At 43.2% G+C, this 50,397-nt stretch carries 44 protein-coding genes and 5 pseudogenes; 44 read left to right on the forward strand and 5 right to left on the reverse strand.

Annotated elements, in window-relative coordinates; genetic code table 11:
* The 6 genes and pseudogenes from AB5170_RS15770 to AB5170_RS15795 all read left to right on the forward strand — a co-directional run.
* Window positions 1–588, forward strand: a pseudogene (locus AB5170_RS15770) (hypothetical protein); the annotation flags it as partial.
* Window positions 585–1,256, forward strand: coding sequence for an ABC transporter ATP-binding protein (locus tag AB5170_RS15775; RefSeq protein WP_148461915.1), 672 nt, complete (start codon window positions 585–587; stop codon window positions 1,254–1,256). The pseudogene AB5170_RS15770 and the gene AB5170_RS15775, both read left to right, overlap by 4 nt.
* 4 nt (window positions 1,257–1,260) lie before the next feature.
* Window positions 1,261–3,357 (forward strand): hypothetical protein, encoded by a 2,097-nt coding sequence (locus AB5170_RS15780; protein ID WP_368361803.1) that lies wholly within the window; start codon window positions 1,261–1,263, stop codon window positions 3,355–3,357.
* Window positions 3,358–3,368: 11 nt separating this feature from the next.
* A complete protein-coding gene (locus tag AB5170_RS15785; RefSeq protein ID WP_148461913.1) occupies window positions 3,369–4,640 on the forward strand; it encodes an ABC transporter permease in 1,272 nt (423 codons plus the stop codon).
* Window positions 4,641–4,952: 312 nt separating this feature from the next.
* Window positions 4,953–7,295, forward strand: a complete 2,343-nt coding sequence (locus AB5170_RS15790) for an extracellular solute-binding protein (protein WP_368361804.1) — start codon at window positions 4,953–4,955, stop codon at window positions 7,293–7,295.
* A gap of 12 nt (window positions 7,296–7,307) precedes the next feature.
* Complete coding sequence (locus tag AB5170_RS15795) at window positions 7,308–8,609, forward strand: cell wall metabolism sensor histidine kinase WalK (protein WP_173735045.1); 1,302 nt, start codon at window positions 7,308–7,310, stop codon at window positions 8,607–8,609.
* 174 nt (window positions 8,610–8,783) lie between these two features.
* On the opposite strand, the gene AB5170_RS15800 is transcribed toward AB5170_RS15795, so the two are convergent.
* Both AB5170_RS15800 and AB5170_RS15805 read right to left on the reverse strand, forming a co-directional pair.
* Window positions 8,784–9,461 carry a response regulator transcription factor gene (locus AB5170_RS15800; protein WP_368361805.1) on the reverse strand — a complete coding sequence of 226 codons (678 nt, stop codon included), beginning with the start codon at window positions 9,459–9,461 and terminating at the stop codon, window positions 8,784–8,786.
* 59 nt (window positions 9,462–9,520) lie between these two features.
* Window positions 9,521–9,652, reverse strand: a pseudogene (locus tag AB5170_RS15805) (DUF6783 domain-containing protein).
* On the opposite strand from AB5170_RS15805, the pseudogene AB5170_RS15810 reads away from it, so the two are divergent.
* The 37 genes and pseudogenes from AB5170_RS15810 to AB5170_RS15990 form a co-directional block, all read left to right on the forward strand.
* Window positions 9,602–9,730, forward strand: a pseudogene (locus AB5170_RS15810) (DUF6783 domain-containing protein); the annotation flags it as partial. The pseudogenes AB5170_RS15805 and AB5170_RS15810 overlap by 51 nt on opposite strands.
* Before the next feature lie 32 nt (window positions 9,731–9,762).
* Complete coding sequence (locus AB5170_RS15815) at window positions 9,763–10,608, forward strand: carbohydrate ABC transporter permease (protein ID WP_368361806.1); 846 nt, start codon at window positions 9,763–9,765, stop codon at window positions 10,606–10,608.
* Window positions 10,609–10,611: 3 nt separating this feature from the next.
* Entirely contained in the window at window positions 10,612–11,451 is an 840-nt protein-coding gene (locus tag AB5170_RS15820) for a carbohydrate ABC transporter permease (protein WP_226815193.1), read from the forward strand.
* 133 nt (window positions 11,452–11,584) lie between these two features.
* Window positions 11,585–12,991 (forward strand): HlyD family secretion protein, encoded by a 1,407-nt coding sequence (locus AB5170_RS15825; protein WP_226815192.1) that lies wholly within the window; start codon window positions 11,585–11,587, stop codon window positions 12,989–12,991.
* Window position 12,992: 1 nt separating this feature from the next.
* The gene (locus AB5170_RS15830; RefSeq protein WP_226815191.1) at window positions 12,993–14,024 is read left to right on the forward strand and encodes an ABC transporter permease; all 1,032 of its coding nucleotides are present in this window, start codon (window positions 12,993–12,995) and stop codon (window positions 14,022–14,024) included.
* A 304-nt stretch (window positions 14,025–14,328) separates the two neighbouring features.
* Window positions 14,329–15,198: a DegV family protein gene (locus AB5170_RS15835; protein WP_294422397.1), complete on the forward strand. Its 870-nt coding sequence runs from the start codon at window positions 14,329–14,331 to the stop codon at window positions 15,196–15,198.
* Between the two features lie 67 nt (window positions 15,199–15,265).
* Complete coding sequence (argS, locus tag AB5170_RS15840) at window positions 15,266–17,032, forward strand: arginine--tRNA ligase (protein ID WP_118579438.1); 1,767 nt, start codon at window positions 15,266–15,268, stop codon at window positions 17,030–17,032.
* Between the two features lie 162 nt (window positions 17,033–17,194).
* Window positions 17,195–19,075 carry an ABC transporter ATP-binding protein gene (locus AB5170_RS15845; protein ID WP_368361807.1) on the forward strand — a complete coding sequence of 627 codons (1,881 nt, stop codon included), beginning with the start codon at window positions 17,195–17,197 and terminating at the stop codon, window positions 19,073–19,075.
* Complete coding sequence (locus AB5170_RS15850; RefSeq protein WP_368361808.1) at window positions 19,056–20,921, forward strand: ABC transporter ATP-binding protein; 1,866 nt, start codon at window positions 19,056–19,058, stop codon at window positions 20,919–20,921. Before AB5170_RS15845 ends, AB5170_RS15850 begins: the two co-directional genes overlap by 20 nt.
* 271 nt (window positions 20,922–21,192) lie before the next feature.
* Window positions 21,193–22,503: a protein kinase gene (locus AB5170_RS15855; protein ID WP_368365101.1), complete on the forward strand. Its 1,311-nt coding sequence runs from the start codon at window positions 21,193–21,195 to the stop codon at window positions 22,501–22,503.
* Window positions 22,500–23,768, forward strand: a complete 1,269-nt coding sequence (locus tag AB5170_RS15860; protein WP_368361842.1) for a hypothetical protein — start codon at window positions 22,500–22,502, stop codon at window positions 23,766–23,768. Before AB5170_RS15855 ends, AB5170_RS15860 begins: the two co-directional genes overlap by 4 nt.
* 318 nt (window positions 23,769–24,086) lie before the next feature.
* Window positions 24,087–24,734 (forward strand): HAD-IA family hydrolase, encoded by a 648-nt coding sequence (locus AB5170_RS15865; protein ID WP_368361841.1) that lies wholly within the window; start codon window positions 24,087–24,089, stop codon window positions 24,732–24,734.
* 20 nt (window positions 24,735–24,754) lie between these two features.
* Complete coding sequence (locus AB5170_RS15870; RefSeq protein WP_118579453.1) at window positions 24,755–25,570, forward strand: CPBP family intramembrane glutamic endopeptidase; 816 nt, start codon at window positions 24,755–24,757, stop codon at window positions 25,568–25,570.
* 203 nt (window positions 25,571–25,773) lie between these two features.
* Entirely contained in the window at window positions 25,774–26,145 is a 372-nt protein-coding gene (locus AB5170_RS15875) for a GntR family transcriptional regulator (protein WP_118579456.1), read from the forward strand.
* A complete protein-coding gene (locus tag AB5170_RS15880) occupies window positions 26,142–27,041 on the forward strand; it encodes an ABC transporter ATP-binding protein (protein WP_173715908.1) in 900 nt (299 codons plus the stop codon). Before AB5170_RS15875 ends, AB5170_RS15880 begins: the two co-directional genes overlap by 4 nt.
* Complete coding sequence (locus tag AB5170_RS15885) at window positions 27,019–29,193, forward strand: DUF6449 domain-containing protein (protein ID WP_347087523.1); 2,175 nt, start codon at window positions 27,019–27,021, stop codon at window positions 29,191–29,193. The genes AB5170_RS15880 and AB5170_RS15885 overlap by 23 nt, the downstream gene beginning before the upstream one ends.
* A gap of 22 nt (window positions 29,194–29,215) precedes the next feature.
* A complete protein-coding gene (locus AB5170_RS15890; RefSeq protein WP_195477823.1) occupies window positions 29,216–30,043 on the forward strand; it encodes a pseudouridine synthase in 828 nt (275 codons plus the stop codon).
* A 375-nt stretch (window positions 30,044–30,418) separates the two neighbouring features.
* The gene (gene rpsB / locus AB5170_RS15895) at window positions 30,419–31,159 is read left to right on the forward strand and encodes a 30S ribosomal protein S2 (protein ID WP_118579468.1); all 741 of its coding nucleotides are present in this window, start codon (window positions 30,419–30,421) and stop codon (window positions 31,157–31,159) included.
* 107 nt (window positions 31,160–31,266) lie between these two features.
* The gene (gene tsf / locus AB5170_RS15900) at window positions 31,267–32,205 is read left to right on the forward strand and encodes a translation elongation factor Ts (protein ID WP_195409702.1); all 939 of its coding nucleotides are present in this window, start codon (window positions 31,267–31,269) and stop codon (window positions 32,203–32,205) included.
* 338 nt (window positions 32,206–32,543) lie between these two features.
* Window positions 32,544–32,894 (forward strand): DUF6075 family protein, encoded by a 351-nt coding sequence (locus AB5170_RS15905; protein ID WP_294422432.1) that lies wholly within the window; start codon window positions 32,544–32,546, stop codon window positions 32,892–32,894.
* 117 nt (window positions 32,895–33,011) lie between these two features.
* Window positions 33,012–33,695, forward strand: coding sequence for a response regulator transcription factor (locus AB5170_RS15910; RefSeq protein WP_173718324.1), 684 nt, complete (start codon window positions 33,012–33,014; stop codon window positions 33,693–33,695).
* A complete protein-coding gene (locus AB5170_RS15915; protein ID WP_195409700.1) occupies window positions 33,679–35,238 on the forward strand; it encodes a HAMP domain-containing sensor histidine kinase in 1,560 nt (519 codons plus the stop codon). The genes AB5170_RS15910 and AB5170_RS15915 overlap by 17 nt, the downstream gene beginning before the upstream one ends.
* 94 nt (window positions 35,239–35,332) lie before the next feature.
* Entirely contained in the window at window positions 35,333–36,262 is a 930-nt protein-coding gene (locus AB5170_RS15920) for a hypothetical protein (protein ID WP_118579480.1), read from the forward strand.
* Window positions 36,263–36,625: 363 nt separating this feature from the next.
* Window positions 36,626–36,889, forward strand: a complete 264-nt coding sequence (locus tag AB5170_RS15925; protein WP_118579486.1) for a type II toxin-antitoxin system prevent-host-death family antitoxin — start codon at window positions 36,626–36,628, stop codon at window positions 36,887–36,889.
* Window positions 36,882–37,184: a type II toxin-antitoxin system RelE/ParE family toxin gene (locus tag AB5170_RS15930; RefSeq protein WP_173715914.1), complete on the forward strand. Its 303-nt coding sequence runs from the start codon at window positions 36,882–36,884 to the stop codon at window positions 37,182–37,184. Before AB5170_RS15925 ends, AB5170_RS15930 begins: the two co-directional genes overlap by 8 nt.
* A 177-nt stretch (window positions 37,185–37,361) precedes the next feature.
* A complete protein-coding gene (locus AB5170_RS15935; protein WP_148461893.1) occupies window positions 37,362–37,853 on the forward strand; it encodes an RNA polymerase sigma factor in 492 nt (163 codons plus the stop codon).
* Window positions 37,854–37,858: 5 nt separating this feature from the next.
* The gene (locus AB5170_RS15940; RefSeq protein WP_243271387.1) at window positions 37,859–38,911 is read left to right on the forward strand and encodes a hypothetical protein; all 1,053 of its coding nucleotides are present in this window, start codon (window positions 37,859–37,861) and stop codon (window positions 38,909–38,911) included.
* Window positions 38,853–39,353, forward strand: coding sequence for a hypothetical protein (locus tag AB5170_RS15945; RefSeq protein WP_294422446.1), 501 nt, complete (start codon window positions 38,853–38,855; stop codon window positions 39,351–39,353). The genes AB5170_RS15940 and AB5170_RS15945 overlap by 59 nt, the downstream gene beginning before the upstream one ends.
* Before the next feature lie 419 nt (window positions 39,354–39,772).
* Window positions 39,773–40,063: pseudogene (locus AB5170_RS15950) on the forward strand (TrmH family RNA methyltransferase); the annotation flags it as partial.
* 119 nt (window positions 40,064–40,182) lie between these two features.
* Window positions 40,183–40,644, forward strand: a complete 462-nt coding sequence (locus tag AB5170_RS15955; RefSeq protein WP_368361840.1) for a hypothetical protein — start codon at window positions 40,183–40,185, stop codon at window positions 40,642–40,644.
* 10 nt (window positions 40,645–40,654) lie between these two features.
* Window positions 40,655–42,895: an NHLP family bacteriocin export ABC transporter peptidase/permease/ATPase subunit gene (locus AB5170_RS15960; RefSeq protein ID WP_195590276.1), complete on the forward strand. Its 2,241-nt coding sequence runs from the start codon at window positions 40,655–40,657 to the stop codon at window positions 42,893–42,895.
* Between the two features lie 12 nt (window positions 42,896–42,907).
* Entirely contained in the window at window positions 42,908–45,094 is a 2,187-nt protein-coding gene (locus AB5170_RS15965; RefSeq protein ID WP_368361839.1) for an NHLP bacteriocin export ABC transporter permease/ATPase subunit, read from the forward strand.
* A gap of 24 nt (window positions 45,095–45,118) precedes the next feature.
* Window positions 45,119–45,463, forward strand: a complete 345-nt coding sequence (locus AB5170_RS15970; protein ID WP_173715919.1) for a hypothetical protein — start codon at window positions 45,119–45,121, stop codon at window positions 45,461–45,463.
* The gene (locus tag AB5170_RS15975) at window positions 45,460–46,524 is read left to right on the forward strand and encodes a radical SAM protein (protein ID WP_215661328.1); all 1,065 of its coding nucleotides are present in this window, start codon (window positions 45,460–45,462) and stop codon (window positions 46,522–46,524) included. The genes AB5170_RS15970 and AB5170_RS15975 overlap by 4 nt, the downstream gene beginning before the upstream one ends.
* 109 nt (window positions 46,525–46,633) lie before the next feature.
* Complete coding sequence (locus AB5170_RS15980; RefSeq protein WP_173718330.1) at window positions 46,634–46,957, forward strand: bacteriocin; 324 nt, start codon at window positions 46,634–46,636, stop codon at window positions 46,955–46,957.
* A 27-nt stretch (window positions 46,958–46,984) separates the two neighbouring features.
* Window positions 46,985–47,176, forward strand: a complete 192-nt coding sequence (locus AB5170_RS15985; protein WP_118579498.1) for a bacteriocin — start codon at window positions 46,985–46,987, stop codon at window positions 47,174–47,176.
* A 274-nt stretch (window positions 47,177–47,450) separates the two neighbouring features.
* Window positions 47,451–47,825 (forward strand): hypothetical protein, encoded by a 375-nt coding sequence (locus tag AB5170_RS15990; RefSeq protein ID WP_195380012.1) that lies wholly within the window; start codon window positions 47,451–47,453, stop codon window positions 47,823–47,825.
* A 57-nt stretch (window positions 47,826–47,882) separates the two neighbouring features.
* Here AB5170_RS15990 and AB5170_RS15995 read toward each other — a convergent pair whose 3' ends face one another.
* A complete protein-coding gene (locus tag AB5170_RS15995; protein ID WP_368361836.1) occupies window positions 47,883–48,035 on the reverse strand; it encodes a DUF6783 domain-containing protein in 153 nt (50 codons plus the stop codon).
* Here AB5170_RS15995 and AB5170_RS16000 point away from each other — a divergent pair.
* A pseudogene (locus AB5170_RS16000) lies at window positions 47,973–48,131 on the forward strand (DUF6783 domain-containing protein); the annotation flags it as partial. The gene AB5170_RS15995 and the pseudogene AB5170_RS16000 overlap by 63 nt on opposite strands.
* A gap of 76 nt (window positions 48,132–48,207) precedes the next feature.
* Here the strand turns inward: AB5170_RS16000 and AB5170_RS16005 are convergent.
* Both AB5170_RS16005 and AB5170_RS16010 read right to left on the reverse strand, forming a co-directional pair.
* Window positions 48,208–49,791 carry a glucose-6-phosphate isomerase gene (locus AB5170_RS16005; RefSeq protein ID WP_118579504.1) on the reverse strand — a complete coding sequence of 528 codons (1,584 nt, stop codon included), beginning with the start codon at window positions 49,789–49,791 and terminating at the stop codon, window positions 48,208–48,210.
* Window positions 49,792–50,145: 354 nt separating this feature from the next.
* A partial coding sequence (locus AB5170_RS16010; RefSeq protein WP_368365102.1) for an IS3 family transposase occupies window positions 50,146–50,397 on the reverse strand: 252 nt, incomplete at its 5' end.

A 50,397-nucleotide genomic window follows, 5' to 3' on the forward strand; every position in this document is an offset into this window, starting at 1 on the left:
GATTCATCAGAGGGACTTATGTTAGGACAGCATGTATACATAGAAATGGATGAGGGACAGGAAGAGCAGAAGAAGGGTATCTGGCTGGGAGATTATTATATTGTGGATGCGGATACAGAAAACCCATATGTGTGGGCTGTAGATTCCAAGGGAAGGCTGGAGAAGCGCTCCGTTGTTCTTGGACAGCATGATGATGATCTTTCAGAATATGAGATCGCAGATGGCCTTACAGAAGATGACAGTATTGCGTTCCCATCAGACAGCCTGGCAGAGGGAATGCGGACAAAGGACGTATCTGAGATGACAGATGAGGAGCTGGAGGCTGTTGATATGGAAAGTAATCTGGATGGCAGTGAGTACTCAGACGGGGATACCATGGAGCCTATGGATGGAGACTATTCCAGTGCGGACTTTGAGACAGGTGTTTCTGATGAAAGCATGGATGCAGCCATTGATGGTGATTATACAGACTTTTCAGAAGATTTCTCAGATGAAGATTTTACAGAGGATGATTCAGAAGATTTTACTGATGAGAGCATTGATGAGCCTGGACAGTATGGTTCTGATGATACGGAGGCCGCAGGATGATACTTGAACTGAAGGGGATTTATAAAGATTACCAGCAGGGAAAAATGATTGTCCCCGTATTGAAGGACGTAAACTTTTCCATGGAAGAGGGCGAATATGTAGCCATCATGGGCCCTTCTGGTTCTGGTAAATCTACATTGATGAATATAATCGGTTGTCTGGATCAGGCAACCAAGGGAACTTTTTTCCTGGATGGGCAGGACATCAGCAAATGTTCTGAGAATGAGATGTCAGATATCCGTCTGAACAAGATTGGATTTGTATTTCAGAGTTTTCATCTTCTTCCGAGGCAGTCTGCTATTTCCAATGTGGAAATGCCGCTGAACTATGCTCATGTGCCGAAGAAGGAGCGACGCGAGCGCGCTTTTGCAGCACTTGACCGGGTGGGGCTTGCAGACCGTGTGGATTTCAGACCCAATCAGCTCTCAGGGGGACAGATGCAGCGAGTTGCCATCGCCCGTGCCATTGTAAATAATCCAAGACTTCTTTTGGCTGATGAGCCTACTGGTGCACTGGACAGTAAGTCTGGCAGACAGGTTATGGAGCTTTTCCAGAAGCTGAATGATGAAGGTGTTTCTGTTCTTATGATCACTCATGATCCGGATATTGCAGCACATGCCAAGCGGGTAGTTATGATCCGTGACGGTGAGCTTCAGGAAAAGAGGTGATCCTATGGGAAAAGCGAAGAAAATTATAATAGGTGTGGTAGTCACAGCCCTTGTAGGAACCGGTATTGGCGGCGGACTGCTGTATGTACGGAAAGGAAGCCAGAAGGAAGTGCTGGTGGCAAGCGTCAGTGATCTGGCAGGTGAGAGATATGATTCCGATGCTACATTGAGTGGAACTGTATATGCCAATGCAACACAGAGGATTTCCGTAGAGAAAGACATGATCATCCAGGAAGTTTATGTGAGCAAAGGGGATAAGGTAAAGCCTGGAGACAAGCTGATTTCTTTTGACATGACGCTTGTGGAAATGGAACTGAACATTGCCAAGCTGAAGCTTCAGAAACAGCAGCAGGATCTTGCTGCTGCAAAGAAAAGACTTACCAGCCTGCAAAATGGCGGACCGATTCTTGATTCCGATTCTTCCTCCGCAGACAATCTGATTGATTCAGGAGAGGATTCTACAGAAGATGACAGCTCCGATCTTACGGGAGATGATGAACTGTCTTCCGCAGTAACTGCTTCTGATCATTATCTGGCAGCTGTTTTGCAGCCAATGCTTCTGGCTGCTGTGACTGATGGATTTGCAGACGCTCAGGCAGTTGGAAATGAGGAAATTACTTCTGCAGATACCCAGGAAGTGGGAAGCGAAGATATTGGTTCTGCTGATGAAATGACAAGCGGTGACACAGGAGATCTTTCTGCTGATACAGAAGCTGATTTCGGAGATGATTCTGAAGACGATTCAGAGTATAGCACCGGCGATCCGGGTACTGCTTCCGGATTTTATGACGAACCTTCCAGTGATGGTTTTAGCAGTGATATTTCAGACACGAATCAGGGAGGATTTTTCGATGGAAGCAATTCTGGTTCCTCACAGAATCATGCTACCGTTGGAAATGACGGATTTGTAGATGGCGAGGAACCTTTTTACCTGACTCTGGATTATGATACAGAACCTTATCAGGGAACAGGAACCGAAGAAGATCCTTATCTGTATCTTTGTTCCAGTGCAAAAGGCAGGGTAAATGTAACCGGTGCCTTTCTGAACAAGATGGCTGGCTATAATGCTGACGGAACCATTCTTCTTCATCCGGGTGGATACTGGTATCTGTTGGAGTTCCATCATAATGATACCATTGCTGATTACACGAATCGAAAGAAATCCTGTACAGGATATTATCTGATTGATGGAAATATGCTCAGCAATCCAGTTGACCGCTTTGCGGAAATGGATTTTACCCTTGACGGGGCTATGCAGTATGATAATGGAGATGACGAGCCGGATATTCCTGGTGATGGAGGCAGTGGTGGCGGAAGCTCTTCCCTGTCCCGTTCAGAGGCCATTAAGATCCAGAAGAACCGGATCGCCAGTCTGGAACTGGATGTGCAGGAGAGTGAGATCAGTATCAGTAAGCTTCAGAAGAAAGCTGACAGAAAGTTGATCACCAGTAAGCTGGATGGTATTGTAACCACTGTGGGAGATGCTGCTACAGGTACCAATTCAGAATCTGATTCCTTTATGATCGTTAAGAGCAAAGACGGCTATTACGTACAGGGAACTGTAGGGGAGCTTATGCTTGACCAGGTGAAGGAAGGCACAATTTTGAACTGCAATTCTTATGGTGAGAATGGATATATGAATTTTGAGGCTGAGGTGATCCAGGTTTCTGATTATGCAGTTGATGGAGACAGCTCCTATTATTACTATGGAGACAGCAATCCAAATGTTTCTTCTTATAATTTTACTGCCAAGATCACAGATGACACCGTGCAGGTAAGTGTTGGAGACTGGGTGGATATCCAGCTGGAGCAGCAGGCGCAGAGCACGGATGGCATTGTTCTTTCCAAGGCTTTTGTCCGTACGGAAGACGGCGTAAGCTATGTGTATAAGGATGACAATGGCGTGCTGAAGAAACAGATCGTTAAGGTAAAAGAGAATGTAAACGGTGGTGCTTATGTATTGGTAAGCGGCGGTTTGTCCATGGATGACAAGATTGCATTCCCTTATTCGAAATCCATCAAAGAAGGTATGAAGACAAAGGAAGGATCGCTGGATACGTTTATGGGATATGATTCCACATCATATGGCGGTCTTGGTTAAGGAGGGATTTCATGTTTGAAAATATACGTCTGGCATTCCAGGGAATCTGGTCACACAAGATGAGATCTTTCCTTACAATGCTGGGTATTATTATCGGTATTGCATCTATTATTGCCATTGTTTCCACGATTAAGGGAACGAGTGAGCAGATTAAGGATAACCTGATCGGCTCTGGAAATAACACGGTAAATGTAACTTTGTCACAGGGTGACAGTGCTTACAGTGTGGATTATTATGATGGCGGTTCTTCCGGCTCTACACCGATCCTCAGTCAGAGCCTGAAAGATGAAGTGTTAAAAACAGACCATGTGGAGAATGCAACATTTTTCTACAGCAGAACAGACTACAACAGCAGTGTTTACTATGAGAACAGCAGTTTTTCCGGCGGTAAGGTCTATGGCATTGATACCAATTATCTGAATACCTGCGGTTATCAGGTACGTTCCGGAAGGGGATTTGTACAGGCTGATTATGATAATTTCCGCAAGGTGGCACTGGTGGACAGCTATGCTGCTGATACCATGTTTCCGGGAGCTAATCCAGTGGGAAAAATCATTGAGATCGGTTCTGAACCATATACAATTGTAGGAGTTGTACGCCAGTCGGCTGACAGCTTGCCAAACATGGATACACCGAGTGATTTTGACAGCTATTATGAAAATGTGATTGGAACCGTAATGATTCCAAATAAATGCTGGCCGATTTCTTACAAATTTGATGAGCCTGAGAATGCGATCGTCAAAGTAGACAGCACGGACAACATGAGTGAGACTGGTTCTGCAGTAGCGAAGATTCTGAATAAATCCATCAGCAGCACTGGCAGTGGAAGCAGCGGCTTCAAGTATAAAGCAGATGATGTTATGCAGCGGGTAAAGGATCTTCAGGATTTAAGTGAGAGCACCAACTCCCAGCTGATCTGGATCGCAAGTATTTCTCTTCTGGTTGGAGGTATTGGTGTTATGAATATCATGCTGGTATCCGTAACCGAGCGTACCAAGGAGATTGGTCTGAAGAAGGCGATTGGTGCCAGAAAGAAGGTGATTCTGGGACAGTTCCTGACGGAGGCAGCAGTACTTACCAGTGTGGGAGGTATTATCGGAGTTGTTCTTGGAATCGGACTTTCAAAAGTTGTATCCAAGGTGGCAGGCTCACCTACAGCCATCAGTGTTCCGGCGATTATAGGCTCTGTAGTATTCTCTATGCTGATCGGTATCATCTTTGGTCTGCTTCCTTCTGTTAAGGCGGCTAACCTGAATCCGATTGATGCACTTAGAAGTGAGTAATGGTTTATATTTGCAATAAATGTTAATATTGTTATAAAAATGAACAGCTGAAAGCATGGATCAGATGATTTGTGTTTGGAGCTGTTCTTTTTTTATGAGTCAATTCATGCGTCAAAGTATGTTTTTGAGTTATTTGTGTAAAGTGGAGCGTGCAGATTGTGAGAATGCTTTTAGGACAGGCTATAGAGAATGTTATGTTCCGCCGGTTAAAATTTTGCAAAATATAAGGGGAAACATGATATACTTGTTTAGAGATTACATAGAGATTCCTTTGGTAGGATTATTGCATACCACTGGAAGGAGAATTTTAATATGCAAAAATATAAAAAATGGAAACAAATTCTGTCTGTTTCTACAGCAGTAAGTCTATGCATTGCGGGTGCGGGTAGCCTGATGGGCTGCTGCAGTACTGACAGAGGGAAGGACAAGGCAGATTCCGTGGAATCCAAAGCAATGGGACGGTATCTGGAGAATGAACTGTCTGTGCCGGAAGGATGTATGGAGATTGTGGATTTGCAGGTTATGAAAGAGGGAAGCCTGAAAATGCTTGCAAGAAACAGTGATTACGAATTGATGCTCTACCAGTCCTCTGACAAGGAAAAGACTTGGGAAGAAGGGAAGAAGGTTGCCGGTTTTTTCGGTGTGGAAGGGGGATCCATTTATAAAGCAGCGCTTGGGAGAGACGGAAGTATTCTGATTGGCGTATATATAGAATCTGAAGATGAGAACAGCATGGGAAGTATGGAATATTATTATTGCCCCGCTGACGGTGAAGGAAAGAAGGTTGAAATCGGAGAAGATTTGGATGAAACCATGGCCTGGAGTATAGATATTGGGGAAAATGGCAACCTGTTTTTACAGATTTCAGGAAATGGAATCATGGAAATCAATCCTGTTGACGGGGCTGTGGTTCATGAGTATGAGAAAGGAAAATCCACAGATTATATGTTCGTGACTTCAGAGTATCTGATCGTGATTGCAGATGGAGATGTGCATTATTATGATGTGGCTTCCGGTAAGCCGGCAAGTGGAGGCGATGCACTGACTGCGCAGCTGAAAAAGACTCCTGCAAATCTGGAATTTGGAAATTCCTCCGGTACTGCCTTACTGTTTTTGGAAGGTGATGAGAAAGATACCATATTCTATGTGGATCAGACTGGTTTATACCGCTATGCATTTGGCGGCGATGTAATTGAGCAGGTAATTGATGGAAGCCTGAATTCCATAAGCTCTTCGAATAAGGCATTTAACTGTATGGCAATGGATTCGGAAGGCGTATTTTACATTGGTGAAGTTGATTACAACTCTGGCTTAAATGGTGGAAGGCTGCTTTCTTATAAGTATTCTGCAGATACTCCAACCGTACCGGATACAGAGCTCACCATATATTCCATGGAAGAGAATTCCGGTATTCGACAGGCAGTTGTTATGTTTCAGAAGAAATATCCGGATATTTATCTCACACTGGAAACCGGAATGTCTGGAAACGATGGTGTAACACGTACAGATGCGTTAAAAACATTAAATACGGAGATTATGGCAGGAAAAGGACCGGATATTCTGATTCTGGACGGAATTTCTTCTGAAACCTATGCAGAACAGGGAATGCTGGAGGATTTAAGTGGAATTCTGAAAGATGCAGGATTGCTGGACAACATAGAAAGTGCTTATACAAAAGAGGATGGAAGTATCTATGAGATGCCGGTGAAATTTGGAATTCCTATGATAGAGGGAAACAAGGAGGATGTGCAGGCAGTGACAGATCTGGCTTCTCTTGCTGATGTGCTCACGAAGCACAAGGATGAATATGGACTGACTTCGGAAAACATCTATAAGCTGCCCTTACTTTATTCCATGTATCCACAGTTACTTCTGGAAAAACTGGCAGATAACAATTCCGCAGCATGGATGAAAGAGAATGGAACTTTGGATGAAGAAAAGATTAAAGAATTTCTGGAACAGTCCGAAAGAATTTATCAGGCTGGAAAGGATGCTATGGATGAATTAAAGGCTGCTTATCCACAGGCTTTTGATGACAGTGAACAGCCAGTATATGAAAGAGCTGGCAGTATTTCGGGAGAAACTGCCGTGCTGCTTTCCCGAAACTGTGAATTTGCTTTAGGTGATATTTTTTCGCTTTTGGATTTTGCATTTGTAAATTCTATGGCAGAGATAGATACTTCCTTGGCCTATGCACTTTGGAATGGGCAGATGGCAAATTGTTTCATTCCGGTCAACCGAATCGGAATCAGCTCCAGAGCTTCCCAGAAAGCTGCTGCTGAGAAATTTGTGGAATATTTATTTTCAGAGGAAGGACAGATGCTTTCCAGAGAAGATGGTTTCCCTGTAGTGGAAGCTGTTTACAATGGAGAGGACTACTGGAATCAGGGAGAGGCTGGAAACGTGTTAGTTACTGGCGGCAGCAGTAACAGCGAGAACGGTCAGGAATTGGTATACAGTATAAAAGTTCCGTCAGCTGATAAGGTGAATGAATTAAAACAGCTTGGAAAAATGCTTACAACTCCGGTTTTGGATAATACAATCATTACCAGTGCTGTTTGTGAAAACGGAGTGCGTTACCTGAATGGGGAAATCAGTCTTGATGAGGCTGCGAATGCAGTCATGCAGCAGGTGAATCTGTATCTGGCAGAATAGAAGGAGTAAGAGATGTTTAAAAAGCTTCACAGGCAAATGACCATATTTGCATCACTGATCACAAGCGGAATACTGATCCTGATGGCAGTTTCCTGTCTTGTGATCTCCGAGAGAGGGCTTACCCATAATACTTATGAGAGATTTTTAAATAATGGAAATTCCTGTGTGGCTTATCTGGAAAATCAGACTGTGCTTTCTCACAAGTGGATACTGGAAGCAAAGCAGGAATACAAAGTGGAATTTCGCATTCTGAATAACGGAAAAAAGCTGTATTTTGATAAGCTGGATACAGAAAGCTGGAATCAGGATAAAAAGGAAGAAAATCTGAGCTCTGTAGGAAATATGCTGACAGAGGCTGCCAGAATTTCCAGGGAAGAGCAGGGGCTTGATGTGGACTATATGGGAAGCCTCTCTCTTTCCAAAACGGTTTATTTTGAAACTTCAGATTTTTATGCATGTACAGCCTTGATTCCTAAGGGAAACGGCGTGTTAAGCCTGGTGCTGGTATATCCTCTTGATGGGTTGAAAACACAGATCTTTCATCAAAGAGTCTGGTTTGGAGTCATGGTGCTGCTTGCAGTTCTGGCTTTGGTTACATTTTCCTGGTTTTTTACAGGAAAAATGCTTCGCCCTCTGGAAGAGAATCAAAGGAAACAAACCCAGTTTATTGCTTCGGCATCCCATGAACTGAGATCTCCGCTGGCTGTGATATTGTCAAGTGTACAGGCAATGGAATCTGACTGGGAAAACGCCGGCAGATTTTTGAAAACCATAAAAAGTGAGGGAGACAGGATGTCCCGGCTTATCGGGGATATGCTTTCTCTTGCAAATGCGGACAATAAATCCTGGAGTATTATGAAGACAGATTGTGAGCTTGATACATTGCTTCTGGATACATATGAGAAATACCAGCCTATTCTGCATGGAAAAAAGATTTCCCTGAAAGTAGTTCTGCCAGAGGAGCCTCTTTCTATCTGTAAGTGTGACAGTGCCAGAATCAGTCAGGTGCTGGGAATCCTTTTGGATAACGGGGCAAGCTATGTGCCGGCCGGTGGCAGGATGGAAATGGGAGTAAAAGAAAATGAAAAATATTTTCAGCTTTATGTACAGGATAATGGTCCGGGAATTCCGGATGAGAATAAGGAGGCTGTATTCCGAAGATTTTACAGGGCTGATCCGGCCAGAAAGGAGAAACAGCATTTTGGACTTGGACTTTGCATTGCCAGGGAAATTGTGACGTTACATAAAGGGAGTATCCGTATTCTGGATACTCCGGGTGGCGGCAGTACATTTGTGATAAGATTACCGAAATAAAACTAGTACATCGAGTATTAAGTAACTGCCATATTGACTTGTCTGATTTTTCATCTGCTGCGTTGTCGTCAGTCGCCGTAGCCACCGCTACGCCTCCTTCCTCCGCCTTGCATATGAAGAAATCATCCTGCGTCAATATAGCAGAAACTTAATTTTCGATGTACTAGAGCGTGTTTACTGACAGACTTCCAACTGATAACCTATTCCGCGTATGGTTTTGAGAACCAGTGTGCTTTCCACGGATTTCAGGCGGCGACGGAGAAAATGTATGTAGTTGTCAAGATTTCCCTCTTCTACGTCGGATTCCATGCCCCATACGCGGGAGAGAAGAAGGTTTCTGGGAAGAACCTGACCGGGATTTCGGAGAAATACTTCCAGAAGGGCACTTTCGCGGCCGGAAAGAGTGCATTCTTTTGCACCCTTGGTAAGGCGCCCGCATTCAGGATCAAAAGCAATATCTCCCAGCTTCAGAAGATTTAAGTCACCCCATTTTCCGGGACGGCGCATAATGCTGTGGATTCTTGCAAGAAGTTCTTCAAAGGCGAAGGGCTTTACCATGTAATCATCTGCTCCACAGTTCAGTCCGTTGACCTTGTCCTGTAGTTCGCCAAGTGCCGTAAGGAAAATAACAGGGGTTGAGATGTTGGACTGTCTGGCTTCTTTCAAAACCTGAGTTCCATCCATAGAAGGAAGCATGCGGTCCAGAAGTACCAGATCATACATATTTTCCCGCATATAGTAAAGACCTTCCGCACCATCCAGACACATATCTACCGTGAAATTTTCTTTTTCAAGTGCAAGCTTTGTAAGCTGTGCCAGATCTTTGTCATCTTCTATTATTAATATTCTCATAGGAAACTCCTCTTCTTATAATCTGTTATCCATTATATACGCAAATCTCTAAAATTTCTCTAATTAATTATAAAGCCTGTTTGAAAAATCATTCCCGCAATCTGCACGCCCCACTTTGCGGCATATTTTGCCCGAATTCAGTTGCAGTAGCCCGCTACGGTGCCCTCATCCGGACCAAATCTCCCACAAATTGTGGTGCACATCTTGCAGAAAGCCTTTTTCAAACACGCTTTAGAGAAAGAATAGAGATTTCTCTGCTATTTTTATAATGCTGAATGAAAGATAGAAAAGAGGAAATTTTTTGAAAAGAAAACATGCCCTGAAAGGGATTTTATTTATTCTCCCTAGCTATGCAGGAGTCTGTGTATTCTGGCTGCTTCCTTATGTGGATGTGATCCGCAGATCTTTTTTTGGAGCTGTAAATGGAGTGTTTATTGGATTTATGAATTATCAGCTGATATTTTCCAATCAGGCATTTCTTCTTGCCGGGAAAAATACCTTGCGGTTTTTCGGAATCTGTATTCCATTACTGGTGGTTTTATCACTGACAACTGCTGTCCTGTTAAACGGACTTGGGGAAAATCAGAAGCAGCTGATGAAAACAGCATTTCTGCTTCCAATGGCCATTCCAGTTGCTTCTGTGGCAATTTTATGGAAAGTACTCTTTAATGGACAGGGACTTTTGAACTATTTTCTGGAAATGCTATCGTTGAAAAGCATAGACTGGTTGAATACAAAGGCTTCCTTCTGGGTGCTGGTGATCAGTTATATTTGGAGAAATCTAGGGTATGACATTGTACTGTGGCTGGCAGGCCTTTCCACAATCCCGGAATCTCTTTATGAGGCAGCAAAGGTGGATGGAGCAGGTGCCTGGAAATGCTTTACCAGAATTACCTGGCCCAATCTTTTGCCCTCTCTTTTTACCATTGTAGTTCTGTCGCTGCTGAATGGATTCAAAGTATTCCGGGAGGCTTATCTGGTCGCTGGAGATTATCCACAGGAGAACATGTATCTTCTACAGCATCTGTTCAATAACTGGTACAGAGATCTGGCCATGGATAAGATGGCGGCTGCGGCAGTGGTTACCGGAATTGCGATCATGGTTCTGGTACTTTTACTGCAAAAAGCATGGGAAAGAGAGGATTAAGAAGTGAAAAAGATAACTTGTTTTTTTCTTGTACTTTTAGCTTTGATTTTTATATTTCCCATTTTATTTCTGGCAGTTGGTTCTCTTATGGGAAAAAATGAGCTTACAGATCTGCTGTTTCCAGTGCTGCAGGAGGGGGCGAAAGGATATGCTTCCTGGAAGCTGTTTCCGGAATATCCGACTCTGAAACATTATGTGGAAGTACTGCTGGATTCACCGGAATTTTTCGTAATGTTCTGGAACTCGGTGAAGATTACCGCTGGTGCCCTCGCTGGCGGGCTTCTGGTTGGAATGCCTGGCGCATGGGGATTTGCCAAATTTGATTTTTTCGGGAAAAATATATTGTTTACTTTGTATATTGCGCTGATGATGATGCCGTTTCAGGTTATGCTTCTTGGCAATTATCTGGTGCTGGATAAAATTGGGCTTCTTGACTCGCTTTTGGGGATTATTTTCCCAGCGGTTTTTTCTACATTCCCCATATTTATTATGTACCGCTTTTTCAAAGGGATTCCACAGGCGTTTCTGGAAGCGGCAAGACTTGACGGTGCAGGTGAGCTTAGACTGTTTTTTATAGTTGCCATCCCCTTGGGCTCACCTGGCGTCATTTCTGCCATTGTACTTGGCTTTCTGGAATACTGGAATCTGATCGAACAGCCGATGGTATTTTTGAAAACAAAAGAATTGTGGCCATTGTCTTTGTACCTGCCTAATATTGAGTTGGAGCAGGCAGGGTTTGCATTTGCGGCCTCTGTGGTGGCTCTGGCCCCGGCAGTTCTGGTATTTTTGTCCGGACAGGACTATCTGGAGCAGGGAATTGTCTCTACGGCGGTAAAAGAATAAAAAGAGAAACAACTGGAAAGTGACGATAAAAAAACGACAGTTTGATAAAATATATTGTCAATGGAATTTAAAAGAAATAGTTAGAATGCAGAGTGTTTTACAAATATGTTCAGAAACAGAATGGGAGTTTGACATGAAGAAAAAATTAATTCAGGCAACTTGCCTGTTTTTTGTAATGATGCTGATTTTTACCATATTGTCAAGAGTTTCGGATTCTGTAAATGTGATACAGATCCAGACTAAGAACCCGGCAAATCAGATGATCACTCATGAGGTGAAAGGCTCTGGAAAAGTGGAGGGTAGTCAGGAAGTGGCGGTGTTTGTACTGGAAAATCTGCAGGTGGAGCAGGTGATGGTACATGCAGGGCAGACTGTGAAAAAAGGGGATATTTTATTGAAGCTATCCCAGAACAGCATTCAGGCGGCTTTGAAGAATCTGGACGATAAAGTAAAAACTCTGGAAGGGCAGGTAAAGGATCTGGAAAGCCAGAAAAAGGTGAACAGCCAGAAGCGTGCAGCGGAGCAGGCATGGGCTGGAAACTCTTACGATCTGGCTGTGCAAAGCGGAAATGTTTCCGTGGATAATGCAAGGGCGGAAGTTCAGATAGCCCAACAGAGACTTGATGAATTTTACAGGGAAAAGGAAGCAAAGACTTCTGGGGATGATTTAAGTGGCTTCACAGATGGAGAGGAAGGGTTTAATGATGGTGAGACCATTGCAACACAGGAGGACGATTCCGCCACAGAAACTGCTCTTCAGGATGATCTGCGAGCCAGACAGGAAGCATTAAATGAAGTGATCGCGGGAAGAAATCAGACTTTGGCAAGTGCCGGAAAAGCAGTGGCCGATGCCAGTACACCGGAGGCTTCAGACAGTACCTTGGAGAACGTACAAAGAGAACTGGAAAATGCCAGAGCAGATATGGAAAAGGTTACAGTGCTTCAAAGCACAGAGGGAGTGATTTCGTCTCCTTCTGACGGTGTGATCAAAAGTCTGTCCGTGCAAACCGGAGACCTTACAGGACAGACTGCAGCAGTAATTTTATATTCAGCCGATGGTGCTCTTCGAATGACTGGCACCATCTCAAAAGAAGATATAAAATATGTATCTGCCGGTGCAGACGTGAAAATTACAGATAATAACAATAATGATATTTCTGAAGCAACAGTGGAAAATATAACAGAAAATAAGGAGGATAATGATATTCGTGACCTGTCCATCATAATGCCGGCAGACAGTCTGTCCATCGGTCAGAGCGGAGATTTTTCCATATCAAAAGATGCTGGACCTTATTCCTGTTGCGTTCCGCTTTCGGCGCTGTACTCGGAGGAGGGAAGGGTCTATGTGTATGTTACAGACACAGAAAATACAGTGCTTGGAACGGTAATGGTTGCTAGAAAAGTGGAAGTTACTGTGCAGGATAAAAACCAGACAACTGCTGCATTGGGTGAGGGAAGCCTTTCTACGGATCAGGCTGTGATCGTCCAGGCAGACAGAGAACTGAAGGATGGAAGCAGGGTGAGGATTTCTGAAAATTAGCATGGAAAGTGAAAAGAAGAATTACTGTTACAAATATCTGAAGGTTATTATGGCAGTATTGCTGACCGCGGCTTTATTTTATTCCGGAATGAAAGATTATGTGAAGGTGGGAAAAACAGATACAGCGGTGGTTGAACTGTATGGAAATTATCCCACAGTAAACCAGGCGAAGCAGATCTGGGAAAATTATCAAAGTGGTGATGAGATTACAGATTTCTGTTTTGTGTGGAATGGAGGAGTTCAGGTGGTTACGAATCCAGAGGATTTTAGACAGACAAATGCCCGGGTGACAGGCGCTGTGGGAATGGCTGCTTTGTACGACCGACAGGCCGCTTTATTAGAAGAGAATGATGAAACCGGATGCGTGATTGATAAAGACACAGCCCTGGAGCTTTTCGGCAGTGAAAATTGTGCGGGAAGTCAGTTGACTGTGGGAGAGCAGATTTACGAAGTGCGAGGTGTGGTATTCTGGAATCAGCATACGATGCTTATCCGTCCGTCACAAAAAAATCAGGTTTGTACTCAGGTTCTGATCCGAGGGAAAAAAGGTCAGAATCTGGAGGGTACTGCATCTGATTTTCTCGTGGGAAACGGACTATCCGGAATATTAGTGGATGACAGCTGGCTGGAAGTGATTTTGCCCTGGTTTCCAGTGGCTTTTCTTGTAACGCTTATAATAACTGTTTCCAGATGGCTGTATGAGATGGAGCGTGGAATCTGGGAAAATGGAATTCAAAGAAATAGAGAAAAGAAAATTGATTTTAGAAAATGTAGCTGCTTTGTTATTAGAATTTTACTGTGGGGAATCGGCCTCTTTTTTTGCGTAAGGCTCTTATCCCATATTCCCCAGAGCTGGCTGCCGGACAAATGGTCAGATTTCTCTTTCTGGCCTGCGAAGCTCCGGAAAACAATGGAAGCTTTCCGCTGGTACATCATGTTCCCGAAAACTATGGCGCAGGCGGAGCGGCTGATGAGCGGAATTGGCTGTATTATAAAATGTGGGGCAGCAGCACTGCTTATAGGGGCGGTGTAGGCTGTCTTTTTTCTTTTTTGCCAAAAGAATTTTACAGATGAAGAAATATTTTGGTACATTTTTTTCGAGACTTTTCTTTAAAGTGTTTGCCAGACTGGAGCGCAGGTATTATAATAGACTTTAAGACCCTGAATAGGGAAAGAAGATTTACAGTCGCTGTTTACTGGGAAAAAAGAACCAGCTGCCAGAAGAAAAGGCAGGACGGCGGCGAGTTTGTTACTGTTCATTGGTAAGGTTCGCGAAGCGTGCTGCTGTGAACGAAGTGAACAGGAACATGAGTTTTTATGAGATAAGGAGAGATTGAATGAGTAAGATTGCCATTGTAACGGACAGTAACAGCGGCATTACACAGGAGGAAGGACGCAGACTTGGAGTGTCTGTTATTCCTATGCCTTTTTTTATTAATGAGAAAATGTACCTGGAGGGAATTACCCTGAGCCAGGATGAATTTTATCAGTGGCTGAAGTCGGATGCTTCTATTTCCACTTCCCAGCCAAGCCCGGGAGAGACTATGGGATTATGGGACAACCTTCTGAAAGAGTATGATGAGATTATACAGATCCCCATGTCAAGTGGTCTCAGCGCTACCTGTGCTACTGCAATGGGACTTGCCCAGGAATATGAGGGCAGAGTGCACGTGGTAGATAATCAGAGAATTTCCGTAACCCAGCGTCAATCTGTGGTGGACGCGATTGCCCTTCGGGATGCAGGTAAAAGCGGAGCTGAAATTAAGAAGATCCTGGAAGAAGAGAAATTTAATTCCAGTATTTATATTACCTTGGAAACCCTGAAATATCTGAAAAAGGGCGGCAGGATCACACCTGCTGCAGCTGCAATAGGTACCGTTTTGAATCTGAAGCCGGTGCTGCAGCTCCAGGGTGAGAAGCTGGATGCTTTTGCCAAGGTAAGAGGCAAGAAGCAGGCCAGACGTACTATGCTGAAGGCTATGAAGGCAGATTTTGAGGGACGCTTTGCATCGTTTGTCCAGAATGGAGAGATGTGCCTTCAGGCTGCTTACACAGGTAATCCGGAAGAGGCAGAAGAGTGGAAGCAGGAGATGCAGGAAATTTTTCCTGGTATGGAAATCCATATGGATCCGCTGTCACTTAGTGTGGCATGCCATATTGGATATGGTTCTCTTGCAATCGCATGTTCTAAGAAAGTGACTGTATAGAAGCTAAGAAATAGCTATCAGAAGAAAATAGAAGTATTCTCTCTGAGAAGAAAATTTAGGAGGATTTATGAAAAAACTTACAGACTACATGGCAGAAGAGCTTTCTGCAGCATTTGAAAAAGCAGGATACGATTCATCCTACGGTAAAGTAGGCGTTTCCAACCGTCCTGACCTTTGCGAATACCAGTGCAATGGTGCCATGGCGGGAGCTAAGGCTTATAAGAAAGCACCATTTATGATCGCAGATGACGTAGTGGGCAATCTGGCAGATTCCAAAGTATTTTCCATGAAAGAAATGGTAAAGCCCGGATTTATCAACCTGAAAGTCAGCGAAGAGTTTCTTGCAGATTATCTGAAAGAGATGGAGAAGGATGAGAAGCTTGGTGCAGACACAGCCAAAGAGCCGAAGACCATCGTAATCGATTACGGCGGACCGAATGTTGCCAAACCTCTTCATGTAGGTCATCTCCGTTCTGCAATTATTGGTGAAAGTATTAAGAGAATCGGTCGTTTCGTAGGCCATAAGGTGATCGGTGATGTTCATCTTGGTGACTGGGGACTTCAGATGGGACTGATCATTACAGAGCTGAAGCACAGACAGCCGGAGCTTGTATATTTTGATGACAGCTATACAGGTGAATATCCTGCAGAAGCACCTTTTACCATCAGTGAGCTTGAGGAGATTTATCCGTGTGCAAGCGGCAAATCCAAGGAGGATGAGGCATACCGTCAGGAAGCACTGGAGGCAACTCATCTTCTTCAGCAGGGCAAGCCGGGGTACATGGCTCTCTGGAACCACATTATGAGTGTTTCTGTTACAGACCTTAAGAGAAACTATGCGAATCTGAATGTATCCTTTGATCTGTGGAAAAAAGAGTCTGATGCGCAGCCTTACATTCCGGACATGGTAGAGATGATGAAGGAAAAAGGTTTTGCATATGAGGATCAGGGAGCGCTTGTTGTAGACGTTAAAGAAGAGACCGATACCAAGGAAATCCCGCCATGTATGCTTCTGAAATCAGACGGGGCATCTCTTTATACTACTACAGACCTTGCCACAATTGTAGAGCGTATGAAGCTGTTCCAGCCGGATGAGATCCTTTACGTTGTTGACAAACGTCAGGAGCTTCATTTTATCCAGGTCTTCCGCTGTGCAAGAAAGACAGGCCTTGTGAAAGAAGACACAAGGCTTTCCTTCCTTGGCTTCGGTACTATGAATGGAAAAGACGGCAAACCGTTCAAGACAAGAGAGGGCGGTGTTATGCGTCTTGAGAACCTGATTGCCGATATTGATGAGGAAATGTTCACAAAGATTGTAGAGAACAGAAGTGTCCGCGATAAAGATGCAAGAGATACTGCTAAGATTGTAGGTCTGGCAGCAATCAAATATGGCGATCTTTCCAATCAGGCTACCAAGGATTATATTTTTGATGTAGACCGCTTCACCTCTTTCGAGGGAAATACAGGTCCGTACATCCTTTATACAATCGTTCGTATCAAATCCATCCTGAACCGCTATGTGGAAGCAGGCGGAAACCTTGAAGCAGGTGAGATCCTTCCGGCATCTAACGGCAGCGAGAAGAACCTGATGCTTCAGCTCAGTGGATTTGGAAGCATGATCGAGAGTGCATTTGAGGAAAAAGCTCCGCATAAAATCTGTGCATATATTTATGAGGTTTCCAATGCATTCAACAGCTTTTATCATGAGACCAAGATCCTCAGCGAAGAGAATCAGGCGCAGAAGGAATCCTATATCCGTCTTCTGCAGCTGACCAAGAGAGTGCTTGAGACAAGTATTGATCTGCTTGGATTCGAGGCACCGGATAAGATGTAATAAAATAATAAGCAGATTATGAGGGGCTAGAGCCTTTTTCAAACATGCTATAGTCTGTGGTATGGAGCTGCGGCACTTTCTGGAAAAGTTGGAAGTGAGCGGCTCCTTTTTTGTATCGTTATGCTTTTTCAAACACGCTCTAAGGCAGAAAGGAAATGTCAGATGAAAGCGAAACCTCATACAAATTTTCAGCCGGACAGGGTGTTTTCCTATTTTCTGAAAGAATGGAAAGTGCTTCTGGCAGTGACTGTATCCGGTTTGATCTATAATATCGGCCTTCTGGCAGGTCCCTGGTTTGAGGGGAAAATGACCGGCTGCCTGGTGGATATCCTGAAAGGGGCTGACCAGTTTTCAGATATGCTGGTTCTGGTACTGGGCTATGTGACCGCTATTGCAATTGTCCAGACTGCCAGATATATCAAGCGGTTTTATGTGCGGCGTTTTGCCAACAATGTAAATCGAAGAATGAAAGAAATCCTGTACGCCAGTCTGGTGCGGAAAAGTCGTGCAAGCCTTCGGGAAGAAGGCGAGGGAAGCATTATGACCAAGGCAATCCTGGATGTGGATGACTGTGTGGAGGGAATGCGTAAATTCACTACGGAGATTTTTGATACAGGAGTTGCCCTGGGTGCTTATGCAGGAATGCTTTTGTGGTATGATTTCAGGCTTGCACTGCTTTGCATGATCTTTCCGCCGATTTCCTATATGACGGCGGAGAAGATGAAAAAGATGATCCAGAGAACTGGTGCTGCATACAAAGAGCAGTCAGGATATTTAAGTACAGCTATTCTTGACCGGGCAGAAAATGCTATTACATACCGTGTTTTTGGATGTGAAGAGGAGCGCCGAAAGGCATATGAAGAGAATCTTACTTCCTACGAAAAGTCAGCCATAAAGGCGAATATCTGGAATTCCATCATGCCTCCGCTGTACCGGATCATCTCCATGGCTGGTGTGCTGTTTATCCTGTATTTTGGGCAGAAAAATGTTCTGGGAACTGGCTGGAGCACATGGAACATTGCATCTTTTACCACTTTCCTGGCATGCTTTGTGAAGCTGTCAGTGAAATCTTCCAGTGCAGCGAAGCTGTTTAATGCAGTGCACAAGGCGCAGGTTTCCTGGAAGCGTATTAAGCCGCTTTTGACAAAGCAGGAAGAAATTCCAAAGAGTGAGAAAAATGTGTCTGGAATTCTGGAAAATGGGAAAGTGGAAAAGATCGAAAATGTGTCTGCTAAACATGCAGAAGAAACATTGTCGCAGAAGGAACTATCTCAGCTAGAGATAGCCCAGTCAGAAATTCGTTACAGGAACGTAAAACAATTGCAGGTCCGTCATCTGAATTTTGCTTATCCGGATGGGAAACAGATTCTGAAGGATATTTCCTTCAAAGCTGAAAAAGGGCAGATAATCGGAATTACTGGACCAGTGGCCTGCGGAAAGTCTACTTTGGGAAAAGTATTTTTGTGCGAGTATCCATATGAAGGTCAGATTCTTGTGGATGGCAAAGAGCTTCAGAATATGCCCCCATCCTGGCAGACGAATATCATAGGCTATCTTGGTCATGATCCGGAACTGTTTAACGACAGCGTGGAAAACAATGTGCTTATGGGTGAACAGAAAAAGACAGAGGATTTCCTGAAAATGGTTTGCATGGCAGAAGAAGTAAATGAGATGGATGATGGTTTACAGACTCTGGTAGGAAATGGTGGCGTACGTCTTTCGGGCGGACAGGGAAAACGTCTGGCTCTTGCAAGAACTCTTTGCCACAAAAAAACGGTTCTGATTCTGGATGATCCTTTTTCGGCTTTGGATAAGAGCACAGAGAGACAGATTTTTGCCAATTTAAAAGCACAGTCGAAAGAGAATATTGTGCTGCTGATTTCCCACCGTCTGTATCTGTTTCCTCAGATGGATCAGATCATCTGGATGGAAGATGGAAAAATAGTAGTGGGTACGCATGAAGAATTGCTTGAGAAGGTACCGGAGTATAAGAAATTATTTACTGAGGAAGGAGGTGCAGAGAGTGAAGACAGACAGAAATAAGAACAACTTGAAATCAGAAGAAAATATGATTTTGAAAAAGAGCAGAAGGTCAGATACAAATGTTTTTCCGGCAGAAAACAGGGGCAAAGGGAAATTTGCAAAAGCGAAAAAAAGACAGGTAAAAGGTGTGATCTGGAAAACAGTTCTGCAGCAGAAATGGCTGTCTATGGGTATTGTCTTTGCTGTAGCAGGCGCAGTGGTAACGGCTCTTATCCCGCCGCTGATCCTGGCAAAAATCGTAGATACAGTCACAGCGGGAAAAGCCGTGACATTCTGGGTGATTTTCCTTTATTTTGCAATGCTTGCACTTACCGGATTCATGGAATCTGCCAGGGAAGGTCTGCTTACCGTATTTGGGCAGAAAATCACACATGCACTTAGAAGCAGCCTTATGGAAAAATTCATATGCCTTACTTCTGACAAACTGACAGGGCTGGAACCTGGAACTCTGGCTTCACGCTTTGTTGGTGATGTAGATACTGTGGAAAATCTTTTTACCTCAGGGATCATCAGCATGTTTGCTGACGCCTGCAAGATTATCAGTATTCTGGTGGTGATCTGGTTTGAAAATAAGGGACTCACTGTGGTGCTTCTTGTAATGCTGCCATTTCTTTTCTGGTTTACCAGACATGTGCAAAAAAACATGCTGGCAGCCCAGATTGAAAATCGTAAGGCTGTGGGAAGAGCCTCTGGCCATGTGCCGGAAACCCTTCATAATATCCGTACCATCCATTGCCTTGCCAGGGAAAAATATATGGAAGAGCGTTACGATACTTATATCGGGGAAAGTTACCAGGCAATGGAGAAAACCAATTTTTATGATGCAGTATATTCACCGGTGATCTTGATTTTAAATGCAGTCGTGGTTGCAGCTGTGATGCTGCTTTCAGCATCTGGAAATAAGATGGTGCTCACGTTTTTTGGAATGTCTGCGGGAACTGCAGTGGCTGTGATCAACTATATTTCACAGATTTTTTCGCCGTTGGAAAGTCTTGGAATGGAGATTCAGACCATCCAGTCCGCGGTAGCTGGAATCCATAGGATTAATGAATTCTTTGGGCTGGAGGAGAAAGAAAATGGCGCACAGGAGAATGGAGATACCGAGAAAACCTGGAATAATCCGGCAACAAAAATAGAAGAAAACAGAAATGAAAAGATTAGCCGAAAGGAAGCGATGACTGATATGGAAGAAAGGCACAGACTGGGAGCTTCTGGCAGTAATAGTTTTCCGTTTGTAGAATTCCGGAATGTAACCTTCGGCTATGATGAGCATGTGGTGCTGGAGCATCTGAATTTCAAGGTGATGGATACCGATCAGGTGACTCTACTCGGACGAACTGGTGCAGGAAAGAGTACGATATTGAAGCTGCTTCTTGGACTTTATGAGCCGGATCAGGGACAGGTACTGCTCCACGGCATTCCGGCAACGGCTGTGAGGGCTGGAGAACGACGGAAACTCTTTGGATACGTAGAGCAGACTTTTCACATGGTGCCGGGAACCGTACGCGACCAGATTACATTATATGATGACCGGATCTCTGAGCGTCAGGTAAAGGCTGTTGCAGAGCTTACAGGTTTAAAAGAGGCAATTGAGAGTCTGGAAAATGGTTACGATACTTATTGCACCCCGGAGATTTTTTCCCAGGGACAGTGGCAGCTGCTATCCATTGCCAGGGCAGCAGTGGCAGAGCCCAAACTGCTTCTTCTGGATGAGATCACTGCAAACCTGGATGCGGAGACAGAGAAGGCTGTTCTGGCCGCATTGAAACGTGTGGCAAAGGATCGTACCGTTATTTCCATTTCACACAGAACGTCCGCAGAACTGGGAAGGACGATTCAGATTTAATCTGAGATTGTGAAAAGCACTTATAAAATTTTTATAAAGTGCTTTTCACAGTGGATTTTAAATGTTATAATTCTAATTACATTCTTACATGTCTGATCTGGAGTTTTTTATCATGCTTCAGAATAGCGGGCATTTCATAATCACTAATTTTTATTCTGTTTATATTTATCATTTGCCGGAAGTCATCGGCAGCATTCACTTAATTTACGCGGACAAGGAGTTGAAGCCTTTTTTGTCTCGTTTTTGTTGTTGGTAAAGGGTTGCGTTTTATGTGAAAATCGAGGTGATTATCATCAATCTTACAGGTATGATCTTGAAAATGCGTTACTGTATCCTGGAGCAGGTAGGTGCAGGTGGGGAGGGGCATTTGTACCTTGCCAGGGATATGGAGCTTGGAAATTACTGGGCAGTAAAAGAACTTCCCCTTGAGAAAAAGCGTGAAGCCAGACTGCTGCGGCTTCTGGAACATCCATCCATTCCACGGATGGTAGATTATGTGGAAAATGGGGATCATTGTTATCTGATCATGGAATATATTCGTGGAAAGTCCCTTGGACAGATGTTAAAGGAGGGACATGTTTTTGCAGTGGATGAGCTTCTTTCCCACGGAGACACTGTGCTTGCAGTTCTGGAATATCTTCATGGGCAAAAGCCGCCGGTATATTATGGGGACTTGAAACCGGATAATCTTATGCTTTCAGATTCGGGCAAATTGTATCTGGTGGATTTTGGGAGCGCGGTGTTTGGATTTGGAGAAAATCAGCGGATCTGTATGGGAACAGAAGGCTTTGCAGCTCCAGAACAATATGAGGGAAAAGTAAACAGCTCCAGTGATCTTTATGCTTTGGGAAAAACATTACAGGCGCTGGCAGGAAAAAACTGGTTATCTGTTTTGTGGAAAGTTCCTGGGTTTGCTTTGTTTCTCTATAAATGTACCCGGCCTCAGGGGAAAAGACGATTTGAAAATGCGGCACAGGCAAGAAAAATGCTTTCTGGTATAGGAAAAAGAAAAGGGCTTGCCAGAAAAAATGCAGCGGTGGTGATTGGAACTACGGGGATTTTGCTGGCTGCAGGTGTATTTCTTGCAGGATCAGAGCAGCAGGCAGCTTTCGAAAGTGCATTGGCAGAAGTAACGAAAGGATATTACGAGATAGAGGAAAATGAGTCTTCTTCGTTGTCAAAGAAATTTGCAGCAGAAGCGGATAAAAAAAGTACAGACAAAGAAGCAGATAAATTTCTTCTTAAAAAATGCGAGCATGCAGAAAGTGCTTTGCAAAAACTGCAAAAAGAATATACGAAAGATGAAGAGCAGAGAAAATTGCTTTTATTCTTGGCGGTAAATGCGGAACTTCAGAAAGAGTGGGAACGGGCCGCCGTGTATTATGAGCAGCTGCTTTTGTATGCGCCGGAATTTGCAGAAGGGTATGGGAAATATGGACTGTTCCTTTTGCGAAGAGGTCAGAAGAATTCCAGCAGGAGACTTTATGTTTTATACAGAAGCAGTAAGGCAGATGGGACGGATTGTAAGAGCGTTGAAATCTGGGAAAAACAGATGGAAAGTGAAACAGGTGAGGGAAAATGAAAAGATGGAGAAGCATAAGGAGAAAAATTGCGAAAAATTCAAATCGAAAAGGTATATATTCGCACAGCATCTGGAATAACTTTCGGAAACCTGGAATTTATCTGATGGTGACAGTGATTTTACTTATTACCAAAGTTGGTATACTTTACACTTATGGTGGGGAATTTGGAGGATTTGATATCGATATTGGTGCTGATGAAGGTATATTTGATAATTGGGAGGAGGCTGAAGGAAATCAGGAAACTACGGAGCCAGAGCAGAAAGAAAATGGGAGCAGCAATGGTAATGAGAGTAATAACAACAGCAATAATGACAGCGCGAATGGCGGTACTAGCAGTAATGACATAGAAAATGACGATAATAATGACAGTCATAATAGCGGCAGCAGTAACGATAATAACAGCGGGAATAATAACGGTAACAATAGCAGTAATAGCAACGCAGGAGCTGGCTTGTCGAAAACAGAGAATGGTGATAACACAGGTGATAAGGAGGGCTTGGAAAAACCTCAAGCTGCGGGTTCTGAGAGAAGACCAAAAGAAAACAAGAAAGAAAACAAGAAAGAAAACAGTGTCACGGCAGCCTCACCGGCAAACAAAAACGCAGAGAATAAGAAAACGAATATAAATGCAGACAACAGTGCCAATGGAACTGAGTCTAAAAGCAATACTACAAAAAACACTTCTCGTGTAAAGAAGGATAGCTCAAAAAGCAAAGAAGAAAAGTCAGAAGATACCGCAGCAGATGAAAATATAAGTGAAAGCAGGATTACTGCCAGAGAAACAAAGAATACTGATCGGAAAAAAGAGAATAGGGCCAAAGCAAAAATTACGGAATGTTCCAAAAAAGAAAATACCAGTGAGCACTTGAAACTCACAGGAGCCGGCACGGTTTTTACAGCAGTCGGAATGGCAAAGACATCTCATGGACTTGGATTTTATAACAGAAATGATGAAAATAGAGAAAAAAATGAAAATACAAATAAAAACAATAACATAAATGATAATAAAAACGGCACAATACGTTTTATACACGAAGAAACAGTCCCTGTAAATGAATATCCTGAAATACAAGTTATAAGAACTACCGGTGAGCAGGATGTTACAATTCTGTCTTTGAACTTAAATGGTGATGAGATTTTCTGGCACCAGAAGGGGGATACCCTTATATTTGACCAGCCGATTACAGCGAAGGAAAATACTGTGAAGGTGATTGCGGTAATAGATGGGAGAAGAATTGTGCATATGCCTATATGGGAGTTTTGAAAGTGTGTATCAACTGTTACTGGTCACGGAGTGGTTACTGTTCACTGGTAACGTTCCGCGAGGCGTTTTTTGTGAACAAAGTTCACAGAAAACCCGAGAATTGCGGCGCGAAATCATGCGAATGCATGATTTCTGTGCATCGCGAAGCGCATTACTGTGAACGGAGTGAACAGTAACACGGAGTGAATGGTAACCATCAACTAAGATTTTGCCATCTGGACGTTATAAAGAAATGATGTTATAATTAACACCCATATAGCGAAAGACTTGAAAAATCAACGACAAAAATTACATGACGGTACAGGAGGCAAAACACAGATGTACAAAGCTATTTTATTTGATCTGGACGGAACTCTCACCGATTCCGGGGAGGGAATCACCAAATCCGTACAATATGCTCTGGAGAAGGTAGGAAAACCAGAAACAGATCTTCAGAAGCTGCGCATTTTTGTGGGACCGCCCCTTTTGGAGCAGTTTCAGGAATATGCGGGAATTGACGAAGAAACAGCAAGAAAGGCAGTTGAGATTTACAGAGAACGATACGCACCAGTGGGGATTTATGAGAATGAACTGTATCCTGGCATTCCGGAAATGTTATCCGGACTGAAACAAAGAGGATACAAGCTTGCCATTGCGTCTTCCAAACCAGAGAATTTCGTGAAGATCGTTGCGGAATATTTCCATATTGATTCTTATTTTGACGAGATGGTTGGAAGTGAGCCTGAGGGTAGACGAACCAATAAGACAGAGGTGATCGAGGAAACTCTGAAGCGGCTGGGATTTTCTGAACACCGTGACCAGGTGATCATGGTGGGGGATAAAGAGCATGATGTATTTGGGGCAAGACGCGCCGGATTGGAATGCATTGCAGTTTCCTATGGGTACGGAACCGAAGAAGAACTGAAAAATGCCCATCCTTTTAAAATTGTGAATTCGGCAGAGGAAATACTGGATTTTTTCGTCTGAGCCCCAGAAGAAAACAGAAAATGCCGGTTTTGGCATGGAAGTGTCTGTATCCGGTGGGAATCCATTTTGTGCTTTCCCAGCTTGTCTCCTATCTGGGACTGTATTTTCTGGTGCAGCGGACTGGCGCAGATATGAGTGCATATTACCAGCATGTGCTTATGCTGACTGGTCTGACAGGGATTTTGGCTGCAGTTCCCTGCATATTGTTGTATCGGGGCGATTTTTCAAGAAGAAAAGAAACCGGGATATTATATCCTGCAGCTGATCGTCACCTTCCTGTTCCTGAAATTCTGGGGTTTCTTATAATTGGCGCATTTCTTGGTCAATATGGAAACATTCTGGTAGGGCTTTTTCAGCAATATTTGAATCCGGAAGCTTATCAGGAAACTCAGTCCTTGATTTCCGAGGGGAAAAGTATCTGGAGTCTGATTTTCTGGATGGGGATTGCAGCACCTTTTGCAGAAGAGGTTATTTTCCGCTGGCTGGTATTTCTTCGTATGAGAGATAATATGCGCGTGATCACAGCTGCACTGTTTTCAGGACTGACATTTGGAATTTACCATATGAATCTGCTCCAGGGAGTGTATGCAACTATTATGGGATTGCTTTTCGCATTGATCCTGGAATGGAGAGGAAATCTGTTTGCCAGTGTATTTCTTCATATGGGGGCAAATATCTGGAGCCTGCTGGTCAGTGATGTGATGCTGTACATGCTGGATCATACAGGAGCCACATCCGTAATTGCACTGAATCTGTTTCTTGTTTTTGCAGGAACTTATGGTATCTGGAGATGCTATAAGAATTACCAGAAACGAGGGTGTACGAGGCTGATATAAAATATAATCGCAAATATATTAAGAAAAATAGAAGACCTTCTTACAAAATCCTGGAAAAACAGGGGAGATTGTGAGAAGGTTTTTTGTTGGCGCATTCCACTTTATAAACATTTAAGAATTTCCCGTCTTGAATTTAAAGTACACATATGCTATCTTAAGTGTATTAAACGTATTAATACACTTAGAAAGGAGGAGGCCTGTCTATGATCGTTTTAGATTATCAGGACAGAAGGCCACTGTACGAGCAGGTGGAGGAGAAATTCCGGAACCTGATCCTGAAGGGAGTACTGGAGCCAGGCTCCAGAATGCCCTCTGTGCGGCAGCTGGCCATGGAATTATCGATCAACCCCAACACCATCCAGCGAGCCTACATGCAGCTTGAACAGGAGGGACTGATCTACCCGGTTAAAGGAACAGGAAATTTTATCGCAGACAGTGAAGAAGTGCGTAAGCTTAGCAAAGCTTCCTATACAAAAGAACTAAAAGCCATGATTCAGAAGGGAAAGGCTATGGGAATGAATGAGGAAGAGCTGATCTATATTATCGGGGAGTGTTACAAGGAGGAGAAGCCATGATAGAAGTCAAAGAATGCAGTAAGGCGTTTGGCACTGTCAAAGCGGTCAATAAAGCAACTCTGGATGTTGGAGTGCGGGAAGTGTTTGGTCTTGTGGGCAGTAACGGCGCCGGGAAAAGCACCCTGCTTCGGATGATGGCTGGAATTATAAGGCCAGATGAAGGGGAAATCCAGATTGACGGTATGCCAGTGTATGAAAATGAAGAAGCAAAGAAACTGTTTTTCTATATCTCAGATGACAGTTATTTTCCGGCAAATTATACAGCAATGGATCTGGTGCGCTTTTACCGGAACTTCTATCCTCAGTTTCGAACCAGGTTTTTTCATGAACTGATGGAACAATTCCATCTGGAAGAAAATCGCAGAATTGCAACTTTTTCCAAAGGTATGAAAAAACAGGTTCTGGTAATCATCGGTGTGTGCGCGGCAACGAAATATCTGTTTTGCGATGAGACCTTTGATGGACTTGATCCGGTAATGCGTCAGGCAGTAAAGAGCCTGTTTGCGTCGGAGATTATGAACCGGGAATTTACTCCTGTGATCGCGTCTCACAATCTGCGCGAACTGGAGGATATCTGCGACCATGTCGGGCTTTTGCATAAAGGGGGGATTCTTCTTTCCAAAGATCTGGAAGACATGAAATTTCACATTCACAAGATACAGTGTGTGCTTAGCGGAAGACAGCAGGAAAAAGAACTGGAAAAGGAACTTCAGGTTTTGAAGGTGCAGCATCAGGGGTCTCTTCTTATGATAACAGCCCGGGGAACCAGAAGTGAGATCATAGAGAAGATCCAGGCCAAAAATCCTCTCTTTATGGAGGTGCTTCCTCTGACCCTGGAGGAAATTTTTATCAGTGAAACGGAGGTGGCAGGCTATGAAATCAAAAATTTATTCTAGCAGATATATGAAGGTGTCATCAAAAGGCATGATGTGGATTCCGGCTTTTGTGACCATCGGATTTCTTCTGGCATTTCCGGTGGCAGAGCTGATCATGCTGGGAAACTGGTTTGGAATGGGATACACCACCAGTGAGATCAATGCACTTTATGCAAATCTGTGGCAGGATGGATTTATGCTCACCGGACTTGCAGTTGCGGCAACTGCAGCATTGTTTAACGGAATCAGCCAGTTCTGGTATCTTTATTCACCGCGGAAAATTGATTTCTATCACAGTCTTCCGGTGAAACGAAGCAGAATGTTCTGGCATAAGACTTTGCAGTCCCTTTTGTATTATTTGCTTCCATATCTGGCAATGGAATTTTTCTCCGTCTGCATCGGGGCAATGAGGGGATTTTTCAGCCTTCATCTTATGAAACTGGCATTTTTGATGATGGTATTTCATTTGCTTTTATATCTGCTTTTGTATTTTTCGGTTGTGTTTGTAATCTGCATTACCGGCCATCTGCTTATGGGAGCTCTTCTGCTTATTGCAGTGGCTGCTTATGGACCGGTGCTTTCTGTTACTCTGCAGTTTTACGAAAAAGTCTTTTATTATACCAGCAGTGTAGGTGTCTATGGCTATATAAAAGGCTTGAGAGAAATGGCGTCACCAGTCATCCTTGCCTACACCTTTGTGGGAAAATATGCAGAAGGAAATTATGGTGGCATTCTGGGAATTGTGCTTCTGGTGACAATCGCTTTTGGCGTTCTTGGATATTATGCATTTGTAAACAGAAAATCCGAAAGAACCGGTATGGCCTTTGTTTTTCCATGGGTTGGCACAATCATAAGATTTATGATTGTGGTTCCCGGAGGACTTGGAATCGGACTTATTTTCTATATGCTTCCAAGTGACAATTCCAGAATTGTATGGTGGATTTTCGGATTGATTTTTGGAACCCTTCTTTCAGGAGGGATAATGGGAATTATTTATTACAGGGATTTCCGAAAATTTTTCTCCAATAAAATACAGTTTGTGGTAAGCGGGGCCTGTGTAGCATTTGTGGCCTGTATGTTCTTATTTGACCTGACTGGATACGACAACTATATCCCTTCTTATGATAAAATCGAAAATATTGCAGCTGAATTTACGGATGGCGGTGGATGGGAGAATACTTATAGCGTTGAAATAAATGAAGATGGCAAGATTTCCACACAGGATTCCGGATATTATAGGAATGGAGATCTTCTGGGCAATAATCTGGGCATTAGTCCTGATATTTATGCATGTGTGGAGCAGATTGTGAAGGAAAACAAGGTTATATGCCGATCCCTTTCAGAAGATAGTGACAACAGAGCGCTGTGGAACGGCGATATATGGGATTCTTCTAACGATACATCAAGACTTCAGATGCGTTATGACCTGAAATCCGGAAAAACTGTTTATCGCTCTTATATGGTCAGCACAGAGAATCAGAAGAACTTGTATAAAGAGGGATATGCGGAGGGAACCTTAAAGTCTGAGCGCTATTCCATTTTGAAGCTGGATGATAAATATGTGGATGAGGTGCGCTGTGATTTTATTACAGGAGAATCTATTTCCCTTTTCCAGGACAATAAGGCAAAGAGACAGCTGTTGGTGGATGCATTTCGTCAGGATGTAGAGGAGGCGGATCCGGAAGTGCTGACCGGAGAGCCATGTGCAAGCCTGAACATTGAGTATTCCGGAGTACCATCTGCAGAATCTGTTGATGCCATGGTGCCTGGCAGAACCGGAGACTATTATTTTTACGCATGCTTTTATGTATTCCCGCAGTTCAAAAGGACAGTTGAAATTTTGAAGGAAACAGGGTATCCTGTCTCTATGGAGGATGTGAAGCTGAGCGCTGTGGAAGTGGAATATTATATGAATGAGGAGCACAATGAATATTCTTCTCCTGTGGTTTACGATCAGCCGGAACAGCTGGAAGAACTGAAAAAGGTTCTGAGATGTTACCAGATGGTGCCATTCTGGGAAAAAAGGGAAGCTGATAAATGGGCCAGACTGAAGGTTGTGATTGACGGAGTGGAATCAGAGGCAGCGTGGTCCATAATGGCGAAGGATGTTCCGGAATTTATGAAAGAGGATTCACAGCGGGCATTATCCTTTGAGGTTTTTGAAAAGGAATAAAGAAGGAGAGCTACTATAAAGAATGGGAAAAGCAGTGAGACTGGACAGATTTCTGGCGGATTCAGGAGCAGGTACGAGAACGGAAGTGAAGAAGCTGATCCAGAAGGGATTGGTTCAGGTAAATGGTGAGAAGGCGAAAAAGCCGGAACTGAAAATAGATCCGGAGACGGATGTGGTAGAATTTGACGGAGAGCATATTGGAGCAAGGGCAGAGTTTGTGTACTATCTTTTGCACAAGCCTGCCGGATATGTAAGTGCCACAGAAGATACCAGGGAAAAGACAGTTCTGGATCTGGTGCCAAAGGATGGCAGACGGAATCTTTTTCCGGTAGGACGTCTTGATAAGGATACGGAAGGCTTGCTTCTTATTACAGATGATGGACAGCTTGCCCACAGACTGCTTTCCCCGAAGAAACATGTGGATAAGACGTATTTCGCGGTGACGGAAGGAAAAGTGGTGCCGGAGGATATAGAGAAGATCCGGCTAGGTGTGGATATTGGAGATGAGGAGCCGACCTTGCCGGGGAAGCTGGAGATTCTCAGTACATGGAAAGAGGATGATGACCGTAAAAAGGTCGAAGGTGAATCAGGAGCAGTGATAGCCAATTCAAATGCTGCAGGACATAAGGCAGATCCGGAGGGCAGCATCTGGTGTTCTGAAATTCTTCTGACAATCCACGAGGGCCGTTTTCATCAGGTGAAGCGAATGATGGAAGCTGTTGGAAAGAAAGTAATTTATCTGAAACGGATTTCTATGGGGGCGCTGACTTTGCCAGATGACCTGCCGAAAGGAAAGGCCAGGGAACTGACGCCTGATGAACTGGCGGCGCTGAAATGCGAAAACTCCTAAAAGGGTATGTCTGCTTACGCAAATATTGTTGAATATGAAAGTCAGCTGCTTTGCAGCTGTTGACTGTATTTGTAATTCGGGCTATCGTCCTACTTACTCATACGGTATAGCCCGCCCGATATCCATGAATTCGCTCATGCAAGCCTGGCTCATTCATGGCTGCCGTCTGGGACTTTCATTGTAAAATAGCGGAAAAATTAGCGGAAAAATTTGCAAAAACCCTCTTTACACGGAGGGTTTTGTCATGTTATAATGCAAAAGTTGCAAACCATCAAACACGCATGGAGATTCCCAGGATGGTGCCCTGCGGTGTGAGGCTGGGTCCGAGAGGAAAAGGATTCATGCGGAAGAATTTAACCAAAAGGAGAAAAAGACATGAGCGTTATTTCAATGAAACAGCTTTTAGAGGCAGGTGTTCATTTCGGACATCAGACAAGAAGATGGAACCCTAAAATGGCTCCATACATCTACACAGAGAGAAATGGTATCTATATCATCGACTTACAGCAGTCTGTAGGAATGGTTGACGATGCTTATAATGCAATCGCTGATATCGTAGCTAACGGCGGAAATATCCTTTTCGTTGGTACTAAGAAACAGGCTCAGGACGCTATCAAGACAGAGGCTGAGCGTTGCGGACAGTTCTATGTAAATGAGAGATGGTTAGGCGGTATGCTTACCAACTTCAAGACTATCCAGAGCCGTATTGCGAAACTGAAAGAAATTGAGACCATGGAGTCTGATGGAACATTCGATGTTCTGCCTAAGAAAGAAGTTATCGCTTTAAGAAAAGAATTAGATAAACTTCAGAAGAACCTTGGCGGTATCAAAGAAATGAAGAGACTTCCAGATGCTATCTTCGTAGTAGATCCTAAGAAGGAAAAGATCTGTATTCAGGAAGCTCATACACTGGGAATTCCGCTTATCGGAATCTGCGATACTAACTGTGACCCAGAAGAACTGGATTACGTAATCCCGGGTAACGATGACGCTATCCGTGCTGTAAAACTGATCGTTTCCAAGATGGCTGACGCAGTTATCGAAGCAAACCAGGGACAGACAGACGCTGAGGGAGAAATCCAGGCTGAGTCTGAAGAGTTCGCTACAGAGGAATAATTTGTGAAAATTCTGGACATCAGCTGTGAATGAGCTATGCCTGCATAGGCATATCCACAGCTGACGGACAGGTCCTTACAACACACTATCATCAGGAGGAAATGAAAATGGCTATTACAGCAGCACAGGTAAAAGAGTTAAGAGAGATGACCGGCGCTGGTATGATGGACTGTAAGAAAGCTCTTACAGCTACAGAAGGCGATATGGATAAAGCAGTAGAGTTCCTTCGCGAGAAAGGTCTTGCTACCGCTCAGAAGAAAGCAAACCGTGTTGCAGCAGAGGGTCTTTGCAAGACACTTGTTGCTGACGACGCTAAAAACGCAGTTGTTGTTGAGGTTAACTCCGAGACAGACTTCGTTGCTAAGAACGAGAAATTCCAGCAGTATGTTGCAGATGTTGCAGCTCAGGCTCTGACAACTACAGCAGCTGATATCGATGCTTTCCTTGCAGAGGCATGGGCACTTGATACCACTAAGACTGTAAAAGAAGCTCTTGCAGCTCAGATCGCAGTTATCGGCGAGAACATGAACATCCGTAGATTCGCACAGATGAAAGAGGAGAACGGTTTCGTTGCTTCCTACACACATATGGGTGGAAAGATCGGCGTTCTTGTTGACGTTGAGACAGACGTTGTAAACGACGCTGTTAAAGAGATGGCTAAGAACGTTGCAATGCAGGTTGCAGCTCTGAAACCTCTTTACACAAGCGACAGCGAAGTAAGCGCTGAGTATATCGAGCATGAGAAAGAAATCCTTATGGCTCAGATTCAGAACGATCCTAAGGAATCCCAGAAACCGGAGAAGGTTATCCAGGGAATGATCGCAGGACGTATCAAGAAAGAGCTTAAAGAGATCTGCCTTCTTGATCAGGTTTATGTTAAAGCTGAAGATGGAAAACAGTCTGTTGGAAACTATGTAGCACAGGTTGCTAAAGAGAACGGCGCTAAGATCACAATCAAAGGCTTCGTTCGTTACGAGACCGGAGACGGAATCGAGAAGAAAGAAGAGAACTTTGCTGAGGAAGTTGCAAAGCAGATGGGTAAATAATCCATTAACTTAAGTTTTCTTTCTATTATTTTAATAAGTCTGAATTTAAGTATTTAAAGGCCCTGAAAGCCTTATAAACACTACGTTTCACAGTGATTATAAGGTTTTCGGGGCTTTTTTCTATATTTTTCTAAAAAGTCCTAAATACCGCCAAGCATCGCTGGAAATCACCAAGAATCTCCAAAAATTGAGTATTGAGTAAGGAAAAACTGAGTAAAAGCAAAGGCTTGCAATCTTCAGCGAAGTTACTCAAATTATCAGCGGTTTCATCAGATCGCCATAATTTTCAAAAATCAAATTATAAACTTAAAAACTAATTGCATAAGGAGGAAATCAATATGGCAAGTACAGCGATAGGCGCAGCTGGCGAGGATGCTCGCACAATAACTTTTATGAGCAGAGAACATAAGGAATTCTATTTGGAATATCTGCCTAAATGCAGATGGAAAGACGTATATCATGAAGCATTGGTATATTGTCTTGGAATTGACAGAGATACACGAAAACACGTTAACAAAATTTATGATTTTAAAAATGGCAGTGTGAAGCCAGAATGTCTGCAGGAAGGTGGAGGAAAGACCACTACCACTATCAATCTTGGAGTAGTGTTCCGATTACTTAGCCAATTATGTTGTAACATCGGAATGATTAAAACGCATTGCCATGAAAAGAAAATGGTTTTATTATAATGATATAGATTTTATGTGTGAAAATAATTCTATATTTTTTATTAACTCCATCGTAACTCCATATATCTAATGTATAATTACAGGAAATATTAAAAAGAAATTGTGGGGAGTGATTTTATGTATCGAATATTGGTTGTTGAAGATGAGGATGACATTCAGAAAATATTAGAAAACTATTTGATAGATCAAGGATATGCAGTTACACTGGCGTATGATGGTGTGGATGGGATTGCAAAATTTCACAATGGCGAGTTTGATCTTGTGCTGTTGGATGTTATGATGCCAAAGATAGACGGTTTTGGAGTATGTGAATTAATCCGTAGAGAATCGAATGTACCAATTATCATGCTTACGGCATTAGATGAAGAAGCGTATCAGATCAAAGGCTTTGATATGAATGCAGATGATTATGTCACCAAGCCGTTTTCTATACCCATTTTATTGAGAAAAATTGCAGCAATCTTGAGAAGGACACAAAGAGAAGATGAATTGCAGGTGATTTCTTATAAAACGTTAAGCGTGGATGTGAAGGGGCATCATGTTTATATTTGTAAAGCAGAAAAGGGAGAACAGATAGAGGTTGAATTAACACAGAAAGAATTTGAAATGCTATATGTTCTGCTGATTAACAAAGGAATCGTTTTGACACGCCAGAAACTTCTAAATATGGTATGGGGAGAAGATTATTACGGGGAAGAGCGAATTGTGGATACACATATTAAGAATATCCGCAAAAAGCTGGGAGTAAATCTGATTAGTACAATAAGAGGGGTGGGATACCGGATTGATAAAGAGAATTAAAAACAGTCTGACCATAAAAATTTGCACACTGATTGCTGTCTTACTGGCAGTATCCAGTGGAATTACATATGCGGTAATTGTAGGATTCCTTCCAACCTATTATAGTAAACAGCTACAGAAGGATATTGATTCGGTTTCACAGGAAATGATTGAAACCATTCATTCTTATGAAACGATTAATGAAGCTTCTTATGCCATTGAATTGTTTGAAGCAGGTTCGAAAGTTTCAGTCGTGATTTTGGATGAACAGGGAAATAGGATATGGCCGGCTGAGAGTACAGCCGTGACAGAAGATGTATTGGATAATGGTGTGGTAGAGCAGGGTTATATGGGTGATATGATATTGACACACGAAAATAGCGCAGAGCAAACCACTATCGTACAGGAAGAAAATGCGGCCTATGAAGAGGGAGTAATCGGCCAGGCGGACGTCGTAACAGAGGATGTCGTCCAACAGGCTGATGGAATTGCAGAAGTCGGAGATAATTCAGCAGTGAAACGGTACAGCGTTAAAGTGGGTGGAGAAACATATACAATGATTGTTTCTGGGGGAATGCAGCCAGTCAATCAGGCTCTTGAAATATTATATCAGATACTGCCGTATATCCTTGGAATCGCTATTGTAGTTTCCATATTGTTTGCACTGGGGGCATCCCTTTATTTGACATTTCCGATCGTTAGGTTAAGTCAACTGGCTCAAAATATGGCTGCGCTTGATTTTGACAGTTCCTATCAGGGGAAAAGAACAGATGAAGTAGGAGTATTAGGGGAAAGCTTGAATGAGCTTTCCAAAAACCTCTCACGAGCATTGGAAGAACTGAAGAGTGCAAATGAAAAGCTTAAGTCAGATATCGAAATGGAACGCAAGATAGAGAAAAAGAGAATTGCATTTTTTTCAGCAGTGTCCCATGAACTGAAAACACCGATTACAATATTGAAAGGGCACTTGTCCGGAATGCTGCAGGGAGTAGGGGAATACAGGGACAGAAATTACTATTTACAGCGGTCACTGGAAACCACAGAAAAAATGGAAGACATGGTAAAGGAACTTCTGACTGTTTCACGGATCGAGAATAACAAATTTATTACACAAAAGACCGATATAGCAGAACAGCTCCGCTTGCAGATTGCTGATATGGCTGAACTGATAGAAAATAAAAAACTGGAACTGCAAGTGGAGATCCCAGAACATTTGTATGCAGATGTGAATCCGGTGATGATGGACAAAGTTTTTTCTAACCTTCTGCTTAATGCCATCCGTTATACGCCGGAAGAAAAAGGAAATCATATCAGAGTTTTGCTGAAACCGGGAACAGATACCGAGACGGTATATTGCCAGATTGAAAATACCGGGGTGTTTATTCCGGAAGAAGCATTAGTCCATTTGTTTGAAGCATTTTATCGTGTGGAACAGTCCCGTAACCGCCAGACCGGTGGAAGCGGATTGGGTCTTTATATTGTAAAAATGATCTTGGACCAGCATGGAGCAAGCTATCGTATGGGTAATACATGTGATGGGGTTTGTTTTTCCTTTTCTCTATAAATCACACACGAATCACATATAAACTCCAATTACATTACAAAATTCAATGGTATGGTATGGACATAATAAAAAATGTAAAGGAGTTGGATGTACAATGAAAAGAAAAATTGCAGCTTTATTAATGGGAACTACCTTATCTGTGGCAGTATGCGGCTACAGTGTGCAGGCAATGACTTACGGATATGATATGGGAGGAAAGGTATTTATCTCCGAAGATTCTTCATCTTCCAATCTGACAGAGGAAGAAAAGGAAAAATTATCCGACTGGCATAAGGAAGAAATGCGTAATGAACTTGCTTATCTTGAATGCTACGGTGTTACTTATGATGCAGACAGTGATACACTGTATTATCAGGGGAAAACCGTAAGATGGCTGATTGACCGACAGCTTGAGGATACTTATAAGTCGATCCAGATGCCGGAAGGTGAAATTGATGTCTATACGGTAAGGGAAGACGATTACAGATTAACGGGCGTTCGGATTGCTACACAGGAAGAATATGACCAGCGGACAAAGGAAATGGAAGCGTTGGAAGCAGCGGCTGGAAAAGAATCATCTTATGTACAAGAAGCTGTGGATACAGAAACGGGAAGTAGTATTCATATGTTTGCTTACGATGAGGAAACAGTAACGGAAGCCAATGATGGGTCAGCGACGGAAACAGCAGTAGTGACAGAAGATGTGGTGTCAAATTATGCGGAACAGAAGGATACAGTTGAAAATGCAGTGGAAACAGCAGAGGGTACCTGTGTAGTAGGAGATAATCTTAATTCAGAAATAAAGATTCAGGAATATAAGCAGAATGGCATAGACCTCGATTCTGCGACAGGTAGCTGGATGTGGCATGGAAAAGAAGTTCATTTACTAATGGACGAGGATGGAAGTTTTTACCAGAATGGAAGCAAGGAGGCAAAAGATAATAAGATATATCTGATAGTGAAACGGGAAGATGATGGCAGGATTAAAACTGTGAGACAGATTACAATGGAAGAAGTTATGGCACGTATAGCGCATTTGAATTAGAAATTAGATATAAACGTTTGCAAGGTGAAGCATATTGGGAAAATGTTGATTTTGACATTTGAGGATCATGAAGAGAACATGATTGACTGGATTGTGTCATGTTTAGGCATAGGTGTAAAGTCTTTTCAGATTCAGAATACTAAAACGGAAAAATTAAAATTTCGAGATCTAAGAATAGATTTTAGTTGTCGTAAGGTTATAAAAAATAATAGACAAGAATGCACCACAGCTGCGGCTGTGGTGCGAGTTTTAGGCGGAAAATTTCTGGAAGTTCATACATAATTTTCAAAAATTCTAGAATAAGAATTTACACCGACTCATAATTATGATACAATTATAGCACAAGAAAGAGAGGTGTTCATTATGCCAACAATTATGCCGATTAGAGATTTAAGAAAAACCAGTGAAATATCGGAACTGGCACATAAAAAGCAGGAACCAATATTTATTACGAAAAATGGATATAGTGACTTAGTTGTAATGAGTTCAGAGCTGTATGAACGTTTTGCCCAGACAAACAAGATTGATCAGGCAATTTATGAAGCAGAACAGGAAGTAACAGAAGGAGCAGAGCCGATTTCATTAGAAAGTGCAATGGAACAGCTCAACAAGAAATATTATGGATAAATATGAGATAATGCTGTATCCAAGAGCGTACCGGGATATTCATGATATTTATGCTTATATTGCACTTGAAAAATTGTCACCTGAAACTGCAAAAGAACAGACGGATCGGATTTGGCAGGCAATAAAAAAGCTGGAACTGTTTCCAAAATCGCACCAGGACCGTCTGGTAGGCCGCTATGCCGGAAAAGAATATAAACAGCTGATCATTGACAATTATATTGCTATTTTTAAAGTTGATGAAAACAAGAAAAAAGTATTTGTATTGACAGTGCAATATCAGGGAAGGCAGATGTAAACGAAAGGGTTGAACTGCTGTACAAAATAACATTTAAGAATGATAGTCAGATATAAAAAGGACACAGACAGTCAAGTTTCGATTGCCTGTGTCTTGTTTTGTAAAAATAAAAAATTTTTGAAAGCAAATTCCCATATTTTAAGTCTAATAGTTATAAAAACAAAAAGGGGGAATAAAATGGAGGCTTTGGTAACAGCTGCTAAAAATGGAGATAAAGAAGCGTTCGTTCAGCTGATCCGGATAAATAAGCAGAGCATGTATAAAGCTGCCTGGGTTTATCTTCGGAACGAACAGGACATTGCAGATGCACTGCAAAATACGATCCTGTCCTGTTATGAAAAGATACAGGGATTAAGGGAAGTGAAATATTTTAAAACCTGGCTGATGCGGATTCTGATAAATGAATGCAAAGACATTCTCCGTCAAAAGAACCATGACACGGAACTGGATAATTTCTCAGAAGGTGTACATTGTGAAGATCTGGACCTTTGCGAATGGAAACAATTGCTTTTATGTCTGGATGAAGAAAGCCGGAAAATCGTGGAACTCTATTATTTTGATGAATTTTCCGTAAAGGAAATTGGTAATCTTCTTGAAATGAACAGCAACACCGTATCAACCAAACTTTCCCGGGCAAGAGCAAAATTAAAAAAGGTGATCAGGAGGTGAAGACTATGGATGAAAAAGAAATCAGAAAAATTTTAAAAGAAGAAACTGTGATACCGGACAATATTGATAAAGCTATGGAAGATGTTCTGAAGGGAATTTTGGATTCTCCAGATGAGAGAATGAGCAGCACGAAGAATCTAATTGTAAAATCAGATAAAGGAAGATCAAAAAATTCAGGGAATAAGAAAAAAATAATCCGGATTCTTCTTCCTGTGGCTGCTGTATTAGGCGTCAGCACCGGCGTACTTGCAACAAAACTTGGATGGCTTCACAAAGAACTGGAGCAGCAGGGTGTTACAGAACAGGAAGCTGTTCAAATGGTTGTCACAGAACCTGATTCAACTGCAGAAAATGTGGAAGATGTGACTTCTTATCATATAACGCCAAAGGAGAGGGATTGGAACCAGTCTATGCTGTCTGTTACAGAAGCGTATTTTGATGGCAGCGGTTTCAGCTTTCTTGGAGAGCCTTCCGGGGCGGTGGAGAATTATACGCTCAGCTGCCGTGACCATGCGACAGTGAATGGAGAAGATGCACTTGCAACTTTGAATAAGATAGACGGGGAAGATCTCTATTATGGACATATTACCCTGTATGATGATGCTTTGACAGAGAAAATATTAAATGAAGATTCCCAGGTAGAGGTTTCCATGACTATTCAGGCATATCCGGATTATAACGGCAGGATCTATTACACCTGGAAAGATGATGAAGCTTTCAGAAAGATTTTTAAAACTGGTTCTTTTACAGATTCAGAAGGAATGCTGGCTTATGCACTGCCTGCGGAGGATGCTTACAGAGGATATACGCCGCAGACCCTTACAGTAACCCTTCCGTTAAATGATGAAGTACGGGATATTATAGAAAAATACAGAAAAGAAGGAAAGATGCAGGCGGAAGATACTGGTGTAGAACCCATTTCGGATTCTACGGAAGAGAGTACACAGGAAACAACAGACTCAGAAAATCCTTCAGATGCTACGGGAGCGAATGAGAAATATGATCCGGAAACAGCAGTATGTAAGAAAATCAATCAGCAACATGACGGAGGGATATGATTATTACGATACAGAGATTCTGTTGAATGGGATCCCGGTGGGCGGGCTTTCTCAGCATGGTTATCTGGAAACTGCAGGCTTTGGCCCTGCGCCTAAAGACTGTTATTTCAACATACCGATTCCGCTTCAGTTGAAAGTGGAAGAAACAGTTACTATGCTTCCAATGGAAGAAATTATGAAGTCAGTGGAACAATATGTAAAAGAAGGCAAAATTGGTCTCTTCACGGAACAGGACACTGCGGAGGAAACAGAATCTACCACGATTCCAGTTACAAAAATATGTTTGGAATACTATATTGATGAAACCGTAGACGGAATCACATACAGACCTGTCTGGAGCTTTCGCTGCCCTTACCAGTGGAAAGATTCCCCGGACGAACAGGAACTGTTTTACATAGACGGGGAAACGGGGGCACTGATTCGTGATGCGTTTGGCTGGTAGGTATGAAAAAAAGAGCCGGATCCATTCCGAATTAGAATAAGTTCAGAACCCCCAGTTTATTCAGTAAGTTGCGTCAAATTTGCGTAAGCTTTATGAGCAGAGCCGCGCAAATCCATATAAATAAAGCCTGTTCACAAATACTTCGCAAAGCAGATGGGTAAATAATCCATTAACTTAAGTTTTTATTATATTATTTTAATAAGTCTGAATTTAAGTATTTAAAGGCCCTGAAAGCCTTATAAACACTACGTTTCACAGTGATTATAAGGTTTTCGGGGCTTTTTTTGTATTTTTCTAAAAATCTGCCTGTTGAGGACAAATATATTGCATTTTCATCCATATTCTCTTACAATTACAAGTAGAATAAATAACGAAAACGGAATTGGAAAATGGATTTAAAATGCAGAACACTTTTGAAAAAAACTGCCTGGCCCGGAGAGGGAATGCAGCTGCTGAAAAATATGGGGTTTAAAACAGCTGCCATGGCATTGCGTGATGACTCTGTGGGAATTGACAACCAGACACTTCAAGCAGAAGAGAAGCTGGCTATTGTTCTCGGAACAGAGGGAGACGGGCTTTCCTCACAGACGATTGCAGATTGCGATTATACAGTGAAAATTCCCATGTCTCACGGTGTGGATTCCTTAAATGTGGCTGCCGCAAGTGCAGTGGCATTCTGGGAACTTGGGTATATTAACAGACGGAAATAATTGTGTATATAGAAATCGCTTTCAGGATAGAGTTAAAACAGAGATGCAGGATAGAGTTAAAGCGGGGACGCAAGACAAATGAAAGATAATAACTATAAGCAAAAAGGAGGCTGCAGGTTATGAGTGATCAGATATTTCGGAAAAAAAGTCTGGACCGGATTTCCTCCCCGGAGCAGCTGAACGATTATATCCGGATGGCAAACCCGGGCATATGGATGATTCTGGCGGCTGTCATCATACTGCTGGCCGGGGTGTGCGTGTGGGGGATATTCGGTCATCTTGATACCAAAACAGAGACTGTGGGAACTGCAAAAGCAGGAAAAATCACATGTTATATAAAAGAAACAGATATCCGGAATGTCAAAAAAGGAACTCCAGTGTATATAGATGGGAAAGAATATGAAATTGCGGAGATATCCGAAATCCCTGTGAAGCTAAAAGAGGAACAGTTGGAAAGTGCTGCTTTTGCAGTGGATGAAAGCGTATACACAGCAACCATCCATACAGGGCTGGCAGACGGAATCTACAAGGTAGAGCTTGTTACGAACCGGGTGTCACCTATGTCATTTGTAATAAATTGAGGTGACCATAATGAGTGCTGAGAAAAAAGTAAAACAGCCGATCACAAAAGGGGTGGCGAAGGTTCCTGTAGTCATGCAGATGGAGGCTCTGGAATGCGGTGCAGCAAGTCTTGCCATGATACTTGCCTACTATGGGAAGTGGATTCCATTGGAGCAGGTTCGCTTCGATTGCGGCGTATCCCGTGACGGTTCCAGTGCAAAAAATGTACTGAAAGCTGCAAGAAGCTATGGGCTTACAGCCAAAGGATACCGCTATGAACCGGAAGATCTGAAGAAAACAGGTCGTTTTCCCTGTATCATCCACTGGAATTTTAATCATTTCGTGGTACTGGATGGCTTTCGAGGAAATAAAGCTGTTATAAATGATCCTGCCAAAGGAACCTATGCAGTTTCAATGGAGGCTTTTGACGAAGCTTTTACCGGAATCAGTCTGCAGTTTGAGCCTTCTGAGAATTTTGAGCCAGGGGGAAAGCCAGCCTCGGTACTTCGTTATGCGAAAAAACGCTTAAAAGGCACAGGCACAGCGATTGCGTTTGTTGTCCTTACTACATTGATCTCTTCCTTGATCGGCATTATAAATCCTGCTTTTTCCCGTATTTTTATGGATCGGCTGCTGACCGGAGAGAATCCGGACTGGGTATTTCCTTTTCTCATAGGAATGATTCTCATGGGAGTGGTACAGTTGACTGTTATGTGGATTCAGCAGGTATATTCCCTGAAGATCAATGGAAAGCTGGATATGGTTGGAAATGCCACCTTTATGTGGAAAATACTGAGAATGCCTGTAGAATTTTTTTCACAGCGCATGGCAGGGGATATTCAGGTACGCAAGAATACCAATGCTTCTGTTGCAGAAGGGCTAGTGAATACGTTTGCGCCGCTGGTTTTGAATTCGCTGATGATGATTTTTTATCTGGTGGTTATGATAAGGTACAGTCCTGTTCTTACGCTGATGGGTGTAACCTCTGTATTTCTGAATCTGCTTCTTTCTAACATAATATCGAAAAAAAGGGTAAACATTGCCCGTGTCCAGCTGAAAAATGCAGGCAAACTTGCAGGAGCAGCCGTGGCTGGTATTGAGATGATCGAAACCATTAAGGCTACCGGCGCAGAAAATGGCTTTTTTGAAAAATGGGCAGGTTATCAGGCCGGAGCCAATACAGGAGCAGTAAAATTCCGGAAACTGAACAGTGTGCTGGGACTTCTTCCCGGGCTTATCAGTACTCTGTGCAACACAGCAGTTCTGATGACAGGAGTGTTTTTTGCAATGCAGGGAAGGTTTACTGTGGGTATGATCCTGGCATTTCAAGGCTTTCTGAATTCGTTTATGGCTCCGGCAGCCAGTCTCATCGCAGCAGGTCAGACTTTACAGGAAATGCGTACGGATATGGAGCGTGTCGAGGATGTTATGAATTATCCGGAAGACGTTATATGGGGAAAAGCAGATGGGAAAGAGCCTGAAGCCTGTTTGAAAAATCATTCGGAAAGCCTGTTGCAAACAGAATCCAGTCCGGAAGAGGAGTACAGAAAATTATCCGGTCACATTGAACTGAAAAATGTCACATTCGGCTACTCCAGGCTTGCCCAGCCGCTGATAAGGGATTTCAATTTGTCCCTGAAGCCGGGCAGCAGAGTCGCTTTTGTTGGACCTTCCGGCTGCGGCAAATCCACTTTGTCCAAACTGATATCAGGTCTGTATGCCCCATGGAGCGGCGAAATCCTTTTTGACGGTAAAAAGATATCAGAGATAGACCGGAATGTGTTTACCGGTTCCCTGGCTGTGGTAGATCAGGACATTATCCTGTTTGAGGACACCATAGCGAACAATATTAAAATGTGGGACAATTCCATCGAAGACTTTGAAATGATCCTGGCTGCACGGGATGCACAGCTTCACGATGATATTATGATGCGTGAGGGAGGTTATCAGTACAGGCTGACAGAAGGCGGAAAGGATTTTTCAGGCGGACAGCGCCAGAGAATGGAAATTGCCAGAGTTCTGGCACAGGATCCTACCATTGTTATTCTGGATGAAGCCACCAGTGCACTTGACGCAAAAACAGAATACAATGTGGTGAAATCTATAAAGGACAGAGGTGTTGCCTGTATTGTGGTCGCACACAGACTTTCTACCATCCGGGACTGCGATGAGATCATTGTGCTGGATGAAGGCAGAGTCGTGGAGCGGGGAACACATGAAGAACTTATGAGAGCCGGCGGAATGTACACTATGCTGGTATCAAATGAATAGGAGGCGGAAGCATTGGGCTGGTTTGACGAACAGATAAAACTTAGAAAGCAGAGCGATGACGATGCTTTCGCAGATTCTTTTGTGAAAATGGCAGGTGCCGTTATGGGGGAGAAGGTGCTTGCCTCGCTGAATGACGACCGTATTGTTGCCAAGAATGAAATCGATGAGATCCTGAAATTTTACCATGTAAAAAGCAGGGAGGTTCCGGATTCCATTGAGGATATGAATGAACAGCTGGAATACCTTATGCGCCCCTATGGAATCATGCGCCGCACGGTTTATCTGGAAAAAGGCTGGTATAAGGATGCAATTGGTGCCATGCTGGGCGTTATGAAAGAAACCGGAAAGATCGTAGCTCTTCTTCCCGGAAAAGTGTCTGGTTACAGCTATTATGACATTGAAGCTGGAAAAAGAAGAAAGATAACCCATGGAAATGAAGATTTGTTTGAAAAAGAGGCCCTTGCATTTTATAAACCTTTTCCCATGAAAAAGATGGGAATCCCTTCTCTGGCGAAATACATAATGGAGACACTTTCCGGGGCTGATTACGGGATGATGGTTCTTGCCGCACTTGCAGTGACTTTTGTGGGGATGCTGACACCGAAGATCAACCAGCTTATTTTTTCGGAGGTTCTGCCTTCTGGAAGCATGCAGCTGTTTTTTGCGATTTCGGTTTTTATGGTGTGTACTGCAATAAGCAGCCTGCTTTTTGAGGCAGTAAGTGCGATGGTAACTGCCAGGGTGGAAACGAAGCTGAGCTTGTCTGTAGAGGCTGCAACCATGATGAGGGTAATGTCCCTTCCGGCCGGTTTTTTCAGAAAGTACAGCGCAGGTGAGTTGTCCAGCCGTGCCAGCCAGATCAACTCACTTTGCAATATGCTGGTATCTACCGTATTTACAACAGGGATTACTTCCGTTTTTTCCCTTATCTATATCTCACAGATTTTTGCGTTTGCTCCGGCACTTGTGGCACCGGCGCTGACTATTGTAGCGGTGACGGTTGCGTTTTCTGTTATTTCTTCCCTGGTACAGATGGGAATTTCCAGAAGACAGATGGAGCTTGCAGGAAAAGAAAATGGAATGACATACGCTATGATCACTGGTGTCCAGAAAATAAAGCTTTCAGGGGCTGAGAAAAGGGCTTTTGCAAGATGGGGAGATTTATATGCCAAAGAAGCAAAACTTAAATATAATCCTCCTGTATTTATTAAAATAAATGCTGTGATCAGTACAGGGATTTCTCTTGCGGGTACTATTGTGATGTATTACGCAGCAATCCGGTCTGGCGTTTCCGTAGCGGATTACTATGCTTTTAATACTGCATACGGCATGGTATCCGGAGCTTTTCTGTCATTGGCAGGAATTGCTCTTACAGTAGCAAGGATAAGGCCTACACTGGAAATGGTAAAGCCGCTTTTTGAGACAGTGCCCGAGGTTTCCAGCGGAAAACAGGTGATTACAGGGATTTCAGGTGGGATCGAGCTGAATCATATATCGTTCCGGTACAACGAAAACATGCCTCTTGTACTGGATGACCTGTCTTTGAAAATCCACCCGGGACAGTATGTGGCGATTGTAGGCCAGACTGGCTGCGGGAAGTCCACCCTTATGCGTCTGCTCCTTGGATTTGAGAAACCTATGAAGGGAGCCGTTTATTATGACGGAAAAAATCTTGATAAAATTGATCTGAAATCGCTCGGGCAGAAGATTGGCGTAGTCATGCAGAATGGTAAGCTTTTTCAGGGGGATATTTATTCCAATATTGTGATCTCGGCGCCATGGCTGACACAGAAGGATGCCTGGGAGGCAGCAGAACTGGCGGGTATTGCAGAGGATATCCGGAAAATGCCTATGGGAATGAATACAATGATTTCTGAAGGCTTCGGCGGAATTTCCGGAGGACAGAAGCAGAGACTGATGATCGCCCGGGCTATTGCACAAAAACCCAGGCTGCTTATGCTTGATGAAGCCACCAGTGCCCTTGACAATCTGACCCAGAAAAAAGTGTCAGAAGCCCTGGATGGTCTGAAGTGTACCAGAATTGTAATCGCCCATCGGCTTTCTACTATTAAACAGTGTGACAGAATTCTTGTGCTGGATAAAGGGAAAATCATTGAAGATGGAAAATATGAAGAACTGTTAGAGAAAAACGGCTTTTTTGCAGAACTGGTAAAACGGCAGCGTCTGGATGCGCTGTAATAAAAAGAGATAAGGGGATATTTTATGCGATATATACTTGATTCCCGGATTGCCTTACGCTCCTGGCAGCAGGTTCCCTATGCATATTACCGGAAGGGAAGTCCATATGCCAAAGGGCTGAAAAAAGAAGAATTTGAGCTTTTGCGTTCCTGTGACGGAAAAAGGGAGCAGGAGGCGGATGATTTATTGGAAACTATGGCAGCCAGAGGCTTTATTCATCCCTGCAGAGGGGAAGAGAATCTGACAGACTGGCAGAAATACAGACATTGCGAGAACCGGTATTTTCCAAAAGTAAACTGGATGATAACCGGGAAGTGTAACTATAATTGTCTTCACTGCTTTAATGCAGCTGACAATGCCCATCCATGAGCGAGTGGTTCCTGAAGGAAGCAGAAAAATTTCTGGATGAGGCGAGGGAATGTGGGGTAAATGCATTTACCATCACAGGCGGGGAGCCGATGCTTCACAGGAATTTTATGGACATCCTGACGGGAATTTATGAAAGAGGAATGTATGTAGAAGAGATCAATACCAACGGCTATTTTCTCAGGCAGGGAGTGTTGGACCAGATGAAGGAAAGAGGAATCCGTCCTTTAATGAAGATCTCTTTTGACGGAATCGGACATCATGACTGGCTTCGTGGACGAAAAGGAGCTGAGGAGGATGCAATCCGGGCCATCCGTTTGTGCAGGGCAAATGATTTTCCAGTAATGATCCAGACAAATGTGCACAGACACAATCTGGATACGCTTCTGGAAACAGCGAAGCTTATGGACAGCCTTGGGGTGTGGAAAATGCGCATCATCCGCACATCGGAGGCCCCAAGGTGGAAGGAAAATGCAGGTGATGCTGCTCTGGGACTGACGGAATATTATGACAGAATGCTGGAATTTGCCAGTGCATATATGAAAACGGGCTGCAGAATGGATGTGATCATCTGGCAGTTTTTGCGTCTGTATCCTGTATCTGGCAGTTATGGGATGATTCCTGTTTTGTACCGGGAAAAGGAATACAGGGATTCGCTTCCAGTATGCAAGGGGGTCAGAGGCATGGTGGCAGTTGCTGCTAATGGAAATATATTTCCCTGTCATCAGCTGTCTGGCACCTACGAACTGAATGGGGATATCCCTGGCAATGTGAAAAAGGAATCTCTGAAGCATCTGCTAAGTGCCAGCCAGTATCTGTGTGAGGTATGTACGACTGTGGACAAAATCCGGGAGCACGACAGAAAATGCAGAAATTGTAAGTATTTCAAATACTGTGCGGGAGGATGCCGGGCACTGGCAATTGTGCTGACCGGGGACAAACTGGGGGCAGATCCCTCCAAATGTGTGTTTTTCGGACAGGGATATTATGAGAAAACTGTCAGTGCATTGCAGGAATATGAGAATTATACGGAAATTGCTTATAATCCGGGTACTGATATTTAATGGAAATTTAGAGCACATTTTTTCAGGCATGATGCAGACCGCAGATACATATGGAGTGGACCTGCCGGGGAAAAGGTGGCTGTAAATCTTGACTATGGCAGAGAACAAAATGACAAAGGAAGTTTTAAAAGCTGCAAAGGGAACCGGATCTGTGGAAGAACTTCAGAAACTGGCGAAGGAAAACGGCATGGAGCTTGATGCTGCACAGGCAGAAGAAATGTATGCCAGATTACACCCGGTAACCCAGGAACTTTCAGATGATGAGCTGGACAATGTAACAGGCGGTGATTCCTGCGACGTAGGATACAGCTGCCCGAAATGCGGAAGTACGGAGGCTTCTTCCAGAGAGCCACTTTATGGCTGCACCTATGTAACCTGCGCCTGCTGCGGTGCAACCTACTGGGATCCTACTTCCACCAAAACACAGAATTAATTGATTTTGGATGGAGGGATATTTTTGATGGAAGACGAAATAACAAAAAGAGAGCTTTCAGATGATGAGTTGGACAATGTGTCCGGTGGAGGATGCGAGGAGAATGCGCGAAACTGCTGTCCACAATGTGGGAGTACAGAAGCGAAAACAATTTTCAGTAGAGAAGACGGTTCTCTGGTTGAATGCGCTGTTTGTGGTACGGGGTACTGGAAAATTTAAAGCGCATCCCCAAAGTCCCTGGCTCGCGGCCTTTTGGTGAAAAATCCGCAGTTCGTATTGATGATAACGGACTGCGGATTTTTTATAAAAAAGATACTTTAATATTGCTCTTTACAATCGTTATAATTATTTTAAATATGTTTAACATTGGCAATACACAGAATTTAACATGGGCAGCTATAATATCTTTCATAAAAGGAAAAAAGAATGACATTTTTGAGTTGCTGCGAAGAAAGCGAACAGTAACGTCTTTTGAAGCAAGGGGGCTTTTTTTATGAGAAAGATATTACAGAGAAATGAGAAAGTAGAGCTTAACAGTTTTATAGAAGAATTTGTAAAGATAAGACAGAAATATTTTACCCCAGGTCAGGAATGGCTGGAAGCAGAGCTGGCGGAGGAAAAGATTAGCGTGTATATGGATAAAGCACAGCTGGAAAAAGATCTGGATGAGCTTGTAAAGACCAGTTTGATGTATGGCAAGGTACGGAATCTGGAAATGAAGATTCAGGTGAAAAAGACTGCAGATGGTGCTGGAATCTGTTTCTCGGATAATGGTGTTGGAAACTGGAGAAATAAGAGCATCTGTGTAACAGGAAAGCCTGGCAGAGGCCTGGAAACAAAGAAAATCTGGGGCGTGCAGGTTGCCTGAGTGTCAGTATATTAATGGTTTGAAAAAGGTTCTTTGCAAGACAAGTCGATATGGCAGTTACTTAATATTCGATGTATTAGAGCGTGTTTGAAAAATCATTCCCGCAATCTGCACGCCCCACTTTGCGGTATATTTTGCCCGAATTCGGTTGCCGTAGCCCGCTACGGCGCCCTCATCCGGACAAAATCTCCCACAAATTGTGACGCACATCTTGCAGAAAGCCTTTTTCAAACACGCTCTAAAATGTCAGATCGCAGAAGATTATGGAAATACAGGATCTCTGCGGTCTGTTTTTATAGTATGTAGCATAAAAAAACGGCAGCCCGGAAATTCCCGGGCTGCCGTAAATTTTTCAAATATGCTTTAGAGCCTGTTTGAAAGATCAGATGTTCAGAAGATCGCTGAATACCTTAAGAGCACCGTCTGTATTGTGTGCAAGTACACGTTTCGCAAGAACTTTACCAAGCTGAACGCCTTCCTGGTCGAAGCTGTTCAGATTCCATACGAAGCCCTGGAACATGATCTTGTTCTCAAAGTGAGCAAGCAATGCACCCAGGGAAGCAGGGGTAAGCTGCTGACCGATGATAATGCTGGACGGACGTTTACCCTTGAAGTTCTTGTTCAGGTTCTCATCCTCTTTACCGCAGGCAAATGCAACAATCTGAGCTGCCACGTTAGCGCAGAGCTTCTGCTGGCTGGTGCTGTTCTCAATGTCAACATCTACGCCAAGCTGGCTGTTCTTAAAGCCGATGAACTGAAGCGGGACAATGTCAGAGCCCTGATGCAATAACTGATAGAAGGAATGCTGACCGTTGGTTCCTGGCTCTCCGAAGATAACCGGACCTGTTACGTAGTTAACCGGCTCGCCGAAACGGTTTACGGTTTTACCATTGGACTCCATGTCACACTGCTGAAGGTGTGCCGGGAAGCGGCTTAATGCCTGTGAATATGGAAGAACGGCTGTGGAAGGATATCCCTGCACATTTCTCTCATAGATACCGATCAGGGCATCCAGCATATCTGGGTTCTTCATAAGGTCACGGTTTGTTGCAAGCTGATCCTCAGCTGCAGCACCTTCAAGGAGCTGAGCAAATACTTCCGGTCCGAATGCCAGGGAAAGGATTGCTCCGCCTACGCCGGAAACAGAAGAGTAACGGCCTCCGATGTAGTCATCCATGAAGATGGCGGTAAGATAATCTTCACTCTTTGCAAGAGGGGAAGTCTCACTTGTAACGGCAAGCATGTGTTTGGAAGGATTCAGACCTGCTTTTGTCAGGGCATCCTTTACAAATGCTTCGTTGGTCAGTGTCTCAAGGGTTGTACCGGATTTGGATACAACGATGAATAAGGAGTGTGCAAGGTCTACAGAAGCAAGTACTGCAGCTGCATCATCCGGGTCAACGTTGCTGATGAACTTCGCTTCCATCTTGAATGTGTTATTGGCCTTCGCCCAGTTCTCCAGTGCGATGTAAAGAGCACGGGGACCAAGGTCACTTCCGCCGATACCAATCTGAACGACTGTGGTGAATTTCTCACCAGCTTCGTTGGTGATCTCACCAGCATGAACCTTATTTGCAAAATCAGCAGCTTTTTTCTGCTGGGCAACGTAGAATTCACGTTTGTCTACACCATCTACAACAACCGGGTTACCAAGCTGCTTACGTGCAAGGTGATGAAGAACCATACGGTTCTCTCCGGTGTTGATCACTGCACCATTATATAATTCCTGAAATTTGTCGATCAGCTGTGCCTCGTCAGCCAGTTTCGCAAGTGCGGATAAAACGGTTTCGTCTACTTCTTTGGCTGCATAGTTGTAAGAAAGACCAGCTGCCATTGGTGTACTATAATCAGCTACACGCTTGCCACCTTCTTCACCAGACAGAGCTGCCGCAATGTCTACGTGATTCTTAAGCTCTTTCAGTTTGCCAAAAGAATCAAGTGTGTCAAGATTTTTCCATGTTGCCATAATATAATTCCTCCTTTAAATGGTTGAGACTATAGTTGCTGTTCAAAGCTTGTTCAGCAACGGATTATGCTCTCAAAGGAGTCTCACTGTGAGACCCGTATCGAAATCATTATACTGAAAAATTTATAGAATTTCAATGCAAGGATGAAGATTCTTGAAAAATTAACATTAATATAAGAAAGAATGGGGCTGATATGAAAAAAAGAACATAAAAGCTGGAGAAAAAGAGGGGATAGAAGTAAAAAAACAGCCGACAGAAGCTGAAAATGATATGCCCCTTGTCAAGTAGACAGGTGAAATATCTAAAGGTAAGCGACAAAAATACCTACATTTCATTTTGGAGTGTAGGTATTTTTATGCACACCATTTCTCTTTATATTTTTTAATTCGTTTGTTTTCTGGAATAGGATATTCTACTGGTATGTCAGATTTCAGTGCTTCTTGACGTACTTCTAGGGGTGTTTTGCAGCAATACCTATCCTGTGGACGTTCTTCACTATAAAATCTTATATAATCCTTTATTGCAAATCTTAATGAGGATTCATCAGTTATTTCGTACATCTGATACATTTCTGCTTTGATAATTCCCCAGAAACCTTCTGTTGG

It is taken from the genome of Ruminococcus sp. RTP21484sp1_RTP21281st1_A8_RTP21281_210402 (assembly GCF_040914025.1).
GTDB classification, from domain to species: Bacteria; Bacillota; Clostridia; order Lachnospirales; family Lachnospiraceae; genus Blautia_A; species Blautia_A faecis.

Bases quoted from the DNA above. Each gene is read 5' to 3' on its own strand.
- AB5170_RS15775 (WP_148461915.1), top strand. From the start codon at position 585: ATGATACTTGAACTGAAGGGGATTTATAAAGATTACCAGCAGGGAAAA.
- AB5170_RS15780 (WP_368361803.1), top strand. From the start codon at position 1,261: ATGGGAAAAGCGAAGAAAATTATAATAGGTGTGGTAGTCACAGCCCTT.
- AB5170_RS15785 (WP_148461913.1), top strand. From the start codon at position 3,369: ATGTTTGAAAATATACGTCTGGCATTCCAGGGAATCTGGTCACACAAG.
- AB5170_RS15790 (WP_368361804.1), top strand. From the start codon at position 4,953: ATGCAAAAATATAAAAAATGGAAACAAATTCTGTCTGTTTCTACAGCA.
- AB5170_RS15795 (WP_173735045.1), top strand. From the start codon at position 7,308: ATGTTTAAAAAGCTTCACAGGCAAATGACCATATTTGCATCACTGATC.
- AB5170_RS15800 (WP_368361805.1), bottom strand. From the start codon at position 9,461: ATGAGAATATTAATAATAGAAGATGACAAAGATCTGGCACAGCTTACA.
- AB5170_RS15825 (WP_226815192.1), top strand. From the start codon at position 11,585: ATGAAGAAAAAATTAATTCAGGCAACTTGCCTGTTTTTTGTAATGATG.
- AB5170_RS15830 (WP_226815191.1), top strand. From the start codon at position 12,993: ATGGAAAGTGAAAAGAAGAATTACTGTTACAAATATCTGAAGGTTATT.
- AB5170_RS15835 (WP_294422397.1), top strand. From the start codon at position 14,329: ATGAGTAAGATTGCCATTGTAACGGACAGTAACAGCGGCATTACACAG.
- argS (WP_118579438.1), top strand. From the start codon at position 15,266: ATGAAAAAACTTACAGACTACATGGCAGAAGAGCTTTCTGCAGCATTT.
- AB5170_RS15845 (WP_368361807.1), top strand. From the start codon at position 17,195: ATGAAAGCGAAACCTCATACAAATTTTCAGCCGGACAGGGTGTTTTCC.
- AB5170_RS15860 (WP_368361842.1), top strand. From the start codon at position 22,500: ATGAAAAGATGGAGAAGCATAAGGAGAAAAATTGCGAAAAATTCAAAT.
- AB5170_RS15865 (WP_368361841.1), top strand. From the start codon at position 24,087: ATGTACAAAGCTATTTTATTTGATCTGGACGGAACTCTCACCGATTCC.
- AB5170_RS15870 (WP_118579453.1), top strand. From the start codon at position 24,755: ATGCCGGTTTTGGCATGGAAGTGTCTGTATCCGGTGGGAATCCATTTT.
- AB5170_RS15875 (WP_118579456.1), top strand. From the start codon at position 25,774: ATGATCGTTTTAGATTATCAGGACAGAAGGCCACTGTACGAGCAGGTG.
- AB5170_RS15880 (WP_173715908.1), top strand. From the start codon at position 26,142: ATGATAGAAGTCAAAGAATGCAGTAAGGCGTTTGGCACTGTCAAAGCG.
- AB5170_RS15885 (WP_347087523.1), top strand. From the start codon at position 27,019: ATGAAATCAAAAATTTATTCTAGCAGATATATGAAGGTGTCATCAAAA.
- AB5170_RS15890 (WP_195477823.1), top strand. From the start codon at position 29,216: ATGGGAAAAGCAGTGAGACTGGACAGATTTCTGGCGGATTCAGGAGCA.
- rpsB (WP_118579468.1), top strand. From the start codon at position 30,419: ATGAGCGTTATTTCAATGAAACAGCTTTTAGAGGCAGGTGTTCATTTC.
- tsf (WP_195409702.1), top strand. From the start codon at position 31,267: ATGGCTATTACAGCAGCACAGGTAAAAGAGTTAAGAGAGATGACCGGC.
- AB5170_RS15905 (WP_294422432.1), top strand. From the start codon at position 32,544: ATGGCAAGTACAGCGATAGGCGCAGCTGGCGAGGATGCTCGCACAATA.
- AB5170_RS15910 (WP_173718324.1), top strand. From the start codon at position 33,012: ATGTATCGAATATTGGTTGTTGAAGATGAGGATGACATTCAGAAAATA.
- AB5170_RS15920 (WP_118579480.1), top strand. From the start codon at position 35,333: ATGAAAAGAAAAATTGCAGCTTTATTAATGGGAACTACCTTATCTGTG.
- AB5170_RS15925 (WP_118579486.1), top strand. From the start codon at position 36,626: ATGCCAACAATTATGCCGATTAGAGATTTAAGAAAAACCAGTGAAATA.
- AB5170_RS15930 (WP_173715914.1), top strand. From the start codon at position 36,882: ATGGATAAATATGAGATAATGCTGTATCCAAGAGCGTACCGGGATATT.
- AB5170_RS15935 (WP_148461893.1), top strand. From the start codon at position 37,362: ATGGAGGCTTTGGTAACAGCTGCTAAAAATGGAGATAAAGAAGCGTTC.
- AB5170_RS15940 (WP_243271387.1), top strand. From the start codon at position 37,859: ATGGATGAAAAAGAAATCAGAAAAATTTTAAAAGAAGAAACTGTGATA.
- AB5170_RS15945 (WP_294422446.1), top strand. From the start codon at position 38,853: ATGATCCGGAAACAGCAGTATGTAAGAAAATCAATCAGCAACATGACG.
- AB5170_RS15955 (WP_368361840.1), top strand. From the start codon at position 40,183: ATGAGTGATCAGATATTTCGGAAAAAAAGTCTGGACCGGATTTCCTCC.
- AB5170_RS15960 (WP_195590276.1), top strand. From the start codon at position 40,655: ATGAGTGCTGAGAAAAAAGTAAAACAGCCGATCACAAAAGGGGTGGCG.
- AB5170_RS15970 (WP_173715919.1), top strand. From the start codon at position 45,119: ATGCGATATATACTTGATTCCCGGATTGCCTTACGCTCCTGGCAGCAG.
- AB5170_RS15975 (WP_215661328.1), top strand. From the start codon at position 45,460: ATGAGCGAGTGGTTCCTGAAGGAAGCAGAAAAATTTCTGGATGAGGCG.
- AB5170_RS15980 (WP_173718330.1), top strand. From the start codon at position 46,634: ATGACAAAGGAAGTTTTAAAAGCTGCAAAGGGAACCGGATCTGTGGAA.
- AB5170_RS15985 (WP_118579498.1), top strand. From the start codon at position 46,985: ATGGAAGACGAAATAACAAAAAGAGAGCTTTCAGATGATGAGTTGGAC.
- AB5170_RS15990 (WP_195380012.1), top strand. From the start codon at position 47,451: ATGAGAAAGATATTACAGAGAAATGAGAAAGTAGAGCTTAACAGTTTT.
- AB5170_RS15995 (WP_368361836.1), bottom strand. From the start codon at position 48,035: ATGTGCGTCACAATTTGTGGGAGATTTTGTCCGGATGAGGGCGCCGTA.
- AB5170_RS16005 (WP_118579504.1), bottom strand. From the start codon at position 49,791: ATGGCAACATGGAAAAATCTTGACACACTTGATTCTTTTGGCAAACTG.